At 55.5% G+C, this 46,885-nt stretch carries 37 protein-coding genes and 1 pseudogene; 10 read left to right on the top strand and 28 right to left on the bottom strand.

Translation table 11 applies throughout. The features are described 5' to 3' along the window. Positions 1 to 61: 61 nt before the first annotated feature. On the bottom strand, positions 62 to 2,440 hold the full coding sequence (locus VF639_RS16435) for a glycosyltransferase (RefSeq protein ID WP_331147017.1): 2,379 nt from the start codon (positions 2,438 to 2,440) through the stop codon (positions 62 to 64). A 612-nt stretch (positions 2,441 to 3,052) separates the two neighbouring features. Here VF639_RS16435 and VF639_RS16430 point away from each other — a divergent pair. Continuing rightward, complete coding sequence (locus VF639_RS16430) at positions 3,053 to 4,201, top strand: glycoside hydrolase family 2 TIM barrel-domain containing protein (RefSeq protein WP_331147016.1); 1,149 nt, start codon at positions 3,053 to 3,055, stop codon at positions 4,199 to 4,201. A gap of 180 nt (positions 4,202 to 4,381) precedes the next feature. Here VF639_RS16430 and VF639_RS16425 read toward each other — a convergent pair whose 3' ends face one another. From VF639_RS16425 to VF639_RS16405, 5 genes are all read right to left on the bottom strand, one after another. Next, complete coding sequence (locus tag VF639_RS16425) at positions 4,382 to 6,019, bottom strand: right-handed parallel beta-helix repeat-containing protein (RefSeq protein WP_331147015.1); 1,638 nt, start codon at positions 6,017 to 6,019, stop codon at positions 4,382 to 4,384. A gap of 65 nt (positions 6,020 to 6,084) precedes the next feature. Further along, complete coding sequence (locus tag VF639_RS16420) at positions 6,085 to 6,465, bottom strand: rhodanese-like domain-containing protein (RefSeq protein ID WP_331147014.1); 381 nt, start codon at positions 6,463 to 6,465, stop codon at positions 6,085 to 6,087. A 194-nt stretch (positions 6,466 to 6,659) separates the two neighbouring features. Then, on the bottom strand, positions 6,660 to 8,831 hold the full coding sequence (gene ligA, locus VF639_RS16415) for an NAD-dependent DNA ligase LigA (protein WP_331147013.1): 2,172 nt from the start codon (positions 8,829 to 8,831) through the stop codon (positions 6,660 to 6,662). A 177-nt stretch (positions 8,832 to 9,008) separates the two neighbouring features. Continuing rightward, positions 9,009 to 9,527 (bottom strand): DUF4920 domain-containing protein, encoded by a 519-nt coding sequence (locus tag VF639_RS16410; RefSeq protein WP_331147012.1) that lies wholly within the window; start codon positions 9,525 to 9,527, stop codon positions 9,009 to 9,011. A 76-nt stretch (positions 9,528 to 9,603) separates the two neighbouring features. Further along, complete coding sequence (locus VF639_RS16405) at positions 9,604 to 10,368, bottom strand: TapB family protein (RefSeq protein ID WP_331147011.1); 765 nt, start codon at positions 10,366 to 10,368, stop codon at positions 9,604 to 9,606. Positions 10,369 to 10,683: 315 nt separating this feature from the next. Between VF639_RS16405 and VF639_RS16400 the strand changes: the two genes are divergently transcribed. The 3 genes from VF639_RS16400 to VF639_RS16390 all read left to right on the top strand — a co-directional run bounded on the left by VF639_RS16400 (position 10,684) and on the right by VF639_RS16390 (position 12,208). Next, positions 10,684 to 10,944, top strand: a complete 261-nt coding sequence (locus VF639_RS16400) for a hypothetical protein (RefSeq protein WP_331147010.1) — start codon at positions 10,684 to 10,686, stop codon at positions 10,942 to 10,944. Then, a complete protein-coding gene (locus VF639_RS16395; protein ID WP_331147009.1) occupies positions 10,937 to 11,284 on the top strand; it encodes a hypothetical protein in 348 nt (115 codons plus the stop codon). The genes VF639_RS16400 and VF639_RS16395 overlap by 8 nt, the downstream gene beginning before the upstream one ends. Before the next feature lie 264 nt (positions 11,285 to 11,548). Then, positions 11,549 to 12,208, top strand: coding sequence for a cytochrome c oxidase subunit 3 (locus VF639_RS16390; RefSeq protein WP_331147008.1), 660 nt, complete (start codon positions 11,549 to 11,551; stop codon positions 12,206 to 12,208). A gap of 224 nt (positions 12,209 to 12,432) precedes the next feature. On the opposite strand, the gene VF639_RS16385 is transcribed toward VF639_RS16390, so the two are convergent. Then, the gene (locus tag VF639_RS16385; protein ID WP_331147007.1) at positions 12,433 to 14,703 is read right to left on the bottom strand and encodes a T9SS type B sorting domain-containing protein; all 2,271 of its coding nucleotides are present in this window, start codon (positions 14,701 to 14,703) and stop codon (positions 12,433 to 12,435) included. Between the two features lie 160 nt (positions 14,704 to 14,863). Here VF639_RS16385 and VF639_RS16380 point away from each other — a divergent pair, with 160 nt between their 5' ends. Continuing rightward, a complete protein-coding gene (locus VF639_RS16380; RefSeq protein ID WP_331147006.1) occupies positions 14,864 to 16,870 on the top strand; it encodes a M1 family metallopeptidase in 2,007 nt (668 codons plus the stop codon). Positions 16,871 to 17,051: 181 nt separating this feature from the next. On the opposite strand, the gene VF639_RS16375 is transcribed toward VF639_RS16380, so the two are convergent. The 4 genes from VF639_RS16375 to VF639_RS16360 form a co-directional block, all read right to left on the bottom strand. Then, positions 17,052 to 17,684 (bottom strand): hypothetical protein, encoded by a 633-nt coding sequence (locus VF639_RS16375; protein ID WP_331147005.1) that lies wholly within the window; start codon positions 17,682 to 17,684, stop codon positions 17,052 to 17,054. Positions 17,685 to 17,871: 187 nt separating this feature from the next. Continuing rightward, entirely contained in the window at positions 17,872 to 18,318 is a 447-nt protein-coding gene (locus tag VF639_RS16370) for a DUF2147 domain-containing protein (protein WP_331147004.1), read from the bottom strand. 132 nt (positions 18,319 to 18,450) lie between these two features. Continuing rightward, complete coding sequence (locus VF639_RS16365) at positions 18,451 to 18,891, bottom strand: DUF2147 domain-containing protein (protein ID WP_331147003.1); 441 nt, start codon at positions 18,889 to 18,891, stop codon at positions 18,451 to 18,453. A gap of 685 nt (positions 18,892 to 19,576) precedes the next feature. After that, positions 19,577 to 20,134: a C40 family peptidase gene (locus VF639_RS16360; RefSeq protein WP_331147002.1), complete on the bottom strand. Its 558-nt coding sequence runs from the start codon at positions 20,132 to 20,134 to the stop codon at positions 19,577 to 19,579. A 649-nt stretch (positions 20,135 to 20,783) separates the two neighbouring features. Here VF639_RS16360 and VF639_RS16355 point away from each other — a divergent pair. The 3 genes from VF639_RS16355 to VF639_RS16345 all read left to right on the top strand — a co-directional run bounded on the left by VF639_RS16355 (position 20,784) and on the right by VF639_RS16345 (position 26,299). Next, the gene (locus VF639_RS16355) at positions 20,784 to 22,649 is read left to right on the top strand and encodes a hypothetical protein (RefSeq protein WP_331147001.1); all 1,866 of its coding nucleotides are present in this window, start codon (positions 20,784 to 20,786) and stop codon (positions 22,647 to 22,649) included. A gap of 112 nt (positions 22,650 to 22,761) precedes the next feature. Then, on the top strand, positions 22,762 to 24,240 hold the full coding sequence (locus tag VF639_RS16350) for a hypothetical protein (RefSeq protein WP_331147000.1): 1,479 nt from the start codon (positions 22,762 to 22,764) through the stop codon (positions 24,238 to 24,240). A gap of 259 nt (positions 24,241 to 24,499) precedes the next feature. Further along, the gene (locus VF639_RS16345; protein WP_331146999.1) at positions 24,500 to 26,299 is read left to right on the top strand and encodes a M61 family metallopeptidase; all 1,800 of its coding nucleotides are present in this window, start codon (positions 24,500 to 24,502) and stop codon (positions 26,297 to 26,299) included. A gap of 143 nt (positions 26,300 to 26,442) precedes the next feature. On the opposite strand, the gene VF639_RS16340 is transcribed toward VF639_RS16345, so the two are convergent. The 5 genes from VF639_RS16340 to VF639_RS16320 all read right to left on the bottom strand — a co-directional run bounded on the left by VF639_RS16340 (position 26,443) and on the right by VF639_RS16320 (position 32,144). Next, the gene (locus tag VF639_RS16340; RefSeq protein WP_331146998.1) at positions 26,443 to 28,011 is read right to left on the bottom strand and encodes a S8 family peptidase; all 1,569 of its coding nucleotides are present in this window, start codon (positions 28,009 to 28,011) and stop codon (positions 26,443 to 26,445) included. A gap of 326 nt (positions 28,012 to 28,337) precedes the next feature. Further along, a complete protein-coding gene (locus VF639_RS16335) occupies positions 28,338 to 30,272 on the bottom strand; it encodes a KUP/HAK/KT family potassium transporter (RefSeq protein WP_331146997.1) in 1,935 nt (644 codons plus the stop codon). 122 nt (positions 30,273 to 30,394) lie between these two features. Next, a complete protein-coding gene (locus tag VF639_RS16330; RefSeq protein WP_331146996.1) occupies positions 30,395 to 31,033 on the bottom strand; it encodes a hypothetical protein in 639 nt (212 codons plus the stop codon). An 87-nt stretch (positions 31,034 to 31,120) separates the two neighbouring features. Beyond that, positions 31,121 to 31,753, bottom strand: coding sequence for a BamJ family beta-barrel-assembly machinery protein (locus VF639_RS16325; protein WP_331146995.1), 633 nt, complete (start codon positions 31,751 to 31,753; stop codon positions 31,121 to 31,123). Positions 31,754 to 32,006: 253 nt separating this feature from the next. Then, positions 32,007 to 32,144 (bottom strand): hypothetical protein, encoded by a 138-nt coding sequence (locus tag VF639_RS16320; RefSeq protein WP_331146994.1) that lies wholly within the window; start codon positions 32,142 to 32,144, stop codon positions 32,007 to 32,009. Positions 32,145 to 32,591: 447 nt separating this feature from the next. On the opposite strand from VF639_RS16320, the gene VF639_RS16315 reads away from it, so the two are divergent. Then, a complete protein-coding gene (locus VF639_RS16315; protein WP_331146993.1) occupies positions 32,592 to 33,359 on the top strand; it encodes a ferritin-like domain-containing protein in 768 nt (255 codons plus the stop codon). A 45-nt stretch (positions 33,360 to 33,404) separates the two neighbouring features. Further along, the gene (locus tag VF639_RS16310) at positions 33,405 to 34,298 is read left to right on the top strand and encodes a ferritin-like domain-containing protein (protein WP_331146992.1); all 894 of its coding nucleotides are present in this window, start codon (positions 33,405 to 33,407) and stop codon (positions 34,296 to 34,298) included. 217 nt (positions 34,299 to 34,515) lie between these two features. Here VF639_RS16310 and VF639_RS16305 read toward each other — a convergent pair whose 3' ends face one another. The 12 genes and pseudogenes from VF639_RS16305 to VF639_RS16250 all read right to left on the bottom strand — a co-directional run. Beyond that, positions 34,516 to 35,574 carry an OmpA family protein gene (locus VF639_RS16305; protein ID WP_331146991.1) on the bottom strand — a complete coding sequence of 353 codons (1,059 nt, stop codon included), beginning with the start codon at positions 35,572 to 35,574 and terminating at the stop codon, positions 34,516 to 34,518. Positions 35,575 to 35,653: 79 nt separating this feature from the next. Next, entirely contained in the window at positions 35,654 to 36,523 is an 870-nt protein-coding gene (locus tag VF639_RS16300; protein WP_331146990.1) for an aldo/keto reductase, read from the bottom strand. Positions 36,524 to 37,136: 613 nt separating this feature from the next. Further along, positions 37,137 to 37,559, bottom strand: coding sequence for a hypothetical protein (locus tag VF639_RS16295; RefSeq protein ID WP_331146989.1), 423 nt, complete (start codon positions 37,557 to 37,559; stop codon positions 37,137 to 37,139). 46 nt (positions 37,560 to 37,605) lie between these two features. After that, the gene (locus VF639_RS16290) at positions 37,606 to 38,382 is read right to left on the bottom strand and encodes a DUF1349 domain-containing protein (protein ID WP_331146988.1); all 777 of its coding nucleotides are present in this window, start codon (positions 38,380 to 38,382) and stop codon (positions 37,606 to 37,608) included. A gap of 214 nt (positions 38,383 to 38,596) precedes the next feature. Then, complete coding sequence (locus VF639_RS16285; protein WP_331146987.1) at positions 38,597 to 40,396, bottom strand: peptidoglycan D,D-transpeptidase FtsI family protein; 1,800 nt, start codon at positions 40,394 to 40,396, stop codon at positions 38,597 to 38,599. A gap of 223 nt (positions 40,397 to 40,619) precedes the next feature. Next, positions 40,620 to 41,054, bottom strand: a complete 435-nt coding sequence (locus VF639_RS16280) for a hypothetical protein (RefSeq protein ID WP_331146986.1) — start codon at positions 41,052 to 41,054, stop codon at positions 40,620 to 40,622. Between the two features lie 96 nt (positions 41,055 to 41,150). Beyond that, the gene (locus tag VF639_RS16275; protein ID WP_331146985.1) at positions 41,151 to 41,390 is read right to left on the bottom strand and encodes a hypothetical protein; all 240 of its coding nucleotides are present in this window, start codon (positions 41,388 to 41,390) and stop codon (positions 41,151 to 41,153) included. 5 nt (positions 41,391 to 41,395) lie between these two features. Continuing rightward, entirely contained in the window at positions 41,396 to 42,229 is an 834-nt protein-coding gene (locus VF639_RS16270; RefSeq protein WP_331146984.1) for an Rpn family recombination-promoting nuclease/putative transposase, read from the bottom strand. Between the two features lie 27 nt (positions 42,230 to 42,256). Further along, a pseudogene (locus tag VF639_RS16265) lies at positions 42,257 to 42,421 on the bottom strand (methylmalonyl-CoA mutase family protein); the annotation flags it as partial. 7 nt (positions 42,422 to 42,428) lie between these two features. Beyond that, positions 42,429 to 43,043 carry a hypothetical protein gene (locus VF639_RS16260; RefSeq protein ID WP_331146982.1) on the bottom strand — a complete coding sequence of 205 codons (615 nt, stop codon included), beginning with the start codon at positions 43,041 to 43,043 and terminating at the stop codon, positions 42,429 to 42,431. A 165-nt stretch (positions 43,044 to 43,208) separates the two neighbouring features. Further along, positions 43,209 to 43,736 carry a hypothetical protein gene (locus VF639_RS16255; RefSeq protein ID WP_331146981.1) on the bottom strand — a complete coding sequence of 176 codons (528 nt, stop codon included), beginning with the start codon at positions 43,734 to 43,736 and terminating at the stop codon, positions 43,209 to 43,211. 261 nt (positions 43,737 to 43,997) lie between these two features. Next, a partial coding sequence (locus VF639_RS16250; RefSeq protein WP_331146980.1) for a methylmalonyl-CoA mutase family protein occupies positions 43,998 to 46,885 on the bottom strand: 2,888 nt, incomplete at its 5' end.

Below are 46,885 nucleotides of genomic sequence, written 5' to 3'. Positions count from 1 at the left end.
GGCCGCCGACTAGCTAGTCGGCGGCCCTTGTCTTTGAGGTTGCTCTGGTTGTGAAGTTGCCCTAATTTCTTGGAAAGCTGACGTGACTGGTTAGCTGCGGGCTCGGGTTCTTGCCCTGTACCTGATCGAAGACTATGGCTTTCACTTCGGGGAATTTTTCGGTTAACCCTTGCGAGGTCATTTCTGCTTTCTCGGTAGAAGCCATCAGCAACAGCACAGGCTTGGAGTGCAACTCAATAGCGGGAGCTAACTGGGCTCGAAACGGATTGTACCATTCTGTTGGATCAGCTTGCAATTTACGGCCGTCCACTGCCACCCAATCCACATAGTTGACGCCAGGGAAGTATGCCTTCAACGAATCAGCACTAGGCGGAGTCCATACCCACACGACGTGCTGGCCACCCATACTGCGTACCTGCTCCACTAGCTGCTGCCAGTTTTTGTGGTATTGAGTTGGCGAAGTAGCCTGCATCAGAGGCCGTAATAGCACGGGTAGCTTAAGCTCGTCGAGCTCTAATTGCTTTAACTGAGTTAGGTTGCCTTTTTTTCCAGGCTTAAGTTCCCAGTTTAGCAGGGTAGCCCCACGCCGGGCCGCTAGCGCTTCTTTTAAATCCTGCAACTGCGCGGGGGTGTTAGTAGCGGGCACATTCAGCGCAAGTAAATCGGTAGGGTTAGTAGAGGATGGCGTGCCTTTGACTGGTAGCGGTACCATCTGGCCGACGTGCAAGGCGGCGTTAGGCTGGATAGGCCACCACTGCTGCTCTAAAGCCAGGTAGTATACCCGGTAGCTATGCAGCGCCACCAAGGCCAAGCAATAGATGCCTAGTAGTGCCACAGCGAAGTGTCCGGCCGCAGGCCGCAATCCTTCCACCAATTGCCGGCCAATCTGACCACGCCACCGATCAGCTGCAAGTATCAGCGACCGTAGCGGCTGTGCCTGGGCCACTGTGCGCAGTGAGGCTTCGAGAATGCCGTGCTGGGCCATAGCCACGGACGCCAGCAGAATTACCGCGTTGAAGAGCACGAGCACCGACATAAACTGTGTGGCCGGGGTCAGGGAAAGCCCTCGTCCGTATTTGGCGGCCACAACTAAGAGCATCGCTGTTATTATGTTGGGCAGGCAAATAAGCCACTCGCTAGAAGGACGCCCTTCTTTAGGAGTAGGAATGTACGGCACTTTAATGCCGATTATGGCATAGAGCCAGCCCAGCGCATATACCCACCACGAGCCTACTCGCAAAATACCCCCGGCCAAGTGCAGTCCTGCTTCGTGGGGCTCGCGCAGCCAACGCTGAGCACAAAGCCGGATTAGAAGGGTGAGTGCCGTGAAGGGAAAAATATGCATCGTGAACTCGCCCAATCCTACTCGCCAGGGGAAGCTGGTCGTTATCAGTGCCAGCGTGGGTACGGCTATATCGATGAGCGTAACCACGCCCGAGAGGAAATACAACGGCAGAAGGAGATAGTGCAGCCGCTGACGCCAACTGAAGCGGGGAAACAAGCGCGGATATACCCGGAACAGCAAATCGAAAGCTCCGCGCGACCATTTTAACTGTTGCGAGTAGAAGGCTCCGAGCGAAGCAGGTACCAGCCCCCGGCTTAGCACCTTAGGCAAGTACACCGACTGCCAGCCCTGCGCGTGCAAGCGCATGGCCGTGTGCATGTCCTCAGTTAGTCCAGAAGCATGCCCACCAATTGAGTCAAGGGCAGTGCGCCGGAAGGTGCAGTTAGCTCCAATAGCTTGGCCGGTGTTGTAGGCATTCATGCCCATGAGCAACGGCCCGTAGAAATGATAGGTCTGTTCGGCCGCGCCGCGGGCCACCAGGCTTTCGTGCTGGTTGCCGTAGGCCTGCACCACCTGCACAAAACCCACATGCGCATCCTGGAAGTAGGGAACCACCTGATCGAGAAAATCGGGCGTTGGAACGTGGTCGGGGTCCAGCACCACGCACAGTTCACCAGTGGCTTGGCGCAGCGCGTTGTTGATGTTGCCCGCCTTGGCGTGCACCTTGTGTTGGCGCGTAACGTGCACGACGCCGAGCTGCTGGCAAACCCGCCGCAGATACGGGTCGTCGCCTTCGTCGCAGAGGTAGCTGGTATGCGGATAGCGAATTGCTTGCATGGCCTGCAACGTGCGCACGATCATGTCGTAAGGTTCGCCAGGGCAGGCCGTCGTGAGCACATCGACGGTGGGAGCATAGCCCGGCTGCCAGGTAGGAGCTATCGGCTCGCGCACATTCACGTAGTGGTACCACTCGTGCAAGGTGCGCAGAAACTTAAAGCCCAAGGAGCCTGTGAGCAGCCAGAACAGCAGCGGGTTGCCGATATGGTCGGCGTCGGCAAACCACCAGATGAACTGCAGCAGCAGCAGGCTACCAACGGCCACCAAAAGCCGCATCTGCTTTACTCCAGGGGCAAATTTATATTTGACGGTTGACAACGAAGAAGGTGAAACTTCCGCACTCCTTGCTGTTGCCCCTTCACTTATTGTATCGTGAGTATCATCCATATAAGCGCATTTGGCGAATCTCCAACAGGCTACCCAACAACGAATTAAGTTGTAGTATAGCTGTCGGTTTAAGTAAAATTAATATATATTCCATAAAATATTGTAATAAACTGATAATATTGCTTCCTCAATTCATCGATAACATTGATGGCGTATAGGTATTTTATATACAAATTATAATAATCTAGTAAGCGGCTAAAAGTATACTCCACTCGTATTTAGAGCGTAAGTTCAAAGCGCCATGAAATATTTATGTTGAAGCCCCTTAGGATGGAAGAACCGGTGAAAAAAGCAACTTGGTTGCTATGCACGCTTTTTATCGTCGGCATGGCTGTTTCTTGCACCGAGCAAAAAAGAAAAACTCGTGTATCTGAACCGCAGAGCCGGGCTTCTAACGACACTACTGCCAGCAAGGTTGTGCCGGTGCGGGTGGTCCGCGTAGGCGATAGATATGAGCTGCGACGAGGAGGAAAACCTTACTACGTTAAAGGGGCAGGTGGCCTCGAGCAATTTGCTTTGCTTAAGGCTGCAGGCGGTAATTCTGTGCGCCTTTGGACTACCGATTATGCCCAGCCTTTACTGGACTCGGCGCAGGCCCATGGCTTAACCGTACTGCTTGGTTTGTGGGTCACCCCGGAGCGGGACGGCTTCGATTATTACGACAGAAAAGCTATAAAAAAGCAATTGCAGGTGTTGCGCGAGCAGGTGCTGCGCTACCGCAACCATCCGGCCCTGCTTGCCTGGGATGTAGGCAACGAGGTAGAGCAAGGCTCGGGCAACCCGGATGTGTTCGATGCTATTGATGAAGTGGCGAGGATGATTCACGAGGTAGACCCCAATCACCCGGTGATATCCACGTTTATTGACCCCACCGTATTGAAATGGATGGGAAACCGTGGGCATGAGCTAGACTTCATTGCCTTCAACAGCTATGGTAACTTAGGAGAACTAAACAAGTACCTGCAAAAAGTTAACTGGCAGTTGCCTTACATGATAACTGAGTTTGGTACCGTGGGCTACTGGGAAGCATTGCAGACCAGTTGGGGAGCATCCCTGGAACCCCGAAGCGCAGATAAAGCCGCCGTGGTAGCCAAATACTATCGTGCGGGTATTGAACAGCAGCGCAGCCACTGCCTTGGCTCTTACGTTTTTTATTGGGGTAACCGGCAAGAAGCAACCCCCACTTGGTTTAGCTTGTTTACGCCCACCGGCGAGCGAACCGAGCTCGTTGATGAGATGCAATATTTGTGGAGTGGTACCTGGCCGAAGAACCGGGCTCCACAAGTAAGTGATATTCATTTCAATCAGCGTTTCGCCAACCAAAGCCTGCGGCTGCGGCCGGGCCAGGTTTATCCTGCTTTCGTCACGGCCCAGGATCAAGAACAGGATAGCCTGCGCGTGGAATGGGAGGTACGGCCCGAGTCGCAGTGGCGGGAAGACCGGAAAACTTTGCAAATCCGCGACGAGCCGCTTCCTAACGTAGTGCTAGTCCCCGATCAATTTAAGACCACCGTTCGCACCCCAGCTAAGCCCGGACCTTATCGTCTGTACGTGACGGTTTATGATGGACAAGGAGGCGCTTCAACAGCCAACTTTCCATTCTACGTACAGCAGTCCACTCAACAAGAAAACGAGCCATCATTATTATCTAAATTTAAATCAAGAGCCGGAATAAGTAAGCTTTCTAATTAGAGCAGCACTTTGGATTTTAATATATAATATACTAAAAATCAGTATATTTTGCTTGCATAAGCAAAGGCTATAACAGAAGGGATTAAGATTGTCTAGAGTACCACTTTGGGATTAGTAATTTGCTGGTTAAGCCACTAGTCAGACAACTCTTATGTCTGTCCAGATACTGTGGACGCCTTGCTATTCGCTGGCGCCAATGGAGCGTTTAGTTGCCTGGGCAGGAACGGGGGTGCCAAAGAAATCGTGCGGTCCTGGGTCTTGCTTGAATTCGGTAAGCAGATTCAACCCCGCACCTACTAGGCGCGAGCTGGGGTGCAATTGATAAGCGGTGAGGGAGTTTAAAGCCCGGCCTGACCCTTGCACTGCTACCGTACCGCCTACGCCCGGCTGCTGCAACCGCGGATCTACCTCCAAGCCCGTAGCGCGACTGCCAATTTGTTCTTGCCCGCATGCAGTTCGCCAAGCTGCGAGAGAAGTGTAGCTTTTAGTGCCCCACGTAAGTTGCAGCGTCTGCCCACTGCCCCAGTACGCGTTGCCTTGCAGCACGATTCCCTGCGTGGTAGCGCTGGTTAGCAACGGCAGCCCCCCTGTGGCTTGCAGGATGTTGTTGCGCACGCTCACCTCGCTGATACCTTCGCTGAGTATCGACACGATATTTGGACGCGAACCGTCGGCGGGTGGACTCAGGTAGAAGGTGTTGTTGTGAACCGAGGCCCGCACAATGCCGCCGTTAGCACCCGACGACCAGAAGGTCAGGGCACCTTGTCCGCCGCGGCGCCCGTCGTTTTCGCTGATATTGTAGCGAATAACTAAGTCGTGCATGGGTGGCGCCTCTGCGTACTGGGTTAGTAGGTAACCGGGGCCGTCGTTGTCGTGGGAGTAGTTGTACTGTAACACCGAGTTGGTACAGCCCCCATCCAGGTCGAAGCCCCCGCCGTCCCTGCTGGTGCCCGTCTGGTTGTGGTGCGACTCGCAGTGCTGAATTACCAGGCGGTTGCAGTTCCACCCCCAGATTCCAACCGGTCCTCCGGCCGCATTGGCGTTCAACGCGCCGTTGTGGTGCGCTTCGCAATGCTCAATCAGGGCCCCATCCACACCTGATAGCACGATGCCACTGCCCGTATGGGTGTTGGTGACGTCGGCGCGGCCGGTGTTGTCAAAGGTTAGGCAGTAGCCCACGTACCAGTCGTGGTGGGCGGCCAATGACTGAGCGTAAGAGCCCAGGCCGGCCTCGCCGTTGGCTGATGTGGTACAGTTGGTGATCCGTACTTGGTCGTAGCCGCTGCTCCCGTTCCAACTGCCGATGGAGAGGCCTCTGTCGCGGTAGCCTTGCACGCTAAGGTTGTCGAGCACCACATGCTGCAAGCGTGTGTTGGGCAAGTCGAGGTGAAATACTACGCCCGAGTTGGTGTTGGTGAGGCGGCCTGAACCCACAAACTCTAGATTGCGCACCTCAATGCCGCCGTTATTTTCAGCATAAAAGCCATAGCTAGTACCACTGAGAATACGGGCGCGGTTCGGGCCGTAGGAGTTGAAAACCAGCGGCTGCGCGGCCGTGCCCTGAGCAGTGCTTCGCACCCAGATACTCCCTTCGAAACTGCTGCCGCCCTCGAACAGGATTTGGTCACCAGCTTGGAAGGGCGTGTCGTTTACCTTCCCAATCGTTTTCCAGGCTTGCTCCGCAGAAGTGCCCGTCGCCGAGTCGTTGCCAGTCGCGCTGACGTAGTAAGTCGTGGCCGATGCAAACAAGGGCAATAAAAGGAGAGCGGTAACGGACAGGATGAGTATGGCTTGCTGGTAGAAGTAATTGAAGGCCATACCAACAGAAACTGAGTGCTGCTTATGCCAAGCTATCGGTCAGGTATAAACAGACTATTACCATCTTACTCGGATTCCAAGCCAGAAGCTTTCAAATCTTTGAAAGCCCCGGCATTCACCACATTCTTGAAGCCAGCTTCTTCCATGAGCTTAAGGGTTTGGCCGCTTCGGTTCCCGGATTGGCAGTACAGGACATAGGTTTGCGCCGGGTCTAGCTTGGCAATATGGTCGCGGAAATCAGGGGCGCGGAAGTCGATGTTCCGGGCGCCTTTCAGGTGGCCAGTGGCAAATTCCTCGGGCGTCCGGACGTCGAGCAGAATGGTGTTGGGGTTTGCAAGCATGGTAGCCACCGCTGTTGGGAAGGTGAATGGCTTGGCAGTTTGAGCCAACGCGCCTGGTATTAAATGAAATACGCCTAGGAAAGCCAGCAAAACGAAGCGGGGCATAAGAATTAATAAAGCAGAAGAAAGGAAGAAGGGCGACGCCGAGAGGCAAGTGCGCCGGGGCCAGTTTGGGCCACCGGTGCTCCCGGACGCGTACCCCCCGAGGGATCAGGGGGGAATTAGAAGCGTGGCTACGCGGTAGCCAGGCTAACCCATTCGTGAAAGTATGCAGCCCGGGAGGCCGGTATTAGAGGGCCCTAAAATAGAGAACCCTGTTGACCTGTGCCACTACTTTTCTCTGGAAAAGAGTCTGATTCATTGGATTTCGCGGAAATGCCCAAATCTTGTACGTCTTCCATGGGTACATCCAAGCTTTCCGAGCCGTCAGAGGAAGCCTCAGTTTCAGAAGGGAGCATAGCCAGCAGATCGGTCTCCGAAATGATAGGTACTTTCAGTTCAGTAGCCTTCTCGCGCTTGGCTGGGCCCATCTTGTCGCCCGCTACCAAGTAGCTCAGCTTCTTGCTGATGCTGCCCATCGTTTTGCCGCCGTGAGCTTGAATAAGGGCTTGCAACTCGTCGCGACTGTGCAACTCAAATACGCCCGACAGCACGAAGGTTAGACCCTCCAAACGGTTGCTGACGGCCTGCGGGGCTTCGCCCGTCAGCGCCAACTGCACGCACGCCCCCCGCAGTCGTTCCACCAGGTCGCGGTTAGCGGCCTCCTGAAACCAAGCGGCCACCGACTCGGCAATAACGCCACCAACCTCGGGCACAGCGGCTAGCTCCGTGGCCGAGGCTAGTGCCAGGGCATCTACGGTGCGGTAGTGCGCGGCTAACTTTTCAGCCACGGTTTCGCCTACGTAGCGGATACCCAACCCAAACAGCACCCGCTCGAAAGGTATCTGCTTGCTGTGCTCTAGCCCGGCCACCAGGCGCTGCACCGACTTGTCGCCCATGCGCTCTAACTGCGCCAGCTCTTGGGCTTTAGCGGGCAAATCATACAAGCTGGCGGCATCCGTAACCAAACTCAAATCGAAGAAACGACCAACAGTTTCGGCGCCTAGCCCATCAATGTCCAGGGCTTTGCGCGAAACGTAGTGCTCAAGCTTGGCCTTGCGCTGCGGTGGGCAGTCTCGTTCGTTGGGGCAGCGGTAATGAGCCTCGCCCGCGGGGCGGATAAGGGGCGTGTTGCAGGCCGGGCAGTTGGCGGGATAAACAATAGCCTGGCTCTCGGGAAGACGCGCAGCGAGGTCGACGCCGGTGATTTTAGGAATAATTTCGCCGCCTTTCTCCACGAACACCATATCGCCAAGGCGCAGGTCGAGGGCGGCAATCTGGTTGGCATTGTGCACGGAAGCGCGCTTCACGACGGTGCCTGCCAGCGGTACAGGATCGAGCAGGGCGACGGGCGTGACGGCCCCGGTACGCCCCACGTTGTACTGCACCTCGCGCAGGCGCGTGCGGGCGGCTTCGGCGGGGTACTTGTAAGCAATAGCCCAGCGCGGACTCTTCGAGGTGTAGCCCAGCAGCTCCTGCTGCCGGAAGTCATTGACCTTGATGACGATGCCATCGGTGGCCACGGGTAGGGTGAAGCGCTTTTTGTCCCACTCGTGCACGAAGTCCAGCACCTCGTCCATGCTTCCGCACAGCCGCCAGGTGTTCGACACGGGCAGGCCCCAGGCATGCAAGGCTTCTAAGGAGGCGCTGTGAGTCGGGAAAACACTGCGGCCCGGCATTAGGAAGGAGTAGGCATAGAAGCGCAGCCGCCGCTCGGCCACCAAAGCCGAATCCTGGAGCTTGAGGGCGCCGCTGGCCGCGTTACGTGGGTTGGCCAACAGGGCCTCGCCATTGGCTTCGCGCTCGGCGTTCAGCTCGGCGAAAACTGGCAGCGGCATGAATATTTCACCTCGTACTTCCATCTCAGCAGGTTGCTTAGCGGTGGAGTCGGAGCGGAGGTGCAGGGGCAGGTTCTTGATGGTGCGCACGTTGTTGGTCACTACGTCGCCGCGGGTGCCGTCGCCGCGCGTGACGCCTTGCGTGAGCTGGCCTTGTTCGTACGTAAGGCTCATGGCCACGCCGTCGAACTTCAACTCGCAGACATAAGCAAACTCGGCACCTTCTAAGCCCCGGCGCACCCGTTCGTCGAACTCGCGCAGGTCTGCTTCCGAGTACGTGTTGCCCAAGCTTAGCATGGGGTAGCGGTGCAGCGCCGTCGGGAACTGTTTGGTGACGGTACCGCCCACGCGCTGCGTAGGCGAATTAGGCAAAGCAAACTGCGGATATTCTTTTTCCAACCGTTGCAGTTCCGCCAAGAGCTGGTCGAACTCTTGGTCGGATACTTCGGAAATATCGCGCTGGTAGTACTGGTAGTTGAGGTGGTGCAGGCGCTCGGTGAGGGCGGTGATTTGCTGCTGAACGTCGGGTGTCATAGGAGAATGTAGCGTAAGCTTCCGCTGGGGCCGGGCATCGTGAGACTGCCGGCCCCGGCTAGTGGGTTTGCAAGCTACGGCTTTCAGGATAGTTGGTATATAAAAAGGCCGTCTGTTTCGAAACAGACGGCCTTTTATAGCGAACGAGCAATCAAACGACAGTTGCCGAAGCCAGTTCTACATTTTGTCGGGTATAAGCACCCCGTCCGCCTCGAAGTTCAACTGCTCTTCGGGCTTGGTAATGGCGGCCACTTCTTTGTCTGATTTGCCGGCATCTTTGGCATAATGCTGCAAGTCGGAAACGGGCACTTCTTCGCGGTGCGCCCAACCGTTTATTACGACGGTTTTACCGGCAATATCCTTGGGGACGAAGAAGGCGTAATCTTTGAAGCGGACGCGCATTTCCTGGCCTTCGGGGGTTTTCATAGTTAGCCAGCAGCCTTTGGCCTGGCACACGGCATCGGCGGTACCTACGAGTTTGACCTGCGCCGAATCATTGCTGCCGAGCACCTGCTTCAGCTCCGACAGCGGCTTAGCACCGTCGGCCGTAACCTCGGCGCCATAGGTTTTGCCTGGCATCACGGCCGCCGTTTCGGCGGCGGGCTTGGCAGCAGTAGCCGCATCAGTGGCCGGAGTCGATTGGCAGGCGCTCAAGGAAGCTAGAGTAGCAGCCAGGACGAGAATCTTGGTAGTCATAGGAGGAAGCTGGACAAGGAAATCAAAGAAAAGTTATGGACTTGAAATTACAACTTTTTCATTGGCTGTCAGCCTGCTACTCGGCGCTGATGTTGCGGGCCGCTAGCTCGCGCACTTGCTCTACCTTGCCGTTCTTGCCATAGATTTCAGTCCGCACGATGCCCACTCCGGGAGCATAATAATCCACCTGCTTAACACTCGTGCGCATTGCCATGTCGGGGCGCGGTACGGTAGCACTTTCGCGTACGGCTTCCACTTGGTAGCAGGAAAACGTGCCAGCTGGTGTTGTCAGGGAAGAAGGTCCGCTTACAACGCGCCGCTTGCGTAGTACCGTGCTAACCGTGGCAATATTCACTACCGAGCTGCTCACTTGCACGCTAACCCCACCATCAGGTAAGCTGCTCCCGATGGTAGGCTTGTTGGGCCAGGCAACGGGCATAGGCGTGTAGGCTAGCTTACGGTCGCGGAAGCGACGGAGGGCATCCGCATTCATGTCGGCGAGGCCGTCGGTGAAGCAGGTGTCGCGGCGGCTGCGAAAGGTGAGGTCCTGGAGTTGCACCAACAAGTTCTTACTGGTATAGAGGCCGCTTTTCAGGGTAGTAATGTTTTCCAACACGGTTGTTTTTTTGCTTTCCTTGCGCTCTGCACTACTTAGCGTCACCACCCGTTGCCGTAACTCGCCCGCTAATTTTCCGCCTCCATCTTTTATCTTATAAATCAACTCGGTGTTATCGGCCATTCCGAAGGCATGCGCCGCATCGGGCGCGGCCACGGCCAGCTCCGTTAAGGTGTTGATGGGAAAAGATTGCCGGGTAAGGGTAGAAGTGTCCTGAGCCTGCATAAGTGGTGAAGTAAGTAGCAGAGCCTGAAGCAATAAGGAGGGGCGTTGGGGGAGTAGTTGCATAGGGGTAAATACACTGAAAAGGTGGCGGATGGCTCTCATACGTAGTCGAGCTTAATTAGATTAAGGAAAAACTATACTAGGCTTAGTTAAGTGAAGAATCGGCTATAGAAGAGAATGTTTCAACAGTCCAGTCGCACGACATATAAGGATGCTTGTAACTTGCGGCCAAGCTAGTCGTTTGCCATAATCCTGCCAGGTATTCTGCCCGCTTACCGCAGGAGGTATCCATCCACTTATTCCTCTCCCTAGTATATGCCTGATTCAACCCAGCAACCCACCTCTTGGGCCGATACGGCCGCTTCGCTGCTTACCAAGCTCTCGGGCGGGGTCGAGTTGGCCCTGGCCTTCGACCAAATGGAACTGCAAGTGCCTAACCCTGCAAACCCAACGGGCCCCGCGGCTACTTGGCGGCTAAACGGCTCGTTGCGCATCAAGACCCGCGGCGAGAGTCCTGCATCGGCCGCGGCCAGCCGTCCTGCTTTGCCGCCCACTAATCCCGACTCTCTTGGCTAACAGGCTCGAGCTGGAAGCAAAGTTGGTGGTTACCTGGGATGGCGATGCTATTCAGATAGCCGCGTCGGGTACCTATCTTATCGTTAATTTCCCTAGCCAGCGCGTGCTCGACAAGCTTACGAGCGGGCCCCCGCAGGACCCTAATGCGCCCCCCAAACCTAAAAACGCTTCTAAAATAGACCCCCTGCAGCAACTCAATGACTTGGCTTTGCGCCTCGGTTTGGTGATGGATCTGCGGGTGGCTGGCAAAACGCACGTAACTTTTGGTACTGGCCGCAGCCCCCGTATCACGTTCAACGCCGTGCTCGGTAAGATTGGCTCTTTTTTTCGGGGCGACTGAAATCCTACAAGCAATCTGGTTGTTAAACTACTACCGGCCGTGAGTGGGGAGCAGCGAATTCATATTCCACTTACTGTCGGCAGCAGTGAAGTGCGTTGTTTTCTTCTCGATTTAGCTGGAAAAGTCTGCTATTCTGGTTGTCGGTGAGAAAGGCTTTTACGTATCTTGCTTTGTGGCTTCTGGCTCCGTAGGCGTAGTTCCATTCGGAACTAAAGTCTTCCGGATTGGTTTGCCAAAGACTTCGCTTTCTTCCCGCCACCGCGCATGAATTCCGATAAAGAACGTAAAGATAAAGTAGGGGCCAACCGACCGGCCTCAGCCTTCCAACGCATGGAGCGCGTGCCGCCCATGATGATGATGCTCTACCTGGCCTTGGTTGGTGTTGGGGTCCTGTTTCTGTTTTTGGTGGTGGCATATGCGCAAACCCGCTACATGGCCAATTTGCCTCGCGGACTGCACCCGTTTCCCAAGTTCTTTTCCATTAGCACCATCGTGCTGCTGATCAGTAGCTACACGTTGGCTCAAGCCCCCCGTATCTACCGCGCCGATGACGTAGCCAACTTGACTCGCTGCCTCGGGGCCACGCTGTTGCTAGGATGCATATTCGCGGGCCTACAAGTCCTTGGCTGGCGCGAGTTGGTTGCGCAGGGGGTTACTTTCAATGGCATAGCCTCGGGTACTTATGCCTCGGGTACTTACATCTACCTGATTTCGGCGTTGCACGTAGCGCACTTGCTAGGCGGTATGCTCTTTCTGCTGGCCTTGTTGCTGCGCACCCTGCACGCCTCCCGCGACGCCGTCCGTACTTTGGTTTTCATTCGCAACCCCTACCGCCGGCTTCAGTTGCGTCTGCTAAGCTACTTCTGGCACTTCATTGATGCGCTGTGGGTGGTGCTGTTCGTCGTGTTTGTCTTCTTGTATTAAGAAGTGAATGAGTGAAGTAGTGACTAAGTGAATTTGACGTTCCAACGGCGTAAAAGCAAGTGGGGCGGGTTGGTGCCACGGGTTGCCTAAAGGGCTTCGTGACACCAACCCGCCCCACTTGCTCTCGTTCAACATCAAGCAGGCATCAGCAACGATAGTGATGCCACGAAGTCCTTCGGGTAATCCGTGGTAGCACTCCACCATCCGCTCCTCCAATCACTCCTTCACCTTTCCAGCGTGATCGGGCCTTTGTACTTCCGGCCGTCGGTGTACTCGATCAAGTAGAAATAGACGCCGGCAGGCTGTTTGCCGCCGTCCCACTTGAAGTTGCGGTCCTTGGATAGGTAGACCTGGTTACCCCAGCGGGTGAATATTTTGATGTTGTCGAAGCGCGACTCGCAGAAGTCAGCGGGCAAATCGGGAATGTTGAAGGAAGCGTTGAGGTCGTCGCCGTTAGGGGTAAAAATATTGACGGGTTTGAACTCAACGGCCTCTGCCTGGACTAGTTGAAAGCGAACCACCCGAGTTTGCGGGCCGGGGCGGCAGGTGGTTTCCTGCAGTTGAAATGTGACTTCCATAATTCGGTCGGGCAGGGTAAGAGCCGAGCAGTTAGCGTCCCAGCGGAAAGTAGCCGAAGCCCGTCCGGTACCATTGGTCGCCCGGAAACTCATGCCGGCTGCTGCCAAATCAAATCCGTTGCCCGTAGCCGATAATACCAGCGCATCTTGGTCGGCATCGGTACCGTTGAAGGTGGCTTCAAATACGCCTCCTGGTATTCGTTGAATCACAACGGGTGGGTCGGTGGCACTGATTGGGGTAGGCAGCTCAGGCGAAGTAAGGACCGGGGGCGTGTTGTTGTATTCCACTTGAATCGGGACCGTCAGGACCACCGTTTGCGGCTCGTTGCAGGGCCCGGCCGAAGCCGTAAACCGAAATTCGTGTAAGGGCCGCCCCGCCGCCCGGCAATCTACGCGCCACGAGAAGCGCCCCCGAATCTGGCTGCCGCTGGCGCCTTGCGTGAAAGTGGCGCCTACGTCGCCCGGCTGGAAACCAACCCCGTTCATGGTAAGAGTTACCGGGTCGCTGTCGGGGTCGGTGCCTGTCACGTCGAACGTGATAAGGTCGCCTACGCGGGCTCTCAGCGGTAGGGCCGGACCGGCAGTGCTCACTATAGTGGGCGGGCTGTTGGGGTCGGGTAGGGCCGTGAAAGCCACCCGCACCGTATCGCGCTTCGGTAGGCTACAGCCGTTATCAGCCACAATTACATCCAGCAAATACACTTGCCCCCGCGAGTTAAAGCAGTTCGGGAAGCACAGTTGGGATACCAGCGTGTCGGGGAGGCCAGGCGTTCTGATAGTGCCTTGCGTGAGCGTAAAAGCTGGTAGCAGGGAGGCCGAGAAGTTGACGGCCCGCAAACTTAGCGTTAGTTGGGAGGGCGAATCGGGGTCGGTGAAGCGCAGGTTTAGGCAGCGGCTGGCGCCCGGGCGCAGGCGTATTGTGTCCAAGCCTTCGCGGTAGAGGCGCGTGTTCGCCACTGCCCGCACCGTCATGCTCGGGGCCGCATTGGGTGTGCAGATTACGGTTTTGAGTTGAAAATCGCGCCGGGTTTCACCAATCTTTTCGCCGCGCCTGTATTGCGAGCATTTAAGGCCAAATACAAACAAGCCAACGCGCGAAGGGCGCACCTGCAGCCGACCCGTAAAGCGGTTGATGGTAAGCGAAGGAGTACCCGGAATCTGATTGGACACATTAATGCCCGGAGCCCAGAGTATCTCCTCGTACGGCTGGGCCGATGCCACAACGGGCTTCGGAATAGTAGATGAGGAGCTACCATTGTAGGGCGTAACCAATTCGTAGACCAGAGAGTCTCGGTCGGCGTCCTGACCACCGAAATCGTAGTAAAACAGGTCGCCCACGCAGGCATAATCGCTCAGGGGTGGGAAAATGCGGGGCGTGGAATCACGAAAAGGCTGTCCGTTGCGCACCACCGCCGGAAACTCCAGGTAAAACGTTTGGCCAGCACTTCCCGCATTCAAAATGTTATTGATGCCATTGTTGCGGCAGCAGCGCTCCACGGCGGTATAGTAACCCGCCGGACTCGTGTAGCGGTTGGCTGGCAAACTGACTTGGGCCGTGTACACAAGCCGGCGAGTCGATAGCGAAGACGACGAAGACGAACAGGCCGGATTGGTATAGTTGACAAAGGTGTTGGTAGCAAGCCGCAGCACAACGTCCTGCATCCGGTTGTTGTTGGCTTTGTCGAAAATGCTAGCCGTTAGGTCGTTATCTAAAGCGCCGGGGTTGCCATTGAGCGCGTCAAAATATAGGTTCAGCGTCAGCTGGTAGGTTGTCCCGGAAAGGTACTGCAGGTCCATTTCGCCGCCCACAATGTGGGTAGCGCGGGCGGGGCGACTTAGCCCCACCAATAATAGGAACAGCAGTAAACCAAGCCAACGGCAACTGCCCCGAAATACTTGGAGTATAGAAAGAATCATTTTGTCAGGTGGAGGTAAACAGTAAGAACAACTTTCGAAATATACAACCTGCCGGGCGGAACCCATAGCGCCAAGCTCCTAGTTAATGCCAGCGGCTGCGTATCTTGCCTACTCCACCTTTCCTTGTTTTTTACAGCTGTAATTTCCACACCGGTACGTTATGCAACGTCTTTACATCTTGCTAGTTAGCTTATTGCTAACCGCACCTAACCTGCTTGCACAAACCAGCGCCAGCCAATCAGTAGCCTCTGACCTAACTAGTGCGGCCTTTAGCTGCGCCAATGCCCATGTGCAGGCTGCGCTGCGTGAGCCTGCTACTACCGTGCGGCATCGCCAAAAGATGGATCGTTACGATGTGAAGTACTACAAGCTTGACATTGCCCTGGAAAATAATTCGCGCGACGTAAGCGGCAACGTGCGGATGCTAGCCCGGACGCTCCAGCAGCCCCTCGATTCAGTTGCCTTCGAGCTCTTTCCAGCCTATACCATTGATTCGGTGGTGGTGAATGGCCGTCGCTCGGCGGGCTGGCACTGGATAGGCTCCGACGTTACGGCGGCTATCCCGCAGGTGGTGGCGGCCAATACGCTTTTCACCACTGTTGTTTATTATCGGGGTACTGCTCCTAGTGGGCAGTCGGCCGCCATTGGCAATGCGCTAAGCACTCGGTTTGTAAGTAACTACGGCGTCAACGTTACCTGGAGCCTTTCCGAGCCGTTTTCGGCCCACGAGTGGTGGCCTTGTAAGCAGGTGCTCACCGACAAGGCCGACTCCTTGGATGTGTGGGTCACTACGAGTAACACCAACAAGGTAGGGTCCAATGGTGTGCTACAACGCGTTACGCTCTTGCCCAACAGCAAGAGCCGCTACGAATGGAAACACCGCGTCAAGCCGATAGACTACTACTTGGTATCGGTGGCCGTTGGGCCTTACCTAGAATACACCAACTACGCCAATCCCGCGGGCGGACCCCAGATTCCGATTGTTAACTACGTCTACAATCAAGCCGCGCTCAACAACTTTCGCACTGAAATTGACCGCACCCCAGGCTTCATCGAAAACTACTCCAGCCTGGTCGGGCTCTATCCGTTTGCAAGCGAGAAATACGGCCACAGCATGGCCCCGCTTGGGGGCGGCATGGAACATCAAACCATGACCACCCAGGACGGCTTCACGTTTACTCTTACGGCGCATGAGCTGTTCCACCAGTGGTTTGGCGACAACGTGACCTGCGGCTCCTGGGAAGATATTTGGCTAAATGAAGGCTTCGCCTCTTACGGCGAGTACCTTTCGCTGAACCGTTTTTCGTCGGCTACTGCGGCCCGGCAATGGATGGATGCCGCGCACAACAACGTTTTGCGCAGCCCCGACGGCAGTGTCCGGGTGCCCGACACCACCAATGTGAACCGCATTTTCAATGGGCGCCTCACTTATAATAAAGGCGCGGCTGTGGTGCACATGTTGCGGTACCTGCTAAACGATGACGTAAAGTTTTTCCGCGCCTTGCGCACCTACCAAACCACCTACAGTGGCCGCACAGCCCGTACCATTGATTTGCAGCGCATCTTCGAGGCAGAAGCCGGCCGGCCGCTACAGTACTTTTTCAATCAGTGGTTTGCGGGCGAAGGGCATCCTACGTTCAACGTGCGCTGGAACCAGGTGGGTCAGAATTTCTTCCTCCAAGCCACCGAAACCGTGAGCATGCCCGCAGTGACTCCTTTCTTCGATACCGAAGTGGACTACCGCCTCACGTTCACCGACAACACCACCCAGGCCTTACGCCTCCGCCAAAGCCAGCTCGTATCCTCGTTCAGCGCACCAGTCAGCAAAACGATAGCAAGTATTGAAGTCGACCCCGATCAGTGGATACTGAACGGCGCCGGCACCACCACCCGCGACAATGGCCTGATCCTGAGCAGTACTGCGGCGGCTCGCGTGGCTCGTCTCACCGTGTACCCGAATCCCTGCCGCGAAACCCTCGTGCTTGCCGACCTGACCACTCGTGCCGTAGCCGAGGTTACCGATGCTACCGGCCGCGTATGGCTGCGGCAAACCGTTGACCCGCTCAAGGCTCAGCTTGATACCCGCTCTTTGGCTGCTGGCCTTTACCATTTACGCCTTACGGCCCCCAATGGTGCTGTTTCACTGGCTCGCTTCGTGCGAGAGTAAAGAATAGGGTACTACAGAGATGGTTCTCTTGCTGAGACATCTCCACTAAACAAAAAAGCCCGGGATGCTTTAGCGTCTCGGGCTTTTTCAGCTTTGGGCTCTTAAATTATTGAGTTGTGGTATCAGCTTGGTACGTGAGCTTACTTGCCGTCGCAGTTCACTTATTCCGTTACCTTACAACTTAACCTTTGTAATACTTTTTTATAAGCGCTTGTATTTCGGGCGGGGCAGGAGGCATGTCGAGCACAGTAGACATCAACTCATCAAAGGAGTGAGCGGGCGTGAAAATGGCATCTTGGTAGGGGTTGTTGGTAAAGCGGATAAACCCGGGCTGACTGTTAATGCTTACCATGTCTACCGTGACCGTGCCAAAGCGCTGGAGGCAACGGCCCGTGTCGGTACAATCGCGGGGCAATGGCTTCAGGAAGTGCTTCTCAATGGTTTCGGTGTAACGCTCGTGGTGCAGAATGCGCTGGTCGGAGGTAGAGAGGTGGTAGCCCAGGGCCGTAACCCGCTCGCAGATTAAGTCGAAAAAGTGGCGGAAGTTGCCAGGCCCAATGCTAGGGTCGTAGAAAAATACCGCACCCTGCCGGTTTTGTTCCGCCAGCAGCTGAACCCGCAGGCCTTGTCCCTGAATACCCGCTTTGCTGAAATGGTAGGCTTTGAAGTACGGACCGGCCCAATTCAGGTACACCTGTTCGTCTACCCACTGCACGTGTTTCCGCTGCTCGACCGGAGTGCGTCGCAGGGGCCGCCATTCGGCCTGGGATGAGGCGGAAGGTGAGGAAAGAAGCCGTTTCAGGAAAGGATGCAAGGTGGGATGCAATGTGAAGGGAGAACACCAGCCGAGACAAATGGTTTCAGGCAGCTGCTCAATTAAACCCCCTCAGATTGCTAAAAAAGGGGTAAAATACCGAAGGCAAGCTCCGTGCCGGGGCTTGCCTTCCGTTAAAAATAAATTAAAAAAGATGATGGTCTAAGTAAGAGCAGACGCTGCAAGCTTATTTCACCCGTTGCCAGTAGTGTGGTTTGCCAATCATCGAGAAGCCGATGTAGCCTTTCACCTCCAACCGGTCTTTGCTCACTGCACTCACATAGCAAGAGTACGTGCGACCGTTTTCGGGGTCATAGATTTCACCGCCTTCCCACCGGTCGTTGTCGGGGTTGTGGTGTAGGTGCTGAAGCACCGTTAGGTTTTGCAACGGCTGATTACGGCGCTCCTCGTTGGGGTTGCGCTGGTCGAGGCGGAGCTTGCCGTTCGAGTCGGTAGGTTGCCGCAGCCATACCAAGCGCCCACACAATTCTTCGCCGCAGCGGTAGAGTTCAATATGGGAGTCGCCAGTATCGTCGGCCCACACCCCTAGAGGCGGCGTAGCCGACGGTGTTTGGGCCAGGACAGGTGCTAGGCCCCGGAGAAAAAATAAGTAGCTAAGTAGGAAGTATTTCAAAGCTAAAGCGTAGAGTGATAGAGCGAATATCGGCCAAGACAAAGCCGGGGAGATGGGTAAGATAGTAAAAAAGCGACGCCCCCGCCGGAGCAGGAACGTCGCTAATGTATACGCTAAATAATTATGGACTGGTTATTTGATCCGGGTCCAGCTCTGCGATTTGCCAATCATCGAGAAGCCAATGTAGCCTTTCACTTCCATGGAATTGGCGCTGTTCATCTTCATGTAGCAGGAGTAGGTTTTGCCGCTCTCCGGGTCGTAGATTTTGCCGTCGTCCCACTTGTTTCCTTCGTCGTACTCGAAGCCTTGCATGAACACTAGACCGAGGCGGGGCCGGCTACGCAGCTTCGGGTCGGGGTTCTGCGAATCGGTTTTGGGCTTGCCGGTGGCGGGGTCGTTGGGCACAGTCAGCGTCACGATCTTACCGCACAGCTTGTCGCCACACTTGTAGATTTCGAACGTGGCTTTTTTCTCGGAGTTGGTCCATATGCCAAGTGGCGAAAGGGTTTGAGCGGAAGCCACACCCACGCAGCTTAGTAAGCAGGTGAGACACAGGAGGAGAAGCTTTTTCATGAAATAGAAGAGTGGGAATGAGTATGTGGGGAAAAAGATAGGGGAAAACTCCAACAAAAGCATTGGATGCTGTGCAGCTACCCCAAAATGCAGATATACAAGTTTGAGGCCAGGTTAAAAGACAACAGTCCAGACAAAATAAAGTCGCTGAACCTCAGGCGGCTGACGCAAAACGGCCCACTGTAGCGTAAAAAAAGGCCTTTTAATTTTGAACCATCCCTCAGGCTTTTAACTTTACCATCCGTAGTGAGTGCTACAGCCCCGCCCAAGCAGCCCTAAGGTGCTGGGAGGCGCGGCCGGGGTTATGTCGAACGTAAAGAAAGGAGGTACAAAATGTCTATTAGTCCCAAACAAATCCTGCCAAGCCTGTCGAATGTAGTCCGCTTCACCGCCGGACGCGCTTAACAACAGCTTTCGCGCGGAAAAACGCCCCCTTTGGCTTTTTCCCGCATTCTGGCAAGGTCTTACGCATAAGATGACGGGGCTGTACCCCAGACTCGTCGCTCGGTAAGATTTGAAGGATTAGATGCCCGGACCGCCCAGCAGCCTCTCAACTGAGGTTTTGCATAGGCAGTCCGGGCATCGCTCTTTTTAGAGTGAATGAGTAAGTGAGTGAATGAGTGAAGTAGCCTGTATCAGCGGACGTATGCGCCATTCGCGCCGTAGGCTACTTCACTCATTCACTCTACAGCACCCGGCGTACATCCATGAAGCGGCGCTCATAGTCTGTGCCTTCTACCTGGCTGATTTTCACGCCGGATTCGCGGCGCGCTGAAGACGAGTGGATGAAGCGGAGCGGCTGGCCTGGCTCCGACACCACAATGCCAGCGTGGCCGGGTGTGGTAGCGGTGGCGGCGGTGCCAGTAAATACCACAATATCGCCGGGGCGGGCTTGAGTACGACCCACTGAGCGCCCCACAGAAATGAGTAGGCTAGTAGAGTGGGGTATTTCTATTTTAAACTGATTGAAAACGTACTGCACAAAGCCCGAGCAGTCGAAGCCGGTGGCGGGGGTGTTGCCGGCGTAGCAATAGTTGGTGCCAAGCTGTTGCATCGCAAACCGGACCACACTATCGGGTAGCGGCTTGGCGGAGCGGTTACTGGTCCAGACGGCAGATTCCATTGGCAATTGCTCACGGTTGGGTTGGTTTTTCAACGAACTGCCGGGTTGCTGCTTCGGCCAGCTAAACACGCCAATCATCAGAGCCGCCAGCGCAACGAAGGTTATCCAGATGTAGCGCATAGGGTGGAAATGTTGGAAACAACGGAGAGCCACGCTAGATGCTGGTATGGCCCGGCCGCCAGCGTAGCAAAGCCGCGCCGTGACTATAGGCAGCAGGAGCCTGCTGCAACAAGCAGTTGCCTCCCTAACGGCGGAGGTACGAGTGAGGTTCAAGAAGAATAGTTGGGAGTACTATTCTAAGCACCTATTCGGATAGCCTCCGAGTAGATGTTGAGTAGGAAGTAGTTAGTGTTGAAGCTATAAGTAGTTGACTAATAGTGCGTTGCCGTTTGCTGGTATTCTGTTGAATTATGACATACCACTGGATATCCTATTGAATTAAATATCATAAAAAGAGAATATTCATACAAATATCGGCTAGTTCCTTCTTTAAATTATATTATTAAAAATTATATCCGTACAAAAATACCTAGATATAGGTATTGTGCGCTTTGCGTAAGTGTATCACCTTTGGCTGATACACCATTTATATAATTTCTCATTTAAGGGCATGAAATCTCTTTACAGAATGTCGAAATCTGCGCGCTTTGCAGAATATTTTTGGTTGAGTAATCGCCTAAGAGGAATAGCTCTACTATTATTCTTAACTGGCTTTGGTGTTTTAGTTGCGTGCAAAGACGAGGAGGAAGACCCTAGCAACCAGCAAACGGTGAATCTCACTCTTGACCCGGCCACTCAAATTGCAGCTACATCAGCGAAGTTACTGGCTCGTTTTGCTGATAAGCCAACCATGGAGGTAGCTAGCAAAGGTTTCTGTTGGAGCATCAACGAAAACCCGACCCGACAGGACTTTTTTATATACCGGGGTAAAGGCGGCGACCCTTTCGAGGCCTTACTAACGCAGCTTGCGCCTAACACTTCCTATCATGTTAGGGCATTTGCTACTGGGCGGGATAGCGCAGTTTACTACAGCAATGATGTTCTGTTGAAGACGCTGGTCCCGAGTGTAGCACCTCTCACCGTAAGTACAGGCAGCGTAACGGCTATTACGACTAGCTCTGCCGCGGTGGCTGGCAGCGTCAGCGGCACCGAAGCAGTGGTCAGCCGCGGCATTTGCTGGTCTACTACGGCCGATCCTACCACAACTGATTTCAAAACCAGCAATGGCGGCGGAGCAGGCGCTTTTAGCGGTAGCCTGGCGGGCTTGCAGGGCGGCGTTACGTACTATGCCCGCGCGTATGCCGTGAGTGCCACCGACACCTACTACGGCAGCCAGGTAAGCTTTACAACAACTTCTCCCACGGTAGCTCTGACTTTAACTACCAGCGCCGCTACAGCCATTACGGCTAGCACGGCCACGGTAGCAGGCAGCATAACCGGTATGGCCACTGTTACGGAGCGGGGAATCTGCTGGGCTACTGGCTCGGTGCCCATAGTATCGGACAGCCGGGTGCTGGTGGGCAGCGGTACTGGCAGCTTCACAGGTTCGCTTACCAATTTGCTGGCCAGCACCACGTACACTGCCCGCAGCTACGCCACTACCGGCGCCGGCACTGTGTATGGCAACACCATCAGCTTTACAACAGCAGCCGGCAGCCCTGCCAGTATTACAGTCGTGACGGGCCAGCCTACCAACATAGCTGTTACTTCGGCCACCTTGACGGGCAGCGTGAGTGGAGGTAGTACAAGCAGTATCACCAACAAAGGCGTGTGCTGGGGAACCACCGCCAACCCCACTATCGGTGGGAACCGGACGCAGGCCGGGGCTGGCCCTGGGGCCATTGCTAGCAACGTAACGACGCTGGTAGCCGGCACCACGTACTACCTACGGGCTTATGCCCTGACTGGCCCCACCACCGCCGTGTACGGTAGCCAGGTGACCTTCACTACTCCAACCGGCACGGTGTCACTCACCACGGACGATGTTAACGTATATCAAACGTTTGTTTCCGTGAAAGGTACGGCCACGGGTACGGCTGTACTGCGTGAAAAAGGCTTTTGCTATAGTCTCAGCCCTAATCCTACCACGGCCAATACCAAAGTGGTTGTATTCGGTATGGCTCCCGCGCCCTACGGCACCTATACTACCAACCTCAATGGATTGCTGGCTTGCACGAGGCACTATGTGCGAGCATATGCAATTTCTACGGCCGGTATCACCTATTATGGCAACGAGTTAAATTTCAGGCCACTAGGAATTTTAACCGATTGTCATCCCTTCAATGGTCTGTGGTCTAACCCCTCTAATACCATTGTGTACAGAGGCAACATGTCAGGCTTTGTTTTCAATAGCTTTACGCCTGTCACTGACAAGCTAACCTTTTACAATGCGCTCCAAAAAGGTTTAATCGGCATCGGGGGGTCTTACATCACGCAGGTGGTGAGCCGCGGCAACAACGTGTACGGCTGTTCCATTTTATGGCTCACGGGTAACTCCACTACCGGAGTAGCAGAGGTTCGGATGAGCCCTAACTCGGTGCTCACGGTCAGCCAGGACGAGCGGACGATTACTATCTCCTCCAACTCACCGTTCACGTCGGGCGTCAGCAGCACGGCGGTTCTCACCAAACAGTAAGCATGTGCGTTGTGGCACCTCGCCACACCAAGTTGAAAGTGCCACTTCGTGCGCCACTGCCTGCGTGTGCCGACATATTATTCTCAGTAATTCACTTTTATTCCCGCTCCCGATGGTGTATCTGTACCGGTTCCTGGCTTTTATTGTGCTGTGTGCGTTGGGAGGTAAAGAGCTGCGGGCACAGCCAGGCAGCCTGGATGCTTCGTTTAACTCTGCTACTACCACCAACGACCTAGTATCGGCGGTGGCAGTTCAGCCCGATGGTAAGGTGATTGTGGGCGGCTTGTTTAGTACGATTGGCGGCGCAACTCGCCGGAAGATTGCCCGCTTGCTGCCCACCGGCGCCGTCGATACAAGCTTCGACCCAGGTACGGGCTTCTCGGCCTCTTTTTTAAAGCCAGAGGTGCTGGTATTCCAGCCGGATGGCAAACTGCTGGTCGGGGGAGATTTCACAGACTTCAATGGTACGACCCGTAACCGCATTTTGCGCCTGAACCCGGATGGCAGCTATGATACTTCCTTCACTACTGGAACCGGCTTCAACTTCCCGGTGAAGACTATCGTCGTGCAAACCGATGGTAAAATTGTGGTAGGCGGCGAATTCAGTGCTTACAATGGCGTGCGCCGCATAGCAATAGCCCGGCTCAACGCCAACGGCACCCTCGATCCGACCTTTGCCGCCAGCAGCACCAACGAAATTAATGGTAGCGTTTATACCATTGTGCCGCTAGCCAGCGGCAAATACCTGATTGGCGGCTCTTTCATCTGCATCGGGACATGCACCAACCCCAGCAACGCCCGCAGAAACCTTGCCCGCCTCAACGCCGATGGCACCCTCGATACCAGCTTTGTGCCTGCCGGTACCTCCTTCAATGCGCGAGTACACAAAATGGTACTGCAACCGGACGGCAAAATTCTTTGCGTGGGTACCTTCGACTCCTACAACGGCGTGTCGCGGAGGGCCATTGTGCGTCTGAATGCAGATGCCACCCTCGATAATACTTTTACTGTGGGCACTGGCTCTGACGGAGCACTCTATAACCTGCGCCTTTTTCCTAATGGCCAGATACTAGTTTCCGGCGGCTTCCTCACCTACAATGGTACTCAGCGCCGCAATATTGCCTTACTGCATAGCAATGGTGCCCTCGACCCGAGCTTTGGGGATACCGAAGGGCTGGATAATACGATATTAGATATGGCTATGCAGCGCAACGGCCAAGTTATGGTTGTTGGCACGTTCACTAATTTCACTGTTCCGCCCCGGACCCGGGTTGTCTACGTAGCCCGTCTGAACGGGAGTATTGTTATGGGCACTGGTTCGCCTGCTGCTCGTTCAGTGCTGGGCGTGTATCCGAACCCGGCCTACCTGACTCTAACCATTCGCCTGCCAAGTGCCGCCCCGCGCATAAACCTGCGCTTATCGTTGCTTGATGCCACTGGGCGCACCGTCTTCGCGCAGCCCTTGCCCGCTGCTGTTGGCAGCAACGTGCCCGTGGAAATAGGTCAACACCCGGCTGGCCTTTATTTGCTGCGCCTGGAAGGACCTGACGGTTTCTTTGCCACCCAGCCCTTGCTGCTGCGCGAAAACTAGATCAATTAAAAGCAGCCTCCTAAACCTGAGCACCCTGATCAAGTTTGGTCAGGGTGCTCAGGTTTAGGAGGCTGCTCCGGTATCCGCAGACCACGGCTTGTAGCCAAGGACCCACCAGCCCAGCCGGTAAGGTCGACAAGCAAACCAAATTTTTAACCGAGTCCATCCTTGCAGCCCTTAATGGTTTTCCCCGTTCTTTGCGGCAATTGGTAGGCCCCAGCTTATCAGCGCAGTACATTTCACTTATCTATTTTTTCGCATGATGTTTTCTCGTTTCCGACTGCTGGCTGCGGTAGGATTGGTATTGCTGCTGAGTGAGTTCCGCCCAGCGCAGGCCGCCGCTACGTTGCGTTACACCCTGGCCATGCCGGCCCCGCAGACGCACTATTTCGAAGTGGACATGAGCCTCAGTGGCTTCGGCAAGCAGTACACCGACCTGAAAATGCCGGTATGGGCGCCCGGGTCCTACCTCGTGCGCGAATTCGCCCGCAACGTAGAAGGCTTCGAGGCCAAAGCCGGCAGTCAGGCGCTGCGTATCGACAAAATCAACAAAAACACTTGGCGGGTATATCACCCCAAAGCCAAAGACTTCACGGTGCATTACAGCGTGTATGCCTATGAATTGAGCGTGCGGACCAGCTTCGTGGACGCCGCCCACGGCTATGTCAACGGCACCAGCGTGTTTATGTACCCCGACGGAAACCAGCAGTTAGCCAGCACCTTAGAAGTGCGCCCAGCTACGGGTTGGACGCAGGTAAGTACCAGTCTGAAGCCTGCCGGCGGCCAGTTTACCTTCACGTCTTCCAGCTATGATGAGTTGGCCGATTCGCCCCTAGAAATAGGCAACCACAAAGTGCTCAGCTTCGAGGCTAACGGCACGCCCCACACCGTGGCTATGTTTGGTAGCGCCAAATACGACGAAGCCAAACTAATGGCCGACATGAAGCGGGTATGCGAAGAGGCCCACCGCGTAGTGGGCCAGAACCCGCTGGACCGGTACGTGTTCATCGTGCACAACATCGAGCGGGGTACCGGCGGCCTCGAGCACTTGTACTCCACTACGCTCTCCACCTCGCGCAATGCCTACAGCACCGAGGCGGGTTACAAAGGCTTTCTAGGCTTGGTGGCCCACGAGTATTTCCACCTCTGGAACGTGAAACGGATTCGCCCCATTGCGCTGGGTCCGTTCGACTACGACAACGAAAACTACACGCATATGCTGTGGGTGAGCGAAGGCGGCACCAGCTACTTTGGCGACCAGATTGTGCAGCGGGCCGGCTTTGTGAGTGCCGAGGCGTACTTAAACGATACCAGCAACGGTATTACGCAGGTGGAAAATACACCCGGCAATAAGGTGCAGTCGGCTGCCGAGTCCAGCTTCGATGCCTGGATTAAGGGCTACCGCCCCAACGAAAACTCCGCTAACACCGGCATCAGCTACTACAACAAAGGCGAGCTGATCGGGGCCATGCTGGACTTGATGATCATCAACGAAACCAAAAGCCAGAAGCGTCTCGACGACGTGATGCGCTACCTCTACGACGAGTACTACCTAAAAAAGAAGCGCGGCTTCACCGACGAAGAGTACCAAGCTGCCGTAGCCAAAGTAGCCGGCCGCCGCTACGACGACTTCTTCCGCCGCTACGTCTACGGTACCGAAACCCTACCTTATGCCACCGTGCTCGGCTATGCAGGACTCAATTTAACCACCGCCCCGGTTTCCACCGATGCCGCCCTTGGCGCCACGGTCAGCACCACCGGCGGCAAGCTTACCGTAACCAACACGCTGCGCAATGGCAGTGCCTGGCAGGGCGGCCTCAACGTGAACGACGAACTGCTGGCTCTCGATGGCAACCGCCTCACCGACGACCCCAACAAATTGCTGGTGGGCCGCGCCGCTGGCTCGCAAGTGAAGATGATCGTCTCGCGCGATGGCCAGCTCAAGGAGCTAACTTTCCCGCTGCTAGCTAGCACGGCGGTACGCTACCGCATCGAGCAAGTTGCCAGCCCTACGGCCGAGCAGCTGGCTGTATTGAACAAGTGGATAAAGGTGAAGTAAACCAACTTACCTGCAACAAAAAGCCCTGTCCGGATTCCGGACGGGGCTTTTTGTTGCAGGTAAGTTGGTTTTATCGGAGATGAAGTCTGAGCTAAGGCGGCGCCATTCTCTTTGGCTGGAAGGGCCGATAAGTAGCTAGCGCACTACAACGACGGCACCCCTACGGCCGCGGCTACGTTCACGCGGCCCCAACCGAAGCTGCTGCTGCGGGCGTTGCGGTTGGAACTGGCAGCCACGAGGCGGCTCATGATTTGGGCCCGGGTTTCGGTGGGGTAGCGCGACCAAACCAGAGCCGTCATGCCGGCCATGCTGCTGGTGGCTACCGAAGAGCCGCCTACCGTGCTTGGGTCGTCGCCGTCCATGGCTAGGGTAAGGGCGCGCAGGTCGTTGCTGCTGCGCTGCATCACCACCGAAAACTCTACATCGGCCCCCACGTGGCATTCGTCGCAGCGGGTGGTGAGGTTGTCTTTGACGCCGGTAACGGCTACGGCTTCGGGCAGGGAAGCAGGGTAGATGACGCCAACCAGCCCGGCCGACCAGTCGAAGGAAGTGCCGGCAGCGCAGAGGATTAGCTTGCCGCGGGTATAGGCGTAGTGGATGGCATCGGTCATTTGTCCGGAGCTGGTGAGGCGGCCCATGCTCATGCTGATGATGCGAACATCGGGGCGGTTGCCGGCCAGGATGTAGGCGTCGGCCACGCCCTTCACTTCGCGGCTGCCATCGAGGAACACGTCTTCGGCGGCGCGCACGACAATCAGGTTAGCATTGTAAGCTACTCCCACCGAAGCGCCATCGGTGCCGCGGGGGGCGGCGCAGGCGCCGGCCATGCTAGTGCCGTGTCCGCAGTCATCGTCGGGCGTTTCCACCGGGCCAGTCGGGATGCCGAGAAAGGTAGTGCGGGGCAGCGTTACCAGGCGCTCCACGGTGCGGCCGGTGCTTTGGCCTTGGTTGAAGGCAGCACCAAGGTTTTCCTGATTAGCCGAACAGCCTGTATCGATGATAAGCACCTTAATGCCCTGGCCCGTGCTTTGGCTCCAGGCCGCTCGGATGCCGTGGTACTGGTTGGCTTGGTTCCAGGAAGATTTGCTGCCGCCCGGCAGCACGGTGAAGTCCTCGTTAGGGAGCAGACCGGGCATGGCTACGTTGTTGCCGCAGCCGCTGCTACTGAGTGAGGAGGCTCCTTTGTTGGCGGCATCGGTGGGGCGGTTGGGCTCGTAGCCCATGGGCTCGGCGTAGCGTACCAGCTTCGAGGCGCGCAGCGCCTTAATAGTGCTTAGCTGCCGCACGGTTACATCCACTACCGGCAACACCTTCTCCTCATAAGCCGTGAGTTGCGCCAACGTCAGCTCAGGCCGCGCTTTGCGTTCTTCAGCTAGAATCAAAGCCAACACCTGCGCCCGCGCCTCTTGCCAGGCAGAGCTGCCGGCAGCATCGGCCGGAAGTGTCCCGGTGCAGCCCGCAGGCTGGTAGCCCACCGACAGCACGTAATCGGAGCGAGTAAGTGCGCTCCACACGAAATGAGCAGTAGCCTTGTTCCAGTCGAACTGGCCGGTTTCGCGCAGGGTGTTTATAATTTGTGCGTCGAGCTGCTGGCTGCTGAGCGCTTCGGTGGGGTCGGGAGTAGGCTGCGGGGCAAGCTGTTCATCGGTCGGGGACTGGCAGCTGGCTAGCAGCAACGCTAGTAGCGCTGCTGGAAAGGTAGAAGTATGCATGCGGTTGTGGTTATTGGGTGTGGAATGAAAGACGAGTTCCAAGGGACGCAAAACCGACATCAAACGCAAGCAATTAAGTGGTTTCTTAAGCAGTAAAATAGTGGCTGACTAAGAGAGCAAACGCACCGTAGCGGTAAGCTGACAAAGCATGTAAAACCGAATTTCTTGTCAATTCTTTTCCTTGCAGTAAATAGCTTCAAAGAAAATAAGCCCTTGACACCAAGTAAGGTGCCAAGGGCTTATTGTATCACTGGATTAAGTATGAATAAGCCTGCCGAGTTACATGCTACAGATGCACCACAACAATTCCATAATCAGTTCCTCTCTTAGGAAATCCGCTTCAGCGCTACGTCGCGGACGGGGGTAATAACGAGGGGCACTTTCTCGACTTTCACCGAGCTGGTATCAAGGCCGAAGTACTTGTCTTCGGAGGCGATAAACTGCTTGATGTAGAAGTAAGCCTGCATCACCAGTTTCTCGATGGCCGGGAATTCGTTTTCAACCGACAGGAACTTCTCGAGCACTACGAAGCGAAAGTCGCCGGTAACGTGCTGCTTGCTTAGCGACTCGTAGCGCGAGGTGATGTCCACTTCCTTGTTGCGCACGAGGTCCTCTACCACTTTGCGGAAGTACAGGTTAACGCGCTGCTCCACCCGAAAGCCGAGCCGGAACGTGATACGAAACACATCGTCGTGAGCCAACTCCACCACCTTGTATTCCATGGTATACGGCTCATCAGTGGTGTCTACGTGGACAAACCAGTAGATATCCGCCCGCTTGGGCCGCTTCTGGAAGATGGAATAGATGATCTTGGACTCGATTTCGGATGCCCGCTCGGCCGAGGTCATGAACACAAGGTGAGTGGAATACTTTGGTACTGATTCGTCGTTGGAAAGCTCTTTCAAGGCCTCCATATACGGGTCGATTTTCACAAATTCCGTGAGGCGGCGCTTAATATAGAAAGCCCGCAGCCACACGTACATCACGGCTACCAGCGTAGCGCCAATGGCCAGGGATACCCAACCGCCATGCGGGAATTTCACCAGGTTGGCAATCAAAAACGCCCCTTCAATCAGGCCGTACAGCACGGCAAACAGCACCACCGCTACTAGTGGCACCCGTTTGGCCCGCAGCCACATGGTGAGCAGCAGCGTGGTCATGAGCATGGTCAGGGTAATGGCCAAGCCGTACGCCGCTTCCATGTTCTCGGACCGCTGGAAGTAGAGCACTACCCCGATACAGCCAAAAAGCAGCAGCCGGTTCATGCTCGGCACGTAGAGTTGGCCTTTTACGTCGGTGGGGTAATTAAGCTTCACCTTGGGCCACATATTGAGCCGGATAGCCTCAGCCACCAAGGTAAACGAGCCCGTAATAAGCGCCTGCGACGCAATAATGGCGGCAATGGTGGCAATGCCGATGCCGATGAGTAGGAACCACTCGGGCATCAACTCATAGAACGGGTTGCGCTTGTTGAGCTGCTCGCCCTGGTGGCTCAGCAGCCAAGCGCCCTGGCCCATGTAGTTGAGCAGCAGCGTGGTCTTAACAAATATCCAGCTGATGCGAATATTGCCTTTGCCGCAGTGCCCCAGGTCGGAGTAGAGCGCTTCGGCCCCGGTAGTACACAGAAACACGGCGCCCAGCAGCCAAAAACCGCCCGGATAGTTCACCAACAGGTCGTAGGCGTAATACGGGTTAAAGGCTTTCAGGATGGCGGGCTGCAACACAATCCAGGAAACACCCAGTACGCCCAGCATCGTAAACCAGATCAGCATAATCGGCCCAAAAGCCTTGCCTACGATTTGAGTGCCAAAGCTTTGCAGCAAAAACAGCGCGAGCAGAATACCGATGACAATAGGCACCGTTGGGAGGGTGGGGTACACCGCTTCCAGTCCCTCAATAGCCGAGGAAACCGAAATGGGCGGCGTAATCACGCCGTCGGCCAGCAAAGCCGAACCGCCGATAATGGCCGGAATAGTAAGCCAGCCCGCCCGCCGCCGCACCAAGGCGTAAAGCGAAAAAATGCCCCCCTCCCCGTTGTTATCGGCATTGAGGGTGAGCAGCACATACTTGATAGTGGTTTGGAGCGTAAGCGTCCAGATGACGCAGGAGATACCTCCGTAGATCAGGCTGGGACTAATTTGCTCCGGCACAATGGCCTTCATTACGTAGAGTGGCGATGTGCCAATATCCCCGTAAATGATGCCCAGGGCAATAAGCAAGCCCGCTGTGGAAATAGCGGTGTGCTGGTGTTTGGCGTCCATGTGTGGAGAAAAGAGAAAAAAGAGGCTACCTGTAAACTGGTGATAAAGCGCCCAAAGGTAGCGGGCGGCGCTCAAACCAAAAGCCCGGCACATTTGCGTAGGAACAGCCGGGAACTGACTAGCTAGTACCCCATTTCGGAAACAGAGGGTGAATCAGGAAAAGGAGAAGTGGCGGCCAGCAGGGCAACCGTAGCGGCCTGTGCCGCCTCGTGGTGGCGCTGCCGGATACGGCGGTTAGCCTCGGCGGTTAGTTTTTGCCAAGGAGCCAACTCGCCGGGCAAGGCGAAATGGGTGGCTTCGCGCCCCAACCGGTACAGGCGCAGACGATTAGTACCGCGCTGCCCTAGAGCCAGCAACAAGGCGCCCGCCATGATGCCGAGGGCCGCCGGCATGGTGCGCAGCCAGTTCTGGAGGAAGCCCAGCAGGAACCCAGCCAGCGTAAAACCGCCCAACAGGAGCCACAGCAACCACCGGACCCGCTGCACATCCGCTCCTTCCAACTCCCACCAGCCAAAAGCCTGCCCGTTGATTTGCAACTGGTCGTTGGTAAGAACCAGGCGGCCGTCGGCACTGCGTACTTCCGCGAACTGCTGAGGCGCTGGCAGCAAAAAAGGATCCGGCGCTTCAGTTATAGGAGTTGCTTCGGCAGGAAGTGCCGTTGGCTCGGAATAAGCGGGAACTGCCTCGGCTGATTCAGGTAGCTGTACGCCCGCCGGGGGCGGTAGATTAGCATCAGAAGGACCGGGCGTAGAATCTGTCATACTTGAAAAAGCCCCGCCAGCCGTAGTCGTCCATACCCAACGAGGAGGGGTGAAAGAGGAAACGGCGGGCGAGGCTTTCAAATTAGCTTAGTTGTTTACTTTCAGCAACTCCACGTCGAAAATGAGCGCGGTGTCGGGACCAATGTCGCGGCCAGCACCGCGCCGGCCATAGGCCAGCTCCGACGGAATGTAGAGGCGCCACTTCGAGCCTTCTGGCATCAGTTGCAACGCTTCTGTCCAGCCGGCAATAACCCCGTTGACGGGGAAGGTAGCGGGCTGGCCACGTTGGTAGCTGCTATCAAACACGTTGCCGTTGATAAGAGTGCCATGGTAGTGCGTCGTGACGGAACTGCTGAGGGTTGGCTTCTTGCCCGTGCCCTCGCTTATTACTTCGTACTGCAAGCCGCTTGGTAGCGTCGTTACGCCCGCCCGGTTCTTGTTTTCGCTCAGGAAGGCTTGGCCTTCTTCTTTACTGTTGCCCATAGAAGTGGAAGTTTGGTTGTCGTCATCGTCTTCAACGCCGCCCATCTGCTGTTGCAGCTGCTGCATAGCAGCCTGCATCTGCTCTTGGGTAAGGCGGCTTGGTTCGCCGTTTAGGCCTTCTTGCATGCTAGCGGCCAGCACCTCTACGTCCAGATCAAGGCCCTGCTGGGCGAAGTTACGGGCCAAGTCGCGCCCGATGATGTAGCTGATCTGGTCCTTAAGACTGCTCAGATTCATAAATCACTGATTTTCGCTGATTATCCTGATTGCGCTGATTTTTAGCGCCGCCGGGGGCAGCAGGTGAGAGGATAAGAGCGGCTCCGAGTGAGCCGCCGGAAAGTGAAGTACCGAAAACAGCAGAGAATAGATGCGCTTTTTTTCAAAGCTCTTCCATAAAGTGCTGATTCAGAAACCAGCTTTCTTCCACCTACCAACAAAATAAACCCCGCCGAGGGCGGGGTTTATTTTGAAATCGCAAAGTTCGAAGCACTTAGCAGAAGTGCAGTTCCTCTTCGTCGCGAAGGTCGAAATGCAGGTTCAGGTCCAGCACTTGGGCTGCGAGGAAGCTCAGCGAGCCTAGGCCTCCAAGGACCAATAAAGAAGAAATGGCAGCGGTGCTCTTTTTCATGGCAATGTATGTATATGAGTGCAAGTCAGCTTGTTTGGGATACAAAGGTAATACGTATGCTTGCATAAAATGTTATGCAAGCATAACTTATTTTATTGAGTTGCATCCTTGCCACCACTGCAAAATGGCCTGTATTAGTTAACGGTATTGCACTCAAGGCATTTGGAAAGCTTTGTTGAGAATGGCTACTTCAGTATGGAAGCGTGAGCACACCGCAGAAGATAGATGCCACAATGAAGTAAGGAGCAATAAACAAGTATATACTCTGGTATAAAGAGTAGTTTTATAAAAATATTATCATATTTACTATGTTTTTATTCAAAAAAATCAAAAGAATAAGAGCTTCATTACAAAATTCGGGCATCTGTAGTGATTGATAAATCCGGTTACATGACAGCGGACGTAGCTCGCCTTAGTAACTTTTTTTCATCTATAAATCCAAGTTGTATGTCTGAGATTTTCGAAGAAAGCTCCGCACTCGAAAGGGCAGTGGACAAGTCGAATACGCCCTTGCAGCGCCGGTCTTTCCTGCGCTTCACGGGGGCCGGAGTTGTACTGACCGGGCTGGTACTCGCCGGCTGCGACGACAGTTTAACCGATGAAGAGTTGAGTGCTGCTGCCAGCAGCGACAGCAAAGAGGACAACAACCGCGTTGTCAACGTAGGGAGTGGGGATTTCGGGATACTCAACTTCGCGTATGCGCTCGAGCAGCTGGAGGCAGCTTTCTACGCGGCCGTATTGGCCAGCCCGTATTATGCCTCTGCTTCCCCGGCAGAAAGAGCCGCGCTGAAAGATTTGGAAGCCCACGAGCGGATTCACCGCGAGTTCCTGAAAACGGGTATTACGACCAATGGCGGGACCCCGATCGAAGATCTGGAGCCCGACTTCTCCTCCATCAACTTTAGTAGCCGCAGCAGCGTGCTTGGCGCCGCTATGGCGTTCGAGGATCTGGGGGTATCTGCCTACAATGGTGCGGGTCCGCTGATCAGCAACCCGGTTTACCTAGGGTTGGCGGGCAAGATTGTGTCGGTAGAGGCGCGGCATGCCGCTCTGATTCGGGACTTGCTCCAGTACGGAAACTTTGTGGGTTCCGATGTAGTGGACACGCGTACGGGCCTCGAGATTTCGATGCGGCCGTCGCAAGTGGCAGCCATGGCTAACAAGTTCCTGAAGCCCGGCTCGAAAATCAACGTCAGCAAACTGCCCCGCGACTAGGGCCAGCCTCACTCTTTGTTTCAGCATCGTCAATAAATCCTACCCATGAATATTCTGAACCTGATTACCGAAATCGAGCGGGTGGACCCGGAAGTATATGACCGGCTCGACCAGCGCCGCCAGATGTTCCGCCACTTCGCGGGCTTCGGCAAGAAACTAGCGGCTTCGGCCGTTCCCTTGGCCATGGGCTCGATGTTCCAGAAAGCCTACGGGCAGTCTTCGGGCCTGAGCGACCAAGTTAAATTCGTTTTGAACTTCGCCCTCGGGCTGGAGTATCTAGAGTATTATTTCTATCAGACCGGGCTGAATTCGGCAGGTCTGCTAACGGGTCAGGCCCGGAATTCCGTTACCACCATCCGTGACGATGAGCGCAAGCACGTCGACTTCCTGCGCAGTGTGCTAGGCAGCGCCGCCATTGCCGATCCGGGCGTGGGCGCCTTCGATTTCACGGGGGCTAAAGGCGGCGCACGGCCGGCTTTGTTCCCAACAGTATTTACCAATCAGGGTACTTTCCTGGCCGTAGCGCAAGCTTTGGAAGACACGGGTGTACGAGCCTACAAAGGTGGCGCTCCGCTGCTGATCAGCAACAACACCGTGTTGGAGGCCGCCCTCAACATCCATTCGGTGGAAGCGCGCCATGCCTCCCACATCCGGACGATACGCCGCGGTGGGCCGCAGGCTGTTCCCGGCAACCTCAACGCCATGCCCAAGAGCTGGATTTCAGGCAACGACAACGGTGGGCCGGCTCCGGCCGCCACAGCTCCCGTCTACGGTGCTGGCAGCCCCGCCGCTGACTATCCAGGAGAAGAAAATACCACCCAAGCAGGAGTTAATCTGGCATCCTTGCCAGGAGTAACCATGGCTGAGGCATCAGAAGCTTTCGATGAGCCGCTGGATCCAAGCACGGTGCTGGCCATTGCTGGCAACTTCATCAAGTAAAAGCTTTCTTTTATAGGTGAACGAGCGGGCTGTCTTACGTAGGCAGCCCGCTTTTTTGTGCGCCATCTCAGTGGTGTCGTCATAGGTCAGCACCAAGGCGCACTCTTTGCCACCAGATCAAGTAGAGCAGGCCATACAGCCAGCCAGGTACGTAGTGGGGCATCCCCGGCACTTCAATGCTCACGCCAGGAAACAGGGCTATACCGGCAAAGTGGCGCTAATCTTTCACCTCTTCCACTTCCACGCGCCGGTTGCGGGCGTCGGGCGAAGGGTAGAGCGGGCGCGCATCGCCATAGCCCACGGTACTGATGCGCTCGGCCGCAATACCTGCTTTCACCAGATAAGCCTTTACCGCTTCGGCCCGCTGCTCTGATAGAACCTGGTTTTTCTCGGGCTCTCCAATTTTATCGGTGTGGCCGGCTACCCGCAGCTTCAGCGTGGGGCGGGCTTTCAACTCGGCGGCCAATTGGTCGAGGGCCGGGCCGCCTTCGGCTAGCAGCTCGGCGGTACCTAGCTTAAACAGCACCTTGGGCAGCACCACCGGCTTGGGAGCCACAAGGGGTGCCGGCCGGACCGTATCGGCTACGGCGGGAGCGGGAGGCGGCGTAGTGGGTTTGGGTGTTGCCGCGGCGCCGGTTACCTGAATGGTGATGGGCACCGCGGTGCTTTGGCGGGTGGGGTAGTAGCCCTGCGTAAGATAGAAGGTGGTGGTTTTGGCGAGCTTGGTGCGGTAGGTGTTGCCGGTGGTTACGGGCTGTTTCAAGGCGGCATCAGCATACCAAAGCACGTTGCGGCCCGATACGCGCAAGGTGCTTTCCTTACTAGCCGGCACCTTGCTCGCCGATTTCAGCTTGATGCGGTAGAACGTGAAGGTGCCCTTGTTGCAGTCACCGTCTGGGCGGTAGGTGGCTTGGCCGGTTAGCTTTTCCAGGTTCGGGTCATACGTGAAGGTGATGGAGCCTTCGCACCAGAAAAAGAAGGGCATACGCCCGGTTTCGTTTAGCTTGCGCACGTGGTCGAGCCGCATGCCCTTTGCCAGTTGGGTGCCTTGCATCTGAAACGTTGCCGATACTTCTGGCTGGTCGCCTTTTTCCTGATACAGCACCCCAAGCAAGCTGCTGCCTTTATTTTTCTGCACTCGGAGCACCGCAGGCCAATTGGCCCCCGGCTCGCTGGTATCCGTTTCCACTCCCTGCCACACGCCCGTCAGGGATTGGGCTTGCACGGGTGCTGCCAGCAGCAGAACCACGATGCTATACCAAAAGCTGCGTTTCATCTCGCCAAGTAAAGCTAGTTTGCGGGAAAGAGTCGGGTGAAGCCCCTCGTGGTTGCTTTGTGCCCGTAGCAGTAACGTATTATCCCAAGTAAGCCATATCCTTTTCACTTAAGCGAATATCGGCGGCTTGCAGGTTTTCGCGCAAGTGCGCCAGCGAAGAAGTGCCGGGAATGGGCAGCAGCCAGGGCGACTTATGCAGCAGCCAGGCCAGGTTGATCTGGGCCGGCGTGGCCTGGTGCCGACGCGCTATTTCATTGATTTTATTTAGCTCCTTGGGCAGCGCGTGTACCAACGAGAAAAATGGAATAAGCGGAATACCATGTTGCTCGCACAGATCCAGCACTTCCTCGCCACCCGGATTTGCGCCGTGCGGCAGCTGCATCGTCGTCCGTTGGGCGTAGCTGTACATGTTCTCTACGGTGGCTATTTCGCCTAGTTTTAAGCCGACTTCCAGCTCCGTGCGGGTGACGTTGCTTAGGCCTACGTGCAGAATCCTGCCTTCGCGCTGCATCTCAAACATGGCACCCAGCTGCTCGTCCAGGGGCACCGGCCCATGACCCATCAGGCGCAGGTGCACCAGCTGAATCTGTTCCTGCCGGAGAGTGCGCAGGTTGTTGTCGATGCTGGCGCGCAGATTTTCGGGTGTGTTGTACGGCACCCAGCTTTTATCGGGCCGGCGCGTGGCGCCCACTTTGGTGCAAATAACTAAGTCCGGCGGATACGGATACAGGGCTTCGGCTAGCAGGCGGTTGGTGACGTCTTCGCCGTAGTAGTCGGCGGTGTCAACAAAGTTGACGTCCGACTCCACCGCGGTTCTTAGTATCTGCAGGGCCTCGGGGCGGTTAGCGGGCTCGCCCCATACCTCCGGGCCGGTCAGGCGCATGGTGCCATAGCCTAAACGGTTGACGGTGAGAGGATGGGCAGAATTCTGGGCGATGGTGATGCTCATAAAAACAAGGTAGGCTTAGAAGGTGATAGTACGTTGCGGGTGCAGCACTCAGCAGTTGTTTCCACTCCGTAAGGGGGCTAGCTTCTCTGTCGAGGCCAGCTCGTCTAGGTAAACCATACGGTTTAGGCGCATACGTAAGAGCAACAAAAAGGCCATCATTCCCTCCCAGCCACAACCGGTAATCTGCGTTGGAAAGCAACTGTAGCCGTTTTCCAGGTCCGCGGATATAGGCAAGGGGTGGTGCTGGCGCCGCTGCGGCCTATCCGTACCGCAGCCCGACAATAAGACTATTGCTTGCCGTCGGCCTAACTGGGTATGCAGGCAATGGCCGCGCTGGAAGTGCCCACGGCCGCGAAGCCTAGGGGTTGGCTCGGGCATTTCAGAGTGGAAGAGCGTAGCAGCAGCACGGGTAGCTAATGCAGTTGCTTGAATTGTTGATAGACGGTGGCAGCCATTACTTTTTTTGGCAAAGGAAGCCTGGCCGCTAAGGACCGCAACCACCAAACGCGTAAACATTTATGGAAATAATACGGGTGTTACAATTATAAAATCAACAAAACGACCCACTCCTTGTCTGGAGCGGGCCGTTTTAAGTCATTGAACCCAATGGATTCTACCGCGACATTGATTTAGCAAAAAACTTCATATCCTTTTCCGTGAGATAAGGAACATTAAAATTATTCTTAGGTCTACCTAGGCAAACAATGTTCGCCTCCGGCATAGTGAATACTATGGGGGCGAACATGCCCCCACCAACCCAACAAAGGCGTAAAAAAGCATTCGTTGGAGAGGCTTCACGAACTGCGGACTCAAATTCTTCCCGAGAAACAAACTTGCAGGTTATTGGGAATGCGGCTTTGACTTGAGCATCAGTCAGATCAGCAGTCCGGGCATCTCGGCAGACAATCCATGTTAACTCTTTAAACTTTGCCTTGTCTTCAAACACTTCGCCCTTTTCTTGAGCAACGTTGGCTGATCTAGAGGAAAAGGCAGACTTTGCGCATTGTATTTTAGAGATATAATAGAAATACGGCAATGTATAAAAGGGACGTGATTTTAGTGCTATACAAGTACCAGACAGCCTAGTTGCCCAGGCGAAAATCTGTGACGCTGCTTTGCGTCAGACTGATATCCTCGAAATAGCTCACGGTGCCCGTATCAACGGGGCACTGCGCACTTACGCCCAGCCAGATTTTGGCGGGGTAATCGTTCTTATAGAGCCGGACCAGTTGCCAGTTCTTTTTGTCGAGCGAATAGTAGCTGGCGACCGTACGCGTGTCCGACGAAATTTTCATGTACGCCGAAGGGGCCTTCACCACGTCGTGGTTGTTGTCGTCGGAGGTACCGACCGTGCGCACCGAGACAATCCGGTGGTTGCCGCGCTCATCCTGCTCGAAGCAGAGCTTGTGCCAGCGCCTGTCGTTCACATAAATGTACAGCACCCCAGCATTGTAGAGCCCTTTCTCAGTGAAGCCGGGGACAACCTTCGACACCAAGGTGAAGGGTTTGGTATTGTCTACTTCAGCCAGCAGGATAGGGGCCGTGTTATTGGACAGCTTGTTATCGTTGGGGTCGCAGAAAAAATCCTTCTTTTCCCCGACCCGAAACGTCATCTTACCACCGGCAGCCACTTTCGTCAAGGTATCGGCCCCGTTGACGGCCTTGGTAAAGTGGATATTGGCCAGCTTAATGTCGCACGGCTTACCACTTACGCGGGCAGTGTCCGCCACCGCCGCGCTTGGATCAGCAGGGGCGGAGGTAGCATTTGTGGCCGAAGCATCTGGCGTTTTGTTCTCGGTGCAGCTCCCAAGCAGAAGCATGCCCAGCATCGCGGGGAAAAAAGATAGGGTCTGTTTCATATTCGCTAGTTAGCGAAAAAGACGAGCTGCTCGGTTCACAGTCAGCTACCCGTTGGCTCGGTAGCAAAGCCCTATTTACCACCCGAAAAACTAGGTGTTAGGTTTAACTCCACATAATCTGAGCTGGTAATGCTTCGCACCGAGCCCAAAAGCTTTGTTGTTCCGACGCAGGAGGAATCTGAGTCGGAACAACAAGGCCTGTTGAGGTAGGCTCTCAATACCCGTTCTGTGCCCGGCGCTGAATGCGTGCTTCCCAGCGCTTGCGCTTGGGCGCAATGCTGCCGCGCAGGTATTTCTCCATCACCATGACGGCGCAGGGGGCGGCGGCCGTGGCTCCAAACCCCGCGTTTTCGATGTACACCGCCACGGCTATCTTGGGGTCGCTGGCCGGGGCGAAGCCAACGAAGGCGGCATGGTCGTCACCCTCGTCGTTCTGCACTGTACCGGTTTTGCCGGCCACCGTGATGCCTACGTCAGCCAGGCTGGAGGCGTCGGCGGTGCCGCCGCGCTGCATCACGGCGACCATGCCGGGTACCAGCGCGGCAAAGTGCACGCTGTCGATGAGGGTGTGGTGCTTTTCAGTGAAGCGCGCCAGTGGCCCATTCTCGCCGATGCCGCGCACCAAGTGGGGCGGGTAGTACCAGCCGCGGTTGGCAATAATGGCCGCCATGTTGGCCATTTGCAGGCCGGTGAGGTTGATTTCGCCTTGCCCGATGCTAAGCGAGTAAATTGAGCGGTACCTCCAGCGGGTGGTGCTCCGCGCCTTGTCGTAGTATGCAGGGGTGGGTAGGAAACCCGGCGCCTCGCGCGGTATGTCGACGCCCAGCACCGAATCCAGCCCAAACGAGCGGACGTAGCGCCGCCATTGGGCCAGGTTGGCGTGGCGGGCGGCTACAGTATCCTGCACCAGACTATCGGGTACGTAGTTGATGAGTTTCCCCATTACCTGATAGAAGTAGGGGTTGCAGCTGTACTTAAGCCCGGCGGTTAGGTTGCTAGGCGCTGGATGGCGATGCACGCAGCTGACTAGCTTCTGGTCGCAACGGAAACCGGTAGTGGGGCTGATAGAACCTAGTTGCAAGGCCACGGCAGCATTCACTAGCTTGAACACCGAGCCGGGCGGGTTGGCGCGCATAGCCGGCCGGTTGAGTAGCGGCATGCCTTCCTGTTGCAGTAGCTTGGTGCGCACCCCGGCCAGATCGGGGGCGGTAATCGTAGCGGGCTTGTAGGTAGGCGCCGACACGTAGGCCAGGATTTCGCCGGTGCGCGGGTTGAGGGCTACCAGGTAGCCCTTGCGGCGTCCTAAGAGTTGTTCGGCGTAGGCTTGCAGTTTCACATCAAGGGTCAGGTGCAGGTCTTGGCCTTGCTGAAAGGCGGTGTCGGGTGCCCAGCTGCCTTGCGTCTGACCTTGCTCATCCACCAAGGGGTGCAGGATACCTCGGCGCCCGTTGAGTATGCTATTGTAGTACCCCTCAACGCCACCGTTGCGCAACTGGTAGAAACGGCCGCGGCGGTAACGCTTGGCCTGGTTGTAGAAAGCCTCTGCCTCGGTTCCCATATAGCCCAGCACGTGGGCGCCTACGCTGGTGGTGTAGGTGCGCTGGCGGCCTTCCGTCAGGGTGAGGGTGGGCCATTCGCGACTTTTACGGCGTACCCGCGCCGCTTCAACTGCCGTAAGGCGGAGTTGAACCGGATAGCCAGCTGGGGCTTCCTCATAAGGAAGGGCATCGGCAATGCGCTTCCGCATGGCCGTCGGCCCCCGGCCGAGCAGCTGGCCTAGCGCCAGGGTGTCGAGTGGCGGGCGGCGCGGCAGCTTCAGCAGATATTGCGGACGGGTGGCTACTAACACTGAGTCGTGGCGGTCGAGCACCCGGCCGCGCTGCGGTACCTCGGGCAGCACGATGCGCCGCTTGGTGTAGAGTATGCTCGTATCGGGAGCCTGAATCAGTGCGTCAGGTTGCTGCTGAGGTGATAAGTAGGCGGCCAGCACCAAAAACACTGTGAGTAAACTCATTGTCCAAATTTCAAGCAGGTAAATCTATGCGGATATGGGCTACTCTACGCAGTTGCTGAGTTCCTAGATGTAGATGCTCGGTTCCCACCCGAAAACAGCCGCGCCGCTCGAAGCAATCCGGGCGGTGCGGTGTTGAGTTGTTGCTGGTGCGGCTAGAACTTCTGCGGGGTGGCTAATTAAGGATTTCCTTGTTCAAGATTGTCGACTCGCTTTGAATGCGTCGTTAAAAATCAACTAAATCAACAAAATCGCCTTTTATATGTGGGTCTAAAGTTTCAATAAGCGCCGCTTCATCATCAGTCAAGTCAAGAAAATCAATCATGCTTTCGTGGTTGATGTATGTAGCGACCAGCCGTTCGCCACTGAAGAAATACAGCTGATCAAACTCGCAATAATTATTGAACTCATCACTTTCGAAACTATGAACCGCAAACTCAAACTTCACGAAATGTTGCTTGCAATTGTCGTTAAGATTGAATTTACAAACTATATCATCTTCAGCTTCGACTAAACTAATAATATCAAGTTGCCAGTCACTGAAGTATTTCAGGCCTTTTGGAAATAAATCGGTTTTCTTAGAAACGCCTGCAAACGCAAAGCCGTCAGTAATTTTGAATACAAAGTTGTTAAGCACATTCTGCCAATACTCATTGGACATAAAGTCTCAGGATGGAGCGTTTGGCCCATTAAGATTAAGATCAATCAGAAAGAGCTTGTTATATAGAGTCATCTGGTGAAAGACTGTGACCACAAATTACATATTCCTTCTATACTGTCCGCCGACTTCAAACAAGGCGTTTGTAATCTGGCCGAGGGAGCAGAACTTCACGGTTTCCATCAGCTCCTCGAAGAGGTTGCCGTTGGCAATGGCTACTTGTTGCAGCTGCTTCAGGCGCTGCTCGGAGGTGCCTTCGTTGCGGGCGTGCCGGTTCTGGAGCATCGTAATCTGATACTGCTTTTCCTCTTCCGTGGCGCGGATTACCTCGGCCGGCACCACTGCTACGGGTTATTTAGCAAGGTATGCAGTTCCTGCACGTATTCCAGGTCCAACTCGTGGATTTCGGCAATTTCCTCCAGCGTCAATCCTTTTTGCAGGCTGCGCTGAATGATGCCATGTAGCCGGGCACGCTCAGCATTCACCGCCTCCGCGTTGATGGCCGTGTAGCGGGCAAACTGGAACCGCTCCTCCGGCGTCATCTTGCGCGTGTTCAGTTCGTCGATGGCCCGTTGCAGCCATTCCTCATTCCAGAACTTAGGCCATTGAATGGGGTCGGCGGGGGCGTTGTGCAGCGTTTTCATGGTATAGATCAGCTTATCCAGGTCGGTGGTGATGGCGGCTACGGGCTTGTTAAACTTAGCCAATTTCACCAGTATCAACGTCATTTGCTCGTCCACCGGTTCGTCGTGCTCGTTGCGCAGATTGGCCAGGGTGTGGTAGTTGGCCGTGGGCAAAATGCTCTTTTCCAACACCGCAATGCAGTAAATGCGTGGCAAGTTGGCGTAGTCAAACCGGCCCCGCTCCACCAGGGTGTTGAATTTGTGCAGCGCGTAGAACTTCATGCGCTGCACAAAATGCGGGCTGTGCGCCAGCTGCATCTCCACAATAAAATGATTGCCCTCGGCATCAGTACAAGCCAAGTCGAAAATACCACTCCGGCTGTCCAGTGTTAGGGCTTCAAAAGCATTTTTATCCAGCTGTACCTCCCGAATAGGCACCGGCGACTTGATGAGCGCCTGCAACGCCGTGCGCAGAAACAGGGTATTGGTTTCGTTGCCGAACGTAGCCTTAAAGCCGTAATCAGAAATCAGCGGAATAAAAGGGCCTTGCTCCATATGGTCGTTACTGAAAATGGCCGCAGCCTACATATTCCGCCGATACTGCCCACCGACCTTAAATAGCGCGTTCGTAATTTGGCCGAGCGAACAGAACTTCACGGTTTCCATGAGCTCCTCGAAGAGGTTGCCGTTGGCAATGGCGACTTGTTGCAACGGCTTCAAGCGCTGCTCGGCGGTGCCTTCGTTGCGGGCGGGTTTAAGATGCTGCCACCTGCTCCCGCGACAAATCTACTATACGTTGCAACACACCCAGCAACGTGGGCAAATCACTTACCAGGTAGCGGCCTTCATCCAGAATGAACTCATTGCCTTCATACTTTAGAAAGCGCCATTCAACACCAGTGGTAGAGCAGCCAAACAGTACGTGGGGCGAATGGCCCTCTAGCTCATTGAGCTTGCGCGGCGCAATGAGTTGCGCCGCGCACTGGATAATGCCTTGTTCCAAATCCTGCTTTTTAGCTTCGGCAATGCAGAAGATAGGAGCCGTAATGAAATCCTGGATGCGGCTGAATGAGCAGATGAAGTCGCACTCCCCGCGCAGGCCTTGCGCCGGGTCGATGTCGAGGTTCATGCCGGAGTAGATGGAAAAGGAGCGGTTGTTCAGCTCGCACAATTCCAGCAACACCGGCGTTACCAGCCGCTCGGAGCGGGACTTCTCGCTATTAAAACCGACTTGCTGTCCTATGCGAATGGATTGCCGCAGCCAGCCGCTCGGCTCAATTGGCGTAAGTCCGGCAAAGAGTTGTTCCGCCCGAAAGTGTACCCCAAACTGCTGGCGTAAGTCGAAAACGGTGAAATCAGTATAAGCCATAGCATTCGAATTTACGCAATGTGTCTGAGTGATACGAACCGCGCCGCCCGGATTACTCCAAGCGGCGTGGCTCTGGCTTGCTGCTGGCGCGGCAGTGGAGGCTGAGGCTTCTGCGGTGTGGCTAGGCGGAAGTTGTGCTGCGCTAAACTCACGCTAGATAGGGAACTATTTGATCTGGCTCTTGCGATATTTCTCACGTTCCCTTTTCAAACGGCGTTTGCCAGCTGACGAGAGTATTTTACAGACTGTTGTCATACTACTGTTCATATAGCATTCGTAAGAAATAGTTGCGGTGAATGACTTCCATTCTTCTTGACTAGAAACGAGCTTTGATGCATCTTGAACAAAGCTCACTATAGCTTTTGCTTCTTCAAGGTCGCCTTGCGCAGTTGGTGTCCAATAAGTTTTTAAATAGTAGTTCTCTTTGTCAAGAGATTCAATAATATATTCTATACCATCAAAGCCTTGTTTCCAACCTGCTATTTTTTCTTGATCGGGCAGGGAATTGATATTGCTTTTTTTTATTAGCTGATTTAGCTTTCTAATGGCAGATGAATCTAAGCTAACAGCACGGTGAGCGATTCTATTTGTTGGTTCCTCTTTTTCCGGTGTATTCTCCTTCGCCCAAGAGATTAAATGGCCTTTACTATCCCCATTTGATTCCTGCCATATTTCAATAGCTTGTCTATCCATCCAAATTCGGAAGTGATATCTATGCGTGGATTTTGGTAGAGCCGTAAGTGACAGCCGGTGCGCTAATTCATTATGATACTTATACCAGAAAGTAGTGTCTCCTTTTTGGCTTAATGGAACATGCATTGTTCTCATCTGAGACATACATGTAGAAGGCATTAGTAGAAATGCCACCAAAGTCAATTGATGAAATATCGTCATAAAATAAAGGGTGCTACCTTGCCAAGGTAGCACCCTTTTCCACTAACCGAAACTAGCTGTTTACATATTCCGCCGGTACTGCCCGCCGACCTCAAATAGGGCATTTGTAATCTGGCCGAGGGAGCAGAACTTCACGGTTTCCATCAGCTCCTCGAAGAGGTTGCCGTTGGCAATGGCTACTTGTTGCAGCTGCTTCAGGCGCTGCTCGGCGCTGCCTTCGTTGCGGGCGTGCAGGTTCTGGAGCATCGTGATTTGATACTGCTTTTCCTCTTCCGTGGCGCGGATCACCTCGGCCGGAATGACCGTGGGCGAGCCTTTCGAGGAGAGGAAGGTGTTCACGCCGATGATGGGGTACTCGCCCGTGTGCTTCAGCATCTCGTAGTGCATGCTTTCCTCCTGAATCTTGCCGCGCTGGTACATGGTTTCCATGGCCCCGAGCACGCCGCCGCGCTCCGTGATGCGGTCAAACTCCATCAGTACGGCTTCTTCTACCAGGTCGGTCAGCTCCTCGATGATGAAGGAGCCTTGCAGCGGGTTTTCGTTTTTGGCCAAGCCTAGCTCCCGGTTGATGATGAGCTGGATGGCCATGGCCCGGCGCACCGATTCCTCGGTAGGCGTGGTGATGGCCTCGTCGTAGGCGTTGGTGTGCAGGGAGTTGCAGTTGTCGTAGATGGCGTAGAGGGCCTGCAACGTGGTGCGGATGTCGTTGAAGTCGATTTCCTGCGCGTGTAGGCTCCGGCCGCTGGTTTGGATGTGGTACTTCAACATCTGCGAGCGGGCGTTGGCGCCGTACTTCAGCTTCATGGCTTTGGCCCAGATGCGGCGCGCCACGCGGCCAATTACGGCGTACTCCGGGTCGATGCCGTTGGAGAAGAAGAACGACAGGTTGGGGGCGAAGTCGTTCACGTCCATGCCCCGGCTTACGTAGTACTCCACAAACGTGAAGCCGTTGCTGAGCGTGAGGGCCAGCTGCGTAATCGGGTTGGCGCCCGCCTCGGCAATGTGGTAGCCGGAAATCGACACCGAATAGAAGTTGCGAACTTTCTCCTTAATGAAGTATTCCTGCACGTCGCCCATCAGGCGCAAAGCAAACTCGGTGCTGAAAATGCAGGTGTTCTGCGCCTGATCTTCTTTCAGGATGTCGGCCTGCACGGTGCCGCGTACCTGGCTGAGCGTGCGCGCCTTGATGGTGGCGTACACATCGGCGGGCAGCACCTGGTCGCCGGTGACGCCGAGCAGCAGCAGGCCGAGGCCGTCGTTGCCGGCGGGCAGCGCGCCCTCGTAGCTTGGGCGCGTAACACCTTTCTGCTGGTAAATGGCTTCGATTTTCTGGTTGACTTCGTCTTCCAGGCCATTATCCTTGATATATAGCTCGCACTGCTGGTCGATGGCGGCGTTCATAAAGAAGGCAGCCAACTGCGCAGCCGGGCCGTTGATGGTCATCGACACCGAGGTGCTCGGGTTAGAGAGGTTGAAGCCGGAATAGAGCTTCTTGGCGTCGTCGAGGCAGGCAATGCTCACGCCGGCGTTACCGATTTTGCCGTAGATGTCGGGCCGGTGGTCGGGGTCTTCGCCGTAGAGTGTCACCGAGTCGAAAGCCGTGCTCAGGCGCTTGGCTGGCAAGCCCGCCGATACGTAGTGGAAGCGGCGGTTGGTACGCTCGGGGCCGCCTTCGCCCGCAAACATGCGGGTCGGGTCTTCGCCTTCACGCTTGAACGGGAACACGCCGGCGGTGTAAGGAAATTCACCGGGCACGTTTTCCTGTAGCTGCCAGCGCAGCAAATCGCCCCACGCGGTGTAGCGGGGGAGGCTGACCTTCGGAATCTGCTGGTTGGAGAGGCTGGTGGTGTGCGTCTGGATGCGGATTTCTTTGTCGCGCACCTTGAACACAAACTCTGGCGCTTTGTAGGCGGCTACCTTTTGCGGCCAGGCCTCCAGAAGTTTCCAGTTCTGTCCGTCCAGCCGAAGCTTGACCTCTTCGAAGGTGCTCTCCAGGCCGGCCACGAGTGCTGCTGGTGCGACTCCGTGGCTGCCGTTCCCAGCGCCAAATCCTTTAGATTGCTGCTGTCCGAGGCTTTCAACGGCTCCGACGGCTTCTCGGATTCCGAAGAGCTGCTGGGCCACTGCCGATTGTTTATCAACCCACTGGTCATATTGATGGATGGTTTCGGTGATTTCGGAAAGGTACCGCGTGCGGTGCGGCGGAATGATGTAAATCTTCTCGGAGTCCGTGTTAGAGGTTTCCAGCTGCGAGGCGAACGGCATACCGGTTTTCTGTTCTACGGCGGCAAGCAGCGCGCGATAGAGCCGGTTCATGCCGGGGTCGTTGAACTGCGAGGCGATGGTACCGAACACCGGCATGGTGTCCAGCGGCTGGTCCCAGAGGCCGTGGTTGCGCTGGTACTGCTTGCGTACGTCGCGCAGCGCATCCAGCGCCCCACGCTTGTCGAACTTGTTGAGGGCAATAACGTCGGCAAAATCGAGCATGTCGATTTTCTCTAGCTGCGTGGCCGCGCCGTACTCCGGCGTCATCACGTAGAGGCTGGCGTCGGAATGCTCGATGATTTCGGTGTCGGACTGGCCGATGCCGCTGGTTTCGAGGATAATCAGGTCGAAGTCGGCGGCGCGCACCACGTCCACGGCATCCTGCACGTACTTGCTCAGAGCCAGGTTGCTCTGGCGTGTGGCGAGGCTGCGCATGTACACCCGCGGCGAGTTGATGGCGTTCATCCGGATACGGTCGCCGAGGAGGGCACCGCCGGTTTTGCGCTTGCTCGGGTCAACGGATATGATGGCAATAGTCTTATCGGGGAAGTCCATCAGGAAGCGCCACACCAACTCATCTACGAGGCTGGATTTACCCGCGCCGCCCGTGCCAGTGATGCCTAATATTGGAGTTGCCAGTTGCCGGTTACCAGTTGCCGGTTGAAGATGGCAAAAAGAACGAG

Origin of the sequence: Hymenobacter sp. (assembly GCF_036387835.1) — a bacterium.
Classification (GTDB): domain Bacteria; phylum Bacteroidota; class Bacteroidia; order Cytophagales; family Hymenobacteraceae; genus Hymenobacter.
This window is presented reverse-complemented; position numbering and strand designations above follow the sequence as displayed.

Coding starts and splice junctions, on each gene's coding strand:
- VF639_RS16280 (WP_331146986.1), bottom strand. CDS start 41,054: ATGTCCAATGAGTATTGGCAGAATGTGCTTAACAACTTTGTATTCAAA.
- VF639_RS16335 (WP_331146997.1), bottom strand. CDS start 30,272: ATGGACGCCAAACACCAGCACACCGCTATTTCCACAGCGGGCTTGCTT.
- VF639_RS16360 (WP_331147002.1), bottom strand. CDS start 20,134: ATGCGCTACATCTGGATAACCTTCGTTGCGCTGGCGGCTCTGATGATT.
- VF639_RS16315 (WP_331146993.1), top strand. CDS start 32,592: ATGTCTGAGATTTTCGAAGAAAGCTCCGCACTCGAAAGGGCAGTGGAC.
- VF639_RS16310 (WP_331146992.1), top strand. CDS start 33,405: ATGAATATTCTGAACCTGATTACCGAAATCGAGCGGGTGGACCCGGAA.
- VF639_RS16350 (WP_331147000.1), top strand. CDS start 22,762: ATGGTGTATCTGTACCGGTTCCTGGCTTTTATTGTGCTGTGTGCGTTG.
- VF639_RS16380 (WP_331147006.1), top strand. CDS start 14,864: ATGCAACGTCTTTACATCTTGCTAGTTAGCTTATTGCTAACCGCACCT.
- VF639_RS16330 (WP_331146996.1), bottom strand. CDS start 31,033: ATGACAGATTCTACGCCCGGTCCTTCTGATGCTAATCTACCGCCCCCG.
- VF639_RS16270 (WP_331146984.1), bottom strand. CDS start 42,229: ATGGAGCAAGGCCCTTTTATTCCGCTGATTTCTGATTACGGCTTTAAG.
- VF639_RS16400 (WP_331147010.1), top strand. CDS start 10,684: ATGCCTGATTCAACCCAGCAACCCACCTCTTGGGCCGATACGGCCGCT.
- VF639_RS16260 (WP_331146982.1), bottom strand. CDS start 43,043: ATGGCTTATACTGATTTCACCGTTTTCGACTTACGCCAGCAGTTTGGG.
- VF639_RS16255 (WP_331146981.1), bottom strand. CDS start 43,736: ATGGATAGACAAGCTATTGAAATATGGCAGGAATCAAATGGGGATAGT.
- VF639_RS16340 (WP_331146998.1), bottom strand. CDS start 28,011: ATGCATACTTCTACCTTTCCAGCAGCGCTACTAGCGTTGCTGCTAGCC.
- VF639_RS16305 (WP_331146991.1), bottom strand. CDS start 35,574: ATGAAACGCAGCTTTTGGTATAGCATCGTGGTTCTGCTGCTGGCAGCA.
- VF639_RS16345 (WP_331146999.1), top strand. CDS start 24,500: ATGATGTTTTCTCGTTTCCGACTGCTGGCTGCGGTAGGATTGGTATTG.
- VF639_RS16290 (WP_331146988.1), bottom strand. CDS start 38,382: ATGAAACAGACCCTATCTTTTTTCCCCGCGATGCTGGGCATGCTTCTG.
- ligA (WP_331147013.1), bottom strand. CDS start 8,831: ATGACACCCGACGTTCAGCAGCAAATCACCGCCCTCACCGAGCGCCTG.
- VF639_RS16405 (WP_331147011.1), bottom strand. CDS start 10,368: ATGCAGGCTCAGGACACTTCTACCCTTACCCGGCAATCTTTTCCCATC.
- VF639_RS16285 (WP_331146987.1), bottom strand. CDS start 40,396: ATGAGTTTACTCACAGTGTTTTTGGTGCTGGCCGCCTACTTATCACCT.
- VF639_RS16320 (WP_331146994.1), bottom strand. CDS start 32,144: ATGAAAAAGAGCACCGCTGCCATTTCTTCTTTATTGGTCCTTGGAGGC.
- VF639_RS16425 (WP_331147015.1), bottom strand. CDS start 6,019: ATGGCCTTCAATTACTTCTACCAGCAAGCCATACTCATCCTGTCCGTT.
- VF639_RS16410 (WP_331147012.1), bottom strand. CDS start 9,527: ATGACTACCAAGATTCTCGTCCTGGCTGCTACTCTAGCTTCCTTGAGC.
- VF639_RS16325 (WP_331146995.1), bottom strand. CDS start 31,753: ATGAATCTGAGCAGTCTTAAGGACCAGATCAGCTACATCATCGGGCGC.
- VF639_RS16390 (WP_331147008.1), top strand. CDS start 11,549: ATGAATTCCGATAAAGAACGTAAAGATAAAGTAGGGGCCAACCGACCG.
- VF639_RS16365 (WP_331147003.1), bottom strand. CDS start 18,891: ATGAAAAAGCTTCTCCTCCTGTGTCTCACCTGCTTACTAAGCTGCGTG.
- VF639_RS16385 (WP_331147007.1), bottom strand. CDS start 14,703: ATGATTCTTTCTATACTCCAAGTATTTCGGGGCAGTTGCCGTTGGCTT.
- VF639_RS16420 (WP_331147014.1), bottom strand. CDS start 6,465: ATGCCCCGCTTCGTTTTGCTGGCTTTCCTAGGCGTATTTCATTTAATA.
- VF639_RS16300 (WP_331146990.1), bottom strand. CDS start 36,523: ATGAGCATCACCATCGCCCAGAATTCTGCCCATCCTCTCACCGTCAAC.